General features: G+C 66.4%; 48 protein-coding genes (1 of these 48 only partly in view). 27 read left to right on the top strand and 21 right to left on the bottom strand.

Features of this window, described 5'->3' with window-relative positions; genetic code table 11:
• Positions 1-271: 271 nt before the first annotated feature.
• Entirely contained in the window at positions 272-535 is a 264-nt protein-coding gene (locus QP512_RS13030) for a hypothetical protein (protein WP_286069007.1), read from the top strand.
• Positions 536-645: 110 nt separating this feature from the next.
• Here the strand turns inward: QP512_RS13030 and QP512_RS13025 are convergent, their stop codons facing one another.
• From QP512_RS13025 to QP512_RS13015, 3 genes are read right to left on the bottom strand one after another with little or no spacing between them, the layout of a single operon-like run.
• Positions 646-3819 (bottom strand): multidrug efflux RND transporter permease subunit, encoded by a 3174-nt coding sequence (locus QP512_RS13025; protein ID WP_286069006.1) that lies wholly within the window; start codon positions 3817-3819, stop codon positions 646-648.
• 15 nt (positions 3820-3834) lie between these two features.
• A complete protein-coding gene (locus tag QP512_RS13020; RefSeq protein ID WP_286069004.1) occupies positions 3835-5103 on the bottom strand; it encodes an efflux RND transporter periplasmic adaptor subunit in 1269 nt (422 codons plus the stop codon).
• A complete protein-coding gene (locus tag QP512_RS13015; protein WP_286072047.1) occupies positions 5103-5759 on the bottom strand; it encodes a TetR/AcrR family transcriptional regulator in 657 nt (218 codons plus the stop codon). Before QP512_RS13015 ends, QP512_RS13020 begins: the two co-directional genes overlap by 1 nt.
• Before the next feature lie 250 nt (positions 5760-6009).
• On the opposite strand from QP512_RS13015, the gene QP512_RS13010 reads away from it, so the two are divergent.
• The 3 genes from QP512_RS13010 to QP512_RS13000 all read left to right on the top strand — a co-directional run bounded on the left by QP512_RS13010 (position 6010) and on the right by QP512_RS13000 (position 13046).
• Positions 6010-10986 carry an NAD-glutamate dehydrogenase domain-containing protein gene (locus tag QP512_RS13010; protein ID WP_286069003.1) on the top strand — a complete coding sequence of 1659 codons (4977 nt, stop codon included), beginning with the start codon at positions 6010-6012 and terminating at the stop codon, positions 10984-10986.
• A gap of 294 nt (positions 10987-11280) precedes the next feature.
• On the top strand, positions 11281-12054 hold the full coding sequence (locus QP512_RS13005) for an NAD kinase (RefSeq protein ID WP_010480442.1): 774 nt from the start codon (positions 11281-11283) through the stop codon (positions 12052-12054).
• A gap of 47 nt (positions 12055-12101) precedes the next feature.
• A complete protein-coding gene (locus QP512_RS13000) occupies positions 12102-13046 on the top strand; it encodes a 5'-nucleotidase (protein WP_005410242.1) in 945 nt (314 codons plus the stop codon).
• 117 nt (positions 13047-13163) lie between these two features.
• Here QP512_RS13000 and QP512_RS12995 read toward each other — a convergent pair whose 3' ends face one another.
• The 12 genes from QP512_RS12995 to asnS all read right to left on the bottom strand — a co-directional run bounded on the left by QP512_RS12995 (position 13164) and on the right by asnS (position 23658).
• The gene (locus QP512_RS12995) at positions 13164-13715 is read right to left on the bottom strand and encodes a DUF2939 domain-containing protein (RefSeq protein ID WP_286069002.1); all 552 of its coding nucleotides are present in this window, start codon (positions 13713-13715) and stop codon (positions 13164-13166) included.
• Positions 13716-13757: 42 nt separating this feature from the next.
• Positions 13758-14750 carry an aldo/keto reductase gene (locus QP512_RS12990; protein ID WP_286069001.1) on the bottom strand — a complete coding sequence of 331 codons (993 nt, stop codon included), beginning with the start codon at positions 14748-14750 and terminating at the stop codon, positions 13758-13760.
• Positions 14750-15436, bottom strand: a complete 687-nt coding sequence (locus QP512_RS12985; protein ID WP_286068999.1) for a DUF2461 domain-containing protein — start codon at positions 15434-15436, stop codon at positions 14750-14752. The genes QP512_RS12990 and QP512_RS12985 overlap by 1 nt, the downstream gene beginning before the upstream one ends.
• The gene (gene sbcB, locus QP512_RS12980) at positions 15433-16872 is read right to left on the bottom strand and encodes an exodeoxyribonuclease I (RefSeq protein ID WP_286068998.1); all 1440 of its coding nucleotides are present in this window, start codon (positions 16870-16872) and stop codon (positions 15433-15435) included. The genes QP512_RS12985 and sbcB overlap by 4 nt, the downstream gene beginning before the upstream one ends.
• Positions 16872-18239, bottom strand: coding sequence for an NAD(P)/FAD-dependent oxidoreductase (locus tag QP512_RS12975; protein WP_286068996.1), 1368 nt, complete (start codon positions 18237-18239; stop codon positions 16872-16874). Before QP512_RS12975 ends, sbcB begins: the two co-directional genes overlap by 1 nt.
• A gap of 31 nt (positions 18240-18270) precedes the next feature.
• Entirely contained in the window at positions 18271-19545 is a 1275-nt protein-coding gene (gene kynU / locus QP512_RS12970; protein WP_286068995.1) for a kynureninase, read from the bottom strand.
• Positions 19546-19683: 138 nt separating this feature from the next.
• Positions 19684-20205, bottom strand: coding sequence for a 3-hydroxyanthranilate 3,4-dioxygenase (locus QP512_RS12965; RefSeq protein ID WP_286068993.1), 522 nt, complete (start codon positions 20203-20205; stop codon positions 19684-19686).
• Between the two features lie 20 nt (positions 20206-20225).
• Positions 20226-20888, bottom strand: a complete 663-nt coding sequence (gene can, locus QP512_RS12960; protein WP_286068991.1) for a carbonate dehydratase — start codon at positions 20886-20888, stop codon at positions 20226-20228.
• A gap of 74 nt (positions 20889-20962) precedes the next feature.
• Positions 20963-21601: an FMN-binding negative transcriptional regulator gene (locus QP512_RS12955; RefSeq protein WP_286068989.1), complete on the bottom strand. Its 639-nt coding sequence runs from the start codon at positions 21599-21601 to the stop codon at positions 20963-20965.
• A 7-nt stretch (positions 21602-21608) separates the two neighbouring features.
• Positions 21609-21923 (bottom strand): hypothetical protein, encoded by a 315-nt coding sequence (locus QP512_RS12950; protein WP_006453002.1) that lies wholly within the window; start codon positions 21921-21923, stop codon positions 21609-21611.
• A gap of 7 nt (positions 21924-21930) precedes the next feature.
• Positions 21931-22230: a hypothetical protein gene (locus QP512_RS12945; protein WP_099490769.1), complete on the bottom strand. Its 300-nt coding sequence runs from the start codon at positions 22228-22230 to the stop codon at positions 21931-21933.
• A 33-nt stretch (positions 22231-22263) separates the two neighbouring features.
• Positions 22264-23658 (bottom strand): asparagine--tRNA ligase, encoded by a 1395-nt coding sequence (gene asnS, locus QP512_RS12940; RefSeq protein WP_286068984.1) that lies wholly within the window; start codon positions 23656-23658, stop codon positions 22264-22266.
• Between the two features lie 128 nt (positions 23659-23786).
• On the opposite strand from asnS, the gene QP512_RS12935 reads away from it, so the two are divergent.
• The 6 genes from QP512_RS12935 (at position 23787) to zipA (ending at position 30130) form a co-directional block, all read left to right on the top strand.
• The gene (locus QP512_RS12935) at positions 23787-24125 is read left to right on the top strand and encodes an iron-sulfur cluster assembly accessory protein (RefSeq protein ID WP_286068983.1); all 339 of its coding nucleotides are present in this window, start codon (positions 23787-23789) and stop codon (positions 24123-24125) included.
• Between the two features lie 220 nt (positions 24126-24345).
• Positions 24346-24783: a 30S ribosomal protein S6 gene (rpsF, locus tag QP512_RS12930; RefSeq protein WP_005417400.1), complete on the top strand. Its 438-nt coding sequence runs from the start codon at positions 24346-24348 to the stop codon at positions 24781-24783.
• Positions 24784-24794: 11 nt separating this feature from the next.
• The gene (rpsR, locus tag QP512_RS12925) at positions 24795-25025 is read left to right on the top strand and encodes a 30S ribosomal protein S18 (protein WP_002804494.1); all 231 of its coding nucleotides are present in this window, start codon (positions 24795-24797) and stop codon (positions 25023-25025) included.
• Between the two features lie 105 nt (positions 25026-25130).
• Positions 25131-25580: a 50S ribosomal protein L9 gene (gene rplI, locus QP512_RS12920; protein ID WP_043398478.1), complete on the top strand. Its 450-nt coding sequence runs from the start codon at positions 25131-25133 to the stop codon at positions 25578-25580.
• A 259-nt stretch (positions 25581-25839) separates the two neighbouring features.
• Complete coding sequence (gene smc / locus QP512_RS12915) at positions 25840-29343, top strand: chromosome segregation protein SMC (protein ID WP_286068982.1); 3504 nt, start codon at positions 25840-25842, stop codon at positions 29341-29343.
• Between the two features lie 46 nt (positions 29344-29389).
• Positions 29390-30130 (top strand): cell division protein ZipA, encoded by a 741-nt coding sequence (gene zipA, locus QP512_RS12910; RefSeq protein WP_286068981.1) that lies wholly within the window; start codon positions 29390-29392, stop codon positions 30128-30130.
• Positions 30131-30245: 115 nt separating this feature from the next.
• Here zipA and QP512_RS12905 read toward each other — a convergent pair whose 3' ends face one another.
• A complete protein-coding gene (locus tag QP512_RS12905) occupies positions 30246-31376 on the bottom strand; it encodes a pyridoxal phosphate-dependent aminotransferase (RefSeq protein WP_286068980.1) in 1131 nt (376 codons plus the stop codon).
• Between the two features lie 257 nt (positions 31377-31633).
• Between QP512_RS12905 and ligA the strand changes: the two genes are divergently transcribed.
• From ligA to QP512_RS12855, 10 genes are all read left to right on the top strand, one after another.
• Complete coding sequence (gene ligA, locus QP512_RS12900) at positions 31634-34105, top strand: NAD-dependent DNA ligase LigA (protein ID WP_286072046.1); 2472 nt, start codon at positions 31634-31636, stop codon at positions 34103-34105.
• 50 nt (positions 34106-34155) lie between these two features.
• Positions 34156-34641 (top strand): GNAT family N-acetyltransferase, encoded by a 486-nt coding sequence (locus tag QP512_RS12895; RefSeq protein WP_286068979.1) that lies wholly within the window; start codon positions 34156-34158, stop codon positions 34639-34641.
• Positions 34638-35594 carry an EF-P lysine aminoacylase EpmA gene (gene epmA, locus QP512_RS12890; RefSeq protein WP_286068978.1) on the top strand — a complete coding sequence of 319 codons (957 nt, stop codon included), beginning with the start codon at positions 34638-34640 and terminating at the stop codon, positions 35592-35594. The genes QP512_RS12895 and epmA overlap by 4 nt, the downstream gene beginning before the upstream one ends.
• A gap of 138 nt (positions 35595-35732) precedes the next feature.
• Entirely contained in the window at positions 35733-36461 is a 729-nt protein-coding gene (locus QP512_RS12885; protein WP_286068977.1) for a DUF3011 domain-containing protein, read from the top strand.
• A gap of 47 nt (positions 36462-36508) precedes the next feature.
• Positions 36509-37573, top strand: a complete 1065-nt coding sequence (gene mtnA, locus QP512_RS12880; protein ID WP_286068976.1) for an S-methyl-5-thioribose-1-phosphate isomerase — start codon at positions 36509-36511, stop codon at positions 37571-37573.
• A 262-nt stretch (positions 37574-37835) separates the two neighbouring features.
• Complete coding sequence (gene gyrA / locus QP512_RS12875; protein ID WP_286068974.1) at positions 37836-40550, top strand: DNA gyrase subunit A; 2715 nt, start codon at positions 37836-37838, stop codon at positions 40548-40550.
• A 384-nt stretch (positions 40551-40934) separates the two neighbouring features.
• Positions 40935-43463 (top strand): membrane-bound PQQ-dependent dehydrogenase, glucose/quinate/shikimate family, encoded by a 2529-nt coding sequence (locus tag QP512_RS12870; protein ID WP_286068973.1) that lies wholly within the window; start codon positions 40935-40937, stop codon positions 43461-43463.
• A 174-nt stretch (positions 43464-43637) separates the two neighbouring features.
• Positions 43638-44165, top strand: coding sequence for a transposase (locus tag QP512_RS12865; protein ID WP_343229533.1), 528 nt, complete (start codon positions 43638-43640; stop codon positions 44163-44165).
• Between the two features lie 232 nt (positions 44166-44397).
• Entirely contained in the window at positions 44398-44775 is a 378-nt protein-coding gene (locus tag QP512_RS12860) for a DUF4952 domain-containing protein (protein ID WP_286068972.1), read from the top strand.
• Positions 44776-44946: 171 nt separating this feature from the next.
• Complete coding sequence (locus QP512_RS12855) at positions 44947-46380, top strand: serine hydrolase domain-containing protein (protein ID WP_286068970.1); 1434 nt, start codon at positions 44947-44949, stop codon at positions 46378-46380.
• A gap of 127 nt (positions 46381-46507) precedes the next feature.
• On the opposite strand, the gene QP512_RS12850 is transcribed toward QP512_RS12855, so the two are convergent.
• The gene (locus QP512_RS12850) at positions 46508-46909 is read right to left on the bottom strand and encodes a DUF3037 domain-containing protein (protein WP_286068969.1); all 402 of its coding nucleotides are present in this window, start codon (positions 46907-46909) and stop codon (positions 46508-46510) included.
• Positions 46887-47663 carry a HipA family kinase gene (locus QP512_RS12845; RefSeq protein ID WP_286068968.1) on the bottom strand — a complete coding sequence of 259 codons (777 nt, stop codon included), beginning with the start codon at positions 47661-47663 and terminating at the stop codon, positions 46887-46889. Before QP512_RS12845 ends, QP512_RS12850 begins: the two co-directional genes overlap by 23 nt.
• Before the next feature lie 459 nt (positions 47664-48122).
• Between QP512_RS12845 and QP512_RS12840 the strand changes: the two genes are divergently transcribed.
• The 3 genes from QP512_RS12840 (at position 48123) to QP512_RS12830 (ending at position 51600) form a co-directional block, all read left to right on the top strand.
• Positions 48123-48452 (top strand): hypothetical protein, encoded by a 330-nt coding sequence (locus QP512_RS12840; RefSeq protein ID WP_286068966.1) that lies wholly within the window; start codon positions 48123-48125, stop codon positions 48450-48452.
• A gap of 162 nt (positions 48453-48614) precedes the next feature.
• Positions 48615-51077: a prolyl oligopeptidase family serine peptidase gene (locus tag QP512_RS12835; RefSeq protein ID WP_286068964.1), complete on the top strand. Its 2463-nt coding sequence runs from the start codon at positions 48615-48617 to the stop codon at positions 51075-51077.
• Between the two features lie 202 nt (positions 51078-51279).
• On the top strand, positions 51280-51600 hold the full coding sequence (locus tag QP512_RS12830; RefSeq protein ID WP_286068963.1) for a hypothetical protein: 321 nt from the start codon (positions 51280-51282) through the stop codon (positions 51598-51600).
• A 13-nt stretch (positions 51601-51613) separates the two neighbouring features.
• On the opposite strand, the gene QP512_RS12825 is transcribed toward QP512_RS12830, so the two are convergent.
• Positions 51614-52597: a hypothetical protein gene (locus QP512_RS12825; protein ID WP_286068962.1), complete on the bottom strand. Its 984-nt coding sequence runs from the start codon at positions 52595-52597 to the stop codon at positions 51614-51616.
• A 138-nt stretch (positions 52598-52735) separates the two neighbouring features.
• Here QP512_RS12825 and QP512_RS12820 point away from each other — a divergent pair, with 138 nt between their 5' ends.
• Positions 52736-53701: a DUF2268 domain-containing putative Zn-dependent protease gene (locus QP512_RS12820; protein ID WP_286068961.1), complete on the top strand. Its 966-nt coding sequence runs from the start codon at positions 52736-52738 to the stop codon at positions 53699-53701.
• 47 nt (positions 53702-53748) lie between these two features.
• A complete protein-coding gene (locus QP512_RS12815) occupies positions 53749-54564 on the top strand; it encodes an SGNH/GDSL hydrolase family protein (RefSeq protein ID WP_286068960.1) in 816 nt (271 codons plus the stop codon).
• On the opposite strand, the gene QP512_RS12810 is transcribed toward QP512_RS12815, so the two are convergent.
• Positions 54512-55381, bottom strand: coding sequence for a LysR family transcriptional regulator (locus QP512_RS12810; protein ID WP_286068958.1), 870 nt, complete (start codon positions 55379-55381; stop codon positions 54512-54514). The genes QP512_RS12815 and QP512_RS12810 overlap by 53 nt on opposite strands.
• Positions 55382-55486: 105 nt before the next feature.
• On the opposite strand from QP512_RS12810, the gene QP512_RS12805 reads away from it, so the two are divergent.
• The gene (locus QP512_RS12805; protein ID WP_286068956.1) at positions 55487-56620 is read left to right on the top strand and encodes an agmatine deiminase family protein; all 1134 of its coding nucleotides are present in this window, start codon (positions 55487-55489) and stop codon (positions 56618-56620) included.
• A 6-nt stretch (positions 56621-56626) separates the two neighbouring features.
• On the opposite strand, the gene QP512_RS12800 is transcribed toward QP512_RS12805, so the two are convergent.
• A complete protein-coding gene (locus QP512_RS12800; RefSeq protein ID WP_286068954.1) occupies positions 56627-57172 on the bottom strand; it encodes a thioesterase family protein in 546 nt (181 codons plus the stop codon).
• A gap of 69 nt (positions 57173-57241) precedes the next feature.
• Here QP512_RS12800 and QP512_RS12795 point away from each other — a divergent pair, with 69 nt between their 5' ends.
• Positions 57242-57671 carry the 5' portion of a TetR/AcrR family transcriptional regulator gene (locus QP512_RS12795; protein ID WP_286068952.1) on the top strand. It continues 146 nt past the right edge of the window, so the window shows 430 of its 576 coding nt (coding positions 1-430); its start codon is at positions 57242-57244; its stop codon lies off the right edge, out of view.

Genomic DNA, 57671 nt, shown 5'->3' with positions numbered 1-57671 from the left:
CCGTTGAAGGAATGCTCTGGATACCGGTATGGGCTCAATGAAACAGCGATCCGGATCCCATTGCGGACGTCTCTGTTCTGGCGCGCAGCTTCCTGTCGCAATTGGCGCGGGCTTGGGCTGCAATGCGCCACGCGGATGCTTCTGAGCCTACGCTCATCATCCGCAACGGCCTGCAGCACGAGGCGAACGCGACGAGCTCTTTGCGTTCATGTTCCAATGTGATCGGCAATTCTTCAGGGCAGGCAGGATGATCCATCGCGGTTGGGGATTCATGACGCTGGTGACGCCGATCGCAGCAATTCTGCTGCTGGCGTACTTCTTCCCAAATGACGGTCCCAAGGGCAACATCCCGCTGCAGCAGGTGCTGCTGGGTGCAGGTATCGGCGCCGCCGTGAACGTACTGCTGGGCCTGTGGCTCAATCGCGTGCCCCGGCAGAAGGGCGAAGCCGCGCCTCATCATTTCTTCTTCGTGCCGATGCAGTGGGTGGCCTTGGCGATCGTGGCGGTGTGCATAGTGGTTGCGCTGCTGCGCTGAGACGTTGCCCTGGTAGATGCCAACCTTGAACCTTGGTTGGCATGCATTCAAAAGCAGAAAAAAAGGCCCCGGATCGCTCCGGGGCCTTTTCGTTTCAGCTCACCACCGGATCAACGATCCGGGCGGTGTGCAGCATCCGCATCACGCTGGCGTTCCATGAACTCCTTGGACGGTTGATCCAGCTTGTCGCCCAGCATGCGGCGCACGACCACGAAGAACACCGGGATCATCAACAGGCCGAGCAGGGTGGCGAACAGCATGCCGCCGATCACGCCGGTACCGATGGCGTGGCGGGAGTTGGCGCCGGCGCCGGTGGAGATCGCCATCGGGATAACGCCCATGATGAATGCGAACGAGGTCATCAGGATCGGGCGGAAACGCAGGCGGGCCGCTTCGATGGTGGCATCGCGCAGGTTCTTGCCGGCCGCACGCTGCTCCACCGCGAACTCCACGATCAGGATCGCGTTCTTCGCCGCTAGGCCGATCACGGTGATCAGGCCGATCTTGAAGAACAGGTCGTTGGGCAGGCCACGCAGCATCGACAGGCCAAGTGCACCCAGCACGCCCAGCGGCACCACCAGCAGCACCGCCACCGGGATCGACCAGCTTTCATACAGTGCGGCCAGGCACAGGAACACCACCACGATCGACAACACCAGCAGCAGGGTTGCGGCATTGCCGGCCAGGATCTCCTGGTAGGACATGCCGGACCAGTCGTAGCCGAAACCGGCCGGCAGGTCGTCGTTGACGATCGCCTCCATGGTCTGCATCGCCTCACCCGAGCTGGTGCCCGGTGCCTGCGAACCGACGATGTTGATCGCCGAGTAGCCGTTGTAGCGGCTCAGCGACGGCGGTGCCGACACCCATTCGGACTTGACCACCGTGTTGAGCGGGATCATCGCGTTGGTACCGTCGGCATTGGTGGTGAGGGTGGACGGGCTGTAGAAGCTCTTCAGCGACTCCTGGCCGGTGCGGTACGGGCCATCGGCCTGCATGGTCACGCGCTTGATGCGGCCTTCGTAGAAGAAGTCGTTGACGTACACCGGGGCCAGCATCAGCTGGATGGTGCTGTACACGTCCGACACCGACATGCCCATCGACTGCGCCTGTACGCGATCCACGTGCAGCTGCAACTGCGGCGCGTTTTCCAGGCCGTTCGGGCGCACACCGACCAGGTGGTCCGGTTTCTGCGCGGCCTGGCCGAGCAGGATGTTGCGGGCCTGGGTCAGCTGCTCGTAACCGGCACCGCTACGGTCCTGCAGCCACATGTCGAAGCCACCGAACTGGCCAAGGCCCTGCACGGTGGGCAGGTTGACCACGAAGATCTGCGCTTCCTTGATGCCATAGAACGCGCCGTTCATGTTCTGGATGAACTCCGGCGCGGTGAACTTGCGTTCCTCCCAAGGCTTCAGGCGGATGAACCCCATGCCGACGTTCTCGCCGGAACCGACGAAGCTGAAACCGGCCACCTGCAGCATGCCTTCATAGCCATCCTGCTTCTCCAGGATGCCACGCATCTGCGCGAACACTTCGTTGGTCTGGCCCTTGGTCGAGCCCGGCGGCAGCTGCACGATCGCCAGCGCATAGCCCTGGTCTTCTTCCGGCAGGAAGCTGCCCGGCATGCGGGTGAACAGGAAACCGCACAGTGCGGTCAGTACCACGAACAGGATCATCCAGCGCGGGGCGTGGCGCACCGCCGAGGTGATGTGGCCCACATAGGTGTGGCTGATCTTGTCGTAGTACTTGTTGAAGGTGCGGTAGACGATGTTCGGGTTGTCGTTGTGCGTCGGCTTGAGGAAGGTCGCGCACAGCGCCGGGGTGAAGCCCAGCGCCAGGAACGCCGAGAACGCCATCGAAATGGCGATGGTCAGCGCGAACTGCTTGTAGATCTCACCGGCGGCACCGCCCTGCAGGGCCGACGGAATGAACACCGCAGCCAGCACGACGGTGATCGCGACCACCGCGCCGGTGATCTGGGTCATCGCCTTCTGCGTGGCCGGCTTCGGCGCCAGGCCTTCCTCGGTCATGATACGTTCGACGTTCTCGATCACCACGATCGCGTCATCGACCACGATGCCGATTGCCAGCACCATCGCGAACAGGGTCAGCTGGTTGATCGTGAAGCCGATCATCCACATGCCCAGGAAGGTACCGAGCAGGGCCACCGGGATGACCAGGGTCGGGATCAGGGTGGCGCGGAAGTTCTGCAGGAAGATCAGCATCACCAGGAACACGAGGAACACCGCCTCGAACAGCGTCTTGACCACTTCCTGGATCGAGATCTTGACGAAGGTGGTGCTGTCGTACGGCGAGAACCAGGTGACACCGGCCGGGAAGCTGGGCTGCAGTTCGTCCATCTTGGCGCGGACCGCATCGGCCACGTTCAGGGCGTTGGCGCCCGGCAGCAGCTGGATGGCGAAGGCACCGGTCGGCTTGCCGTTGTACTGGGTGTCGAAGCCGTAGTTGTTGGCACCGAAGGCGACGCGGGCGATGTCCTTCAACAGCACGCGCGAGCCGTCAGCATTGGCGCGCAGGATGATGTTCTCGAATTCCTGCGGCGAGCTGAAGCGGCCTTCGGCCGAGACCGTGGCGGTGAAGTGCTGGCCTTCCGGCGACGGGTCCGAACCCAGCGCACCGGCGGCGAACTGCACGTTCTGCGCACGTACCGCGGCCAGCACCTGGCTGGCCGAAAGGCCATAGCCCTGCATCTTTTCCGGGTTGAGCCAGATGTTCATGGCGTACTCGGAACCGAACTGCTGGGTGCTGCCGACGCCGGGGATACGCGAGACCTGGTCGAGCACGCGCGAACCAACGATGTCGTTCAGGGCGTCACGGTTGATGGCCGGCGTATCGGACTGCAGCGCGATCACCATCAGGAAGCCGGCGTTGGCCTTGGCCACCACCACACCCTGCTGGGTCACTTCCGAAGGCAGTCGGGGCGTGGCCAGCGAGACCTTGTTCTGCACCTGCACCTGGGCGATGTCCGGATCGGTACCGGTCTCGAAGGTCAGGGTGATCTGCGCACGGCCGTTGGAAGCGGACGAGGAACTGAAGTACAGCAGGTGATCGATACCGGTCAGCTGCTGCTCGATCACCTGGGTGACCGATTTTTCCGTGGTGTCCGCACTGGCGCCCGGGTAGGTGGCCGAGACGGTGACCTGCGGCGGGGCGATGTTGGGATAGGACTCCACGCCCAGGTTGAGGATCGCGATCACGCCGCTGAGCGAGATCAGGATCGCAACCACCCAGGCGAAGACTGGATGTTCGATGAAAAATTTAGGCATGACGGAAGGTTCCCGTTACTGCTTGTTCGAATCGGTGGCGGCCGGCTTGGCCGCATCGGCCTGCTCGGGCTTGGCCGCGTCGGCCGGTGCCTTGCCTGCGGCCGGTGCAGCACCTGCCGGCGCGGCGCCGCCCGCGGCGGGCTTGCCGCTGGCGTCCTGCCCCGGGGTCCACGGCTTGGCCACCGCCGGTGCGCCTTCCTTGACCTTCTGCACGCCCGCCACGATCACCTTGTCACCGGCGGCCAGGCCGTCGCTGACCAGCCAGTTGCCGTTCTGCGCGCCATCGGTCTTCACGTTCTTGCGCACGACCTTGCCGTCGGCGCCGACCACCATCACGTAGCCGCCGGTGGTGTCACGCAGCAGGGCCTGCTGCGGCACCAGATAGGCGTTGTTGCGCTCGCCCAGGTTGGCCTGGAAGCTGACGAAGGCACCGGGCAGCAGGATCTGCTGCGGGTTCGGCAGCAGCGCACGCAGCGACACCGCGCCGGTGGCCGGATCGACCGTGGTCGAGGAGAAGTCCAGCGTGCCCGGCTCGCTGTAGGTGCTGCCATCGGCCAGCTTCACGGCCACCGTGGCCTTGCCGTCGCCGGACAGCGCCAGCGCGCCCTTGGCCTGCTGCGCACGCAGTTGGGTCAGCTCATCCACGCTGAGCGAGAAGTTCACATACAGCGGGTCGAGCTGGTCGACGGTGGTCAGCAGGGTCACATCGCCCTGGCCGACCAGCGCGCCCTCGGTGACCTGCTGCTTGTTGGCCACGCCACTGATCGGCGCGGTCACTTCGGCGTAGCCCAGGTTGATCCGCGAGGAGGTCACTGCCGCTTCGGCCTGCTTGACGGCGGCCAGCGCAGTGCGCTCGGCCGATTCGGCGTTGTCCAGGTCGGACTTGGAGACGAACTGCTGCGGGGCCAGCGAGCGCGCGCGATCGGCGGCGACCTTGGCGTTGGCGTAGGTGGCGCGGGCCGAGGCCAGCTGGGCCTCGGAGGCGTTGAGCGAAGCACGCAGCGGCGCCGGGTCGATCAGGAACAGGGTCTGGCCCTGCTTGACCTGGGAGCCTTCCTGGTAGACGCGCTTGAGCAGCACGCCCGGCACGCGCGCGCGCACGTCGGCGCTGCGGAACGGCGACAGGCGGCCGACCAGCTCGCGCTGCAGCGGCAGGGTCTGCGGCCTGGCGTCGATCACGCCCACCTCCGGCGGCGGGGGCGTCTGCTGTTCCGGCTTCTTGCAGGCAGCCAGCGCGACAGCAACGGCGCACGTCAAGGCAAGGGTGCGGAGTGGGGCGGTCATCAGGAGGAACTCCGGGGTTGGTTTGTAGACGGGGCCGGCGACGGCTGTGGCGCGAAGGCGCGCAGGAAGCTGTCGACGGAGAACTCTGCCCAGCGCCGACGCAACAGCGCGTCATCACGATGGGGGGTATGGAAGCGCTGTTTGTCGAAATCCTGACCGGCGATCATGCTCAGCAGCAGTTCGGCCATGAAGTGCGGGTCGTCATGCCGCAGCTGACCCTTCCTGCAAACGGTTTCAATCCATTCAGCAAGATGAAGCGTCAGCGCGCCGGCCCCATGCCGGTACAGCGTACGCGCCTCTTCGGGAAACTGGGCCGCATCGGCAGCAATCAGCCGGCAGGCCTGTCCTACGTGCGGTTGGTTGAAATGCTCCAGGAAATCGGTGGCGAACTGGAGAAGGCTGGCACGCAGGTCGTCAGTGCGGAGTGCACGGACCATGGCGCCGGTGGCGTGGCCGACATGGCGCTGCATCACCCGGCGCAGCAGGTCCTGCTTGCTGCCGTAGCGCGAGTACAGGGTCTGCTTGGAGCAGCCGGCGTGCTGGGCCACCGCATCCATGCTCATCTGCATTCCCTGCTGGGCCAGCAGTTCGCGCACGGCATCGAACACGCGCTCATCGCGTGCGTCGAGGGCAACGGGAAGGTAGGCCGGGTTCACGCGGTGGACTATACCGTCCAGTTCAGGATTGTGGAATCGCATCGGTGTCGCCGCGTGTGTCTTCCGGTAACACGTTTTGCCGATTCTGTCGGCAGTGCTGAAACCGACGCCAGCACCCTACCGGCACGAACTGAATAGGCGTCTAAACCGCAGCAAACCCGAATCTGCTTATTCCGTCCTGCAGCAAGGCCTTTTCGTGCGGTAGGGCTACAATTTCATTTTCCCAACTGAGCAAGCGCATCGCTCTGCCATGAAACCGCAAAAAACCGCAGCCAAGACCGTGAAAAACAAGACCAAACCAGCAGAGTCGGAGGTCGCAGTGACCGCTGGTTTCTCCCTGGAGCCGGTGTACACGGCATTGCGCAAGCGCTACCCCGCGGCCGCACAGGCCGAAGCAGTGGCCTTCGCCACTGACTTCTACAAGCGCATGGAGTCGGACGAGTTCCCGCACCACAGCGCTGAAGAGTGGGCCGCTCTCGCGGCTGAGACGCTGGAATTCGCCCGGGCCCGCAAGGCCGGCAAGGCCAACGTCCGCGCGTTCAATCCGACCGCGAAGGCCAACGGTTGGGAATCGCCGCACACCGTGCTGCAGATCGTCAACGACGACATGCCGTTCCTGGTTGATACCGTCACCATGTCCCTGGCCGAACAGGGCGTGGGTGTCCACGTGCTGGGCCACCCGGTGCTGCGCTTCACCCGCGACAAGGCCGGCAAGCTGGTCAAGGTCGGCGAGGGTGATGCCGAGTCGGTGATGCTGCTGGAGATCGACCGCCAACCGGCCGAAGCCATGGCCGCCATCGAACAGGCCATCAACAAGGCGCTGGAGGAAGTGCGCGCGATCGTGCGCGATTGGCAGCTGATGAAGGACAAGGCGCTGGCGCTGGCCGACGACCTGGGCAAGCGCCAACTGCCCGTCGACGACGCCTCGCGCAAGGAAGCACAGGAATTCCTGCGCTGGGCCGCCGACAACCACTTCACCTTCTTCGGCTACCGCGAGTACCGCGTCGAGAAGCAGGGCAAGGAAGACGTGCTGGCGCCGCTGAACGACACCGGCCTGGGCCTGATGCGTGGCAAGGACAAGTCCGCTGCCCGTCCGGTCAAGACCTTGGCCGCGCAGGGCCTGAACGCCACGTCCGGCCTGAAGGACGCGCTGATCCTGACCAAGACCAATGCCCGTTCGCGCGTGCACCGCGCCGGCTACATGGACTACATCGGCGTGCTTGAATTCGACGCCAGGGGCAAGATCATCGGCGAGCAGCGCTTCCTCGGCCTGTTCACCTCCAGCGCCTACAACCGTCGCCCGTGGGAAATCCCGCTGGTGCGCCAGCGCCATGAGCACGTGATGAAGCAGTCGGGCCTGGCTCCGGCCAGTCACAGCGGCAAGGCCCTGCGCCACATCCTAGAAACCCTGCCGCGCGAAGAACTGTTCCAGTCCAGCGAGGACGAACTGTTCCGCACCGCGATGGGCGTGCTGGGCCTGCAGGAGCGCGTGCGCAGCCGCCTGTTCCTGCGCCGCGACAAGTACAGCCGTTTCATTTCCGCGCTGGTCTACCTGCCGCGCGAGCGCTTCAACACCGACGTGCGCCTGCGCATCGAAGCGATGCTGAAGGACGCGCTGCACGGCGAGTACGTCGACAGCTCGGTGGTGCTGGGCGAATCGCCGCTGGCCCAGGTGCACCTGATCGTGCGCCCGAAGCCCGGTGAAATGCTCGACGTCGATACCGCAGAACTGGAGCAGAAGCTGGCCCAGGTGCTGCGCAACTGGCAGGACGACCTGCGTGAAGCGCTGGTGTCCCGCCATGGCGAGACCGAAGGCCTGCGCATCGCCGCCCGCATCGGCAAGGCGCTGCCGGCCGGCTACATCGAAGACAACAGCACCGCCGTTGCCGCCAACGATGTCAGCCAGCTTGACGCGCTGACCGGCCCGGACGACCTGCGCCTGAGCCTGCAGGCCGTGCCGCGCGAAAGCGGTGATGGCCTGCGCCTGAAGCTGTACCGCCAGCTGGACGACATTCCGCTGTCGGACGCGCTGCCGATGATGGAAAACATGGGCCTGCGCGTGATCGCCGAGCGTCCGTACCGCCTGTCGGTCGACAACGCGCCGGTGTACGTGCAGGACTTCGAGGTCGAATCGACCGCCGGCGCGATCGATGCCGCCAGCGTCGATGAAGCCTTCGGCGAGACCTTCGCCCGCGTCTGGCACGGCGATGCCGAGAACGACGGCTTCAACCGCCTGGTGCTGGCCGCTGGCCTGCACTGGCGCCAGGTCGCCATGCTGCGTGGCTACTGCAAGTACCTGCTGCAGACCGGCGTGCCGTTCTCGCAGGCTTACGTGGAAGGCACCTTCGCGCGCTACCCGCTGCTGGCCCGCCTGCTGGTCGAGCTGTTCGAGGCCCGCTTCGATCCGGCCACCGGCCATGAAAGCAAGGACGACATCGCGGCTGGCCAGGCCCAGCTGAAGGCCCACTTCGATGTGCTGGCTGCTGGCGACGACGCCACCCTGAAGGTGCTCAAGACCGTGGTCGACGCCCGCAAGGGTGACCGCGACGCGCAGATGCAGGCCGCGCGCGATGCGCTGCTGAAGCTGATGGACCGCGTGTCCAGCCTGGACGAGGACCGCATCCTGCGCTCGTTCATGGGCGTGATCGACGCGACGCTGCGTACCAGCTACTACCAGACCGATGCCAACGGCCAGCACGGCCATGTCATCAGCTTCAAGTTCGATTCGGCGCTGGTGCCGGACCTGCCGAAGCCGCGTCCGTACCGCGAAATCTTCGTCTACGGCCCGCGCGTGGAAGGTACCCACCTGCGCTTTGGTGCCGTGGCCCGTGGTGGCCTGCGCTGGTCGGATCGTCGCGAAGACTTCCGTACCGAAGTGCTGGGCCTGGTCAAGGCGCAGATGGTCAAGAACACCGTCATCGTGCCGGTCGGCGCGAAGGGCGGCTTCTTCGCCAAGACCCCGCCGGCCAATGGTGACCGCGATGCAGTCTTCGCCAATGGCGTGGCCTGCTACAAGCTGTTCATCCAGGGCCTGCTGGACATCACCGACAACATCGTCAACAACAAGATCGTGCCGCCGGTGGATGTCGTGCGCCACGACATGGACGATCCGTACCTGGTGGTGGCCGCCGACAAGGGCACCGCGACCTTCTCCGACATCGCCAATGGCCTGGCCATCGCGCACGGCTTCTGGATGGGCGATGCGTTCGCCTCCGGTGGTTCGGTCGGCTACGACCACAAGGGCATGGGCATCACCGCACGCGGTGCGTGGGAGTCGGTCAAGCGCCACTTCCGTGCGCTGGGCCGTGACAGCCAGACCCAGGACTTCACCGCGGTCGGTGTCGGCGACATGTCCGGCGACGTGTTCGGCAACGGCATGCTGCTGTCGCGCCACATCCGCCTGGTCGCTGCCTTCGATCATCGCCACATCTTCCTGGACCCGAACCCGGATGCGGCCACCACGTTCGTCGAACGTGAGCGCCTGTTCACCGTGCCGCGTTCGAGCTGGGCGGACTACGACGCCAAGCTGATCAGCAAGGGCGGCGGCGTCTATCCGCGCAGCCTGAAGTCGATCGAGATCACCCCGCAGGTGCGCGAAGCGCTGGGCCTGGACGACAACGTCAAGGCGCTGTCGCCGAACGATCTGATGAGCGCGATCCTGAAGGCGCCGGTCGACCTGCTGTGGAACGGTGGCATCGGTACCTACGTCAAGGCCGCCAGCGAGCAGCACAGCGATGTCGGCGACCGCGCCAACAACGCGCTGCGCGTGAACGGTGGCGAGCTGCGCTGCAAGGTGGTGGGCGAAGGCGGCAACCTGGGCATGACCCAGCTGGGCCGCATCGAAGCCGCCCAGGCTGGCGTGCTGCTCAACACCGACTTCATCGACAACTCGGCCGGCGTGGACACCTCCGACCACGAAGTCAACATCAAGATCCTGCTCAACGATGTGGTGCGGGCCAAGAAGCTGACCGTCGAGCAGCGCAACAAGCTGCTGGCCTCGATGACCGATGAAGTCGCCGAGCTGGTGCTCAACGACAACTACCGCCAGAACCAGGCGCTGAGCCTGATGGAGCGGATGGCGGTCAAGCGCCTGGGTTCCAAGCAGCACTTCATCCGCACGCTGGAACAGCAGGGCCTGCTGGATCGCCAGATCGAGTTCCTGCCGTCCGATGCCGAGCTGTCCCAGCGCAAGGCACGCGGCCAGGGCCTGACCCGTCCGGAGCTGTCGGTGCTGCTGTCCTACTCCAAGCTGGTGGCGTTCAACCAGCTGCTGGATTCGGATATTCCGGAAGATCCGTACCTGTCCAAGGAACTGCAGCGCTACTTCCCGACCCCGCTGCAGAAGAAGTACGCCGACGCGATGGAGCGTCACCGCCTGAAGCGCGAAATCATCGCCACGGCCGTGACCAACCAGACCATCAACCGCATGGGCGCCACCTTCCTGATGCGCATGCAGGAAGACACTGGCCGTTCCATCGCCGAGGTCGCCAAGGCCTACACCATCAGCCGCGAAACGCTGGATGCCCGCGCGCTGTGGGCGCAGATCGACGCGCTCGACGGCAAGGTGCCGGAATCGGTGCAGATCGATGCACTGGAAGTGATCTGGAAGCTGCAGCGTTCGTTCGTGCGTTGGCTGCTGTCGCGCCCGGGCGCGATGCCGGGCATCACCGAGGCGGTCAACCGCTACCAGGGCCCGTTCAACGACATCCGCGTCGCCTCGGGTGTGCTGCCGGATTCGCAGCGTCCGACCTACGAAGCCCTGGTGGCCGAGTGGAAGGAGAAGGGCCTGCCGTCCGCGCTGGCGCAGCAGCTGGCCGAACTGCACTTCCTGGAGCCGGCGTTCGACATCATCGAACTGGCCCGCACCCGAAAGCTGAAGCCGGTGGACGTATCCAAGGTCCACTTCCGCCTGGGCGATGCCCTGCAGCTGCCGTGGCTGTTCGAGCAGGTCGACGCGCTGGAGGTCAACGGCCGTTGGCACGCCGTGGCACGTGGCGTGCTGCGTGACGAACTGGCGGCCAACCACCGCAACCTGGCCGGTCAGGTGCTGGGCACCAAGGGCGGCAGCGCGGAGGCCAAGGTCGCAGCCTGGATGGGCCGTGACGACAACAGCCTGCGCTTCACCCTGGCGATGCTGGCCGAACTGGCCGAGCAGAAGACCCTGGACTACCCGACCGTTTCGGTCGCGGTGCAGCGCCTGGGCCAGCTGGCCGCGCATGGTGCGTAAGTGATGTAACGCCGGGCGCTGCCCGGCATGCGTTAAACACAGCGGCCCCGCGAAAGCGGGGCCGTTCTGTTTTTGCTTTCTTTTCTGCGATCACTGACCCGAGGCCGGCCGGCATCCTGCCAGGTGGATGACCGGCCCGTCCGCCGGGACCGTGAGCGCCATGGATGGCGCGACCGAGCCCCCAGGGATGGGTTTACGGCGTGTCCCGGCGGACGGGCCGGTCATCCGCCGCGCAGGGTCCAACCCCCGGCGCTCGGTTATGCTCTCCCTCATGCCTTCCCCCCGGATCCACCGATGAGCGACACCCCCCGCATCGCTTTCCTGGCCAGCACCACCGAACCTGCGCAGATGGCCCGCGCGGCGATGATTTCGCGTTATGGCGATCACACGCCGGAGCAGGCCGACGTGCTGTGCCCGCTGGGTGGCGACGGCTTCATGCTGCAGACCCTGCATCGGCACGGGCACCTGGGCAAGCCGGTGTTCGGCATGAAGCTGGGTACCGTCGGCTTCCTGATGAACCAGTACCGTGGCGATGATGACGTGCAGGCCCGCATTGCGCGCGCCGAACCGGCCAACCTGCGCCCGCTGGAAATGGTGGCGCTGACCGAATCGGGCACCAGTACCGGTTCGCTGGCCTACAACGATGTCTCGCTGCTGCGGCAGACCCGGCAAGCCGCGCATATCGGCATCGACCTGAACGGCCAGGAGCGCGTGGCCGAACTGATCGGCGACGGCGTGCTGGTGGCCACCCCGGCCGGCAGCACCGCCTACAACTATTCCGCGCATGGCCCCGTGCTGCCGCTGGGCTCGCACACCATCGCGCTGACGCCGTTGGCGCCCTATCGCCCACGGCGCTGGCGCGGCGCGATCCTGAAGGCGGATACCGAAGTGCGCTTCCGCGTGCTTGATCCGTACAAGCGTCCGGTCAGCGTGACCGCCGATTCGCACGAGACCCGCGACGTGGTCGAGGTGACCATCCGCGAGTCGAAGGACCGCCGCGTGACCCTGCTGTTCGACCCGGAGCACAACCTGGAAGACCGGATCCTGAGCGAACAGTTCGTTTTTTGAGGACAATGGGCGGCCGGCCCCGCCGACCGCTTGAAGGACCCCCACCGATGGGCGACAACTCCCCCCGTTTGCTGACCGTCGCGGTGACCTCGCGCGCGCTGTTCGACCTCGAGGAAAGCCACGCGCTGTTCGAGAGTGATGGCGTGGCGGCGTACGCCGAATTCCAGCGCCAGCATGAGGACGACATCCTCGGCCCCGGCGTGGCCTTTCCGGTGGTGCGCAAGCTGCTGGCGCTGAACCAGGGCGCCAGCCCGGAGAACCCGCGGGTCGAGGTGATCCTGCTGTCGCGCAATTCGGCCGATACCGGCCTGCGCATCTTCAATTCGATCCAGCATTACGGCCTGGGCATCATCCGCGCGACATTCACCGCCGGCGAGCCAACCTGGCCGTACGTGAAGCCATTCGGTACCGATCTGTTCCTGTCGGCCAACCCGGAATCGGTGCGCAGCGCACTGCGCCACGGCATCGCCGCGGCCACCATCCTGCCCAAGCCGCCGGGTGAAACCGCTGCGGCGGCGGCCGACCAGATCGATACCGGTCGCCCGGCCGGGCAGCTGCGCATCGCCTTTGACGGTGACGCAGTGATCTTCGGTGATGAAAGCGAGCGCATTTCGCGCGAGCAGGGCGTGGAAGCGTTTGGCCGCCACGAGCGCGAGCGTGCCCGCGAACCGCTCAGTGGCGGCCCGTTCCGCGGCTTCCTGTCGGCCCTGCATACGCTGCAGGAAGTCTTCCCGGCCGGCGAAAGCGCACCGATCCGCACCGCATTGGTGACCGCACGCTCGGCACCGGCGCACGAGCGCGTGATCCGCACCCTGCGCGAGTGGGGCGTGCGCCTGGACGAGGCGCTGTTCCTGGGCGGCCGTCACAAGGGCCCGTTCCTGCAGGCCTTCGGTGCCGACATCTTCTTCGACGATTCGCAGCACAACATCGACAGTGCGCGCGAGCACGTGGCCGCCGGCCACGTGCCGCACGGCGTCGCCAACGAAGGCTGAAGCCATGCATCCGCGCCCACCGAGGTGGGCGTCCACCAGAGCGCCGCGCCCCCGGTAGTTGCCGACCTTGGTTGGCGCCGTCCTGGATCGATGCCCACCAAGGTGCGCATCTACCGGTCAATGCGTGACCGACATCCCCAGCTGCAGGTCCACCACCTTCCAGCGCAGGCCCTGCGGCTCCAGCACCACCTTCAGGGGGGGCTGGCCGGGGCCGCGATCGACGTCGATCACGAAGCGGTCCAGCGCTTCGAAGTGATGCTCGGCGTTCTTCAAAGGACGCGCCGGTTCGGTCGGGCCGAAGGCATCGCCGCCCTGCAGTTCATTGCGACCGCGCTTCCACAGCACGTGGCCCTGCAGCATCGCGCCGATGCCGGTCGGGGTCACCATCGTCTCCACCGCGGCACCGCCCAGCTGGTCGCCCAGCCCATAGAGCAGGGCGCCGAACGGGCTGGCCGCTACCTCCGGGCCGGCCTGGCGCACCAGGTAGTCGTTGAGCTGGGCGCGCAGGCTGCCGCGCACGCGCGGGAAGTCGACGTAACGTTCCAGGCGCGCGGTGTCGCGCTGCTCGATGGCCTTGGACAGGCCATTGATGGTCATGTACGGGCCGCCGAACCACCAGGCCGCCACCGCCAGGACCAGCAGTACAACCAGTGCGATGAGCTTCTTCATGCTGGACAGACTGCCGCAACGGCGGCAGTGCGGGGTGAAGACTCAATGACTGGGCGAACCGCGGCCATCGCCAAAGGCGTCCACCAGTTGCTGGCGCTCGGTAGCGCTCAATGCCTCCAGCCGTGTCGCCAGCACTTCGTCCAGACTGCGGATGCGGGTGGTACCGAGAATGCCGCTGGCCACGCCCGGGTGTCCCAACGCGTAGGCAAAGGCGGTCTGCGCGGGGCGCTGGCTGCGGATCGCGGCCACGGCGCTGCGCATCTGGCGGGCGCTGTGCATCAGTTGCCGGCTGCTGGGCTTGAGCCAGGCGCGCGCCAGGTACCAGGCGTCGGCCAGCCGCGGCAGGCGCGCACGTGCGGGCAGCAGGTGGCCTTGTGCCAGCACGGTACCTGCCAGTACGCCGATGCCTGCGGCGTGCAGCTGGTCGATCAGCGGTTCGCGGTCCTGCTGCAGGGCGTTGTAGTCCAGCAGCACCAGATCGAAGGCGGTGGGGTGGGCGATCATCCAGTGAAGGGTCGACGCGGCGTGGGTGTTGATGCCGGTATGCCGGATCAGCCCGCGCTCGCGCAGGCGCTGCAGTGCGCCGAGCAGGTCGTCGTTGATGTCGTGTTCGCTGGCGCCATGCAACTGGTAGATATCCAGATGGTCCAGGCCGAGGTTGCGCAGCGAAGCTTCGCAGCTGGCGGTGATGGCCGCAGGCGAGAAATTGCGCTGTTCGGCGCCGCTGATGCCGGCCTGGCCGGTCAGCGTGCCGCCCTTGCTGGAGATCACCAGCGCGTCGCGCGGGTACTGCTTCAGCAGCGGGCGAAGAATGCGGCCCAGGCGCGGCTCGGCGTGGAAGCCCGAATAGTTGTGACCGGTGTCGAGCAGGTTCACGCCCTGCGCAAGTGCGTGTTCGACGACGGCGGCCGCGTCGCCCTCGGCGAAGCGGCGGTGGCCCCAGAAGCCGGAACAGCCCAGGCCGATCGGCGAGACCTGCAGGCCGGTACGGCCCAGCAGGCGCCGCTGCCGCGCCAGGGGCAGTTCCTGAGTCATCAGAACTCCAGGTCCAGCGCAGCGCAGAGGTAATCGACGAATGGGCCCAGCGCGGCGAGGTCCTTGCCCAGGGTGGAGAGCAGGCGCGGGCCGGTCATGGTGTCGTCGTCCAGCGAGCGCCACATCACCCAGTTGCGATGCTTGAGGTCGTCGATGAACTCGAAGTCGGCCGGGAAGCCGCGCGGCGGCCGCACCAGCTTCTCGCTCTCCTCGAAATCAAAGCGCTTGCGCAGCGCGGGAGCATGCGCGGCCGCCTTCCAGCTGCCCGGGTTGTCGAGGATGAAGTGACGCACGCGGCGCTGGGTTTCCGGTTCCGGATGCCACAGGCCGGCGCCGATGAAGCTCTCGCCGGGCTGCAGGTGCACGTAGAACGAAGGCGCGGCCACTTCGCGGCGGCGCTCATGGAACAGTCGAGCGCCCTGCCAGGTCTTGTACGGCGACTTGTCATTGGAGAAGCGCGCGTCGCGATGGATGCGGAACAGGGAGCCACCGACGCCCCGGGTATCGGCGCGGAAGTGCCCGCTGACCTCGGCCAGCGCCGGCTGCAGGTCGCCCAGCAGGCGCAGGAACGGCTGCCGTACGTGGTCTTCGTACTGCTGGCGGTGATCGTTGAACCAGGCCTTTTCGTTGTGCCGCGCAAGGCTGCGCAGGAACTTGAAGCTGGCGTCCGAGAAATAAGTGCTCACAGCGTCTCCTGCAGGTGCTGGCCCCAGTCGCGCAGCGATTGCAGCAGGGCCTGGCGCCGGGTGTCATCAGGCGCTTCGGCGGCCAGTGCATCGAGCTGCTGCTGGTACTGGGGCAGGTTGAGTTCGCCCAGGCCGCCGTCTCCGAGCAGCCGCTGGCGGCGGTAATCCTGCCAGCGCTGGCGTTCAGCCGGCGCGAGGCTGTCGGGATGGTTGCGCGCACGGTAGCGGAACAGCAGTTCGGGCAGGCGCGGGTCGCGGAAGCGGCCTTCCAGTGCGGCCAGCTGTTCCGGCGCCGTGGTGCGGGCCAGCGCCAGCAGCGGCTTGTCACCGTTGCCGAGGAAGCCGTCGTACAGCGATGCATCGACATCGGCCACGGTGGCCATGCGCGGCTGGTTGTAGACCTGGCGCGCCTTCTCCGCCAGCTGCGGGGCGAATTCGCGCAGGCGCTCGATCTTGGCGTCGATGGCTGCCACGTCCAGGCCCAAGCGCTCGTGGTCATCGGCACGCAGGTGGTTCCAGGCGATCAGCGCCGGCACCTTGTTCAGATGCACCTCCTTCAGCGGCACCCGTGCAACACCCTCGGGGAGCTCGCTGGCGCGCATGTACAGGCGCTGTGCGATCACGTCGGCCGGCAGTGCCAGCAGGTCGTCGATGTCGCCGTCCAGGTCGAACACGATCACCCGGTTGTTGATGGTGGGGTGCACGGCCAGCGGCAGCACCGGCGCCGCGCACAGGCGGCTGGCGGGGTAGCGCATGGAAATGTGCAGCACCGGCTTCATCGCGGTCACGTCCAGCAGGCTGCCGACGAAGCGCTTGTCGCGCAGCTTCAGCGCGTACTCCCACAGCCGCGGCTGCGACTGCTTGAACAGCCGCGCCATGCCGATGGTGGCGCGCACGTCTGACAGCGCTTCGTGCGCATCGCCTTCGCGCACGTTGTTGGCCTCGGCCAGGTGTTCGAGCTTGAACGAGGTGGCGCCGTCATCGCGCAGTGGCCACTGGATGCCCTCCGGGCGCATCGCGCGCATCAGCCGCAGCATGTCCAGCAGATCCCAGCGCGAATTGCCGTTGCGCCACTCGCGTTCGTACGGATCGTGGAAGTTGCGGAACAGGCCGTAGCGGACGAACTCATCGTCGAAGCGCAGGGTGTTGTAGCCCAGCGCGCAGGTGCCCGGGCGCGACAGCTGCTCGTTGATACGGTCGAAGGCTTCGGCCTCGCTGATGCCTTCGGCCAGGGCCTGCTGTGGGGTGATGCCGGTGACCAGGGTGGCCATCGGCGAGGGCAGCAGGTCGTCGGCAGGGCGCACGAAGAAGCTGACCGGGGTGTCGATCACGTTGAGATCGGCATCGGTGCGCATCGCCGCGAACTGGGCGATGCGGGTGCGGCGCGGGTCCTGGCCGAAGGTCTCAAGATCGTAGAACAGGAAGCTGTCGGCCATCAGTGTGCGCCCTCCAGGACCGGCAGCCGCGCGTGGATCTGTGCTTCCAGCGCGGCCCAGTCGATGTTGTCCAGTGAATCGTGGCCCGCGGTGGCAGCCGTCAGCAGGTCGCGCTGCAGCTCGGTACGGCGCAGTGCCTCGGCATAGGGCGTGTGCAGGAAGGTGACCATCGTGTAGTGCGGCACGAAGCGGGTCGGCCAGCGTCGCTGCAGTTCCTGTTCCAGTTCGCGTTGCAGCAGGAACGCGGGATCAGCTACGCGGTCACGCATTTCCAGATAGTTTTCCAGCGCCATCTGCTGGATTGCGCGCGCGTTCGGCTTGCGCTCGGCTTCGAAGGCTTGGAACGCGCCTTCCAGGTCGTCCGCTTCCATCAGATGGCGGGCCAGAGCCACGCAATCCTCGAATGCGCAGTTCATGCCCTGGCCGTGGAACGGCACCATCGCATGTGCAGCATCGCCGATCAGCACGGCGCGGCCCTGCTGGTGCCAGCGATCGAGCGTCAGCGTGCCAAGCAGGCCGGGTGGGTGCTGTTCCCAGTCCGCGCGCAGGTTCGGGATCAACGGCAGGGTATCGGCGAACTCGCGCGCGAACAGCGCCTCGGCCTGCGCGCCGGTGTTGACCGTGGCGAAGCTGGGGTCGCCCTGGTTGGGCAGGAACAGGGTGACGGTGAAGGTGCCTTCGTGGTTGGGTAGCGCGATGCACATGTAGTGGCCGCGCGGCCAGATGTGCAGCGCATTGCGCTCGATGCGGAAGCTGCCGTCGGCGGCCGGCGGAATTTCCAGTTCCTTGTAGGAGTGGTCGAGGAAGGCGATGTCCTCGCCCAGCGGCGCGCGCCGGTTCATTGCGGCGCGCAGTGCCGAGCCGGCACCATCAGCGCCGATCAGGGTGTCGAAGCGGATATCGTGCGGGCTGTCATCGCGGTCGTCGATGAAACGCGCGTAGCCGGCATCGAAATCGACGGTGTGCAGGCGCCGGTGGAAGTGTACGGTCGCGCCAGCCTGTTCGGCCAGTTCCAGCAGCGTGGTGTTCAGGTCGCTGCGATGGATCGACCAGATCACTTCGCTGTCGTCGCGGCCGTAGCGTTGCAGCTGCGGTTCGCCTTCGCGCGGATGCACCATGCGCCCGCGCATCATCACCGCGCGCGCCATCACCTCGTCTTCCACTCCCGCCTGGCGCAGGGCGTTGCGCCCGCGTTCGGCCAGTGCCAGGTTGATCGAACGGCCGCTCTCGTAGTCGGCAATGCGCGGATCGCCGCGGCGTTCGTACAGGGTGATGCGCCAGCCCTGCCGTGACAGCAGGATGGCCAGCAGGGACCCGGCGAGGCCGGCACCGATAATGCTCAACGAGCGGGAAGCGTGTGCGATCAACGAACTGTCCAGCAGTAGGGGAGGGGGCGGCTCAGAGGCCGGCCCAGGCTTCCACTTCCTCGACGAAGTGGTGCACGTCCAGGTAGCGGTTGTAGAGCGGGGTGGGCGAGATGCGGATCACATCAGGTTCGCGCCAGTCGCCGAGCACGCCGATGCTGCGCAGGTGTTCAAAGAGTGCGCGTCCGCGCTCGCGGCCCCCGATCACGCGCAGCGACAGCTGGCAGCCACGGCGCTGCGGATCGGTGGGCGTGATGATGTCCAGTACGTTTGAAAGGCGCGCATGTACGAGGGCTTCGAGCATGCCGGTGAGTGCCTGCGACTTGCTGCGCAGCGCGTCCATTCCCGCACGCTCGAACAGGTCCAGCGAGGCGCGCAGCGGCGCCAGGCCGAGAATCGGCGGATTGCTCAGCTGCCAGCCTTCGGCACCGACGGCCGGGGTGAACTGCGGTGCCATGTGGAAACGGGTAGCTTCTTCATGCCCCCACCAGCCTGCAAAACGCGGCAGCGTGGTATCGCGATGATGGCGCTCGTGCACGAAGGCACCGGCAACTGCGCCGGGGCCGCTGTTGAGGTACTTGTAGTGGCACCACACGGCGAAATCCGGGGCGACGTCATGCAGGCGCAACGGCAGGTTGCCGACCGAGTGCGCCAGGTCGAAGCCGATGCGCGCACCGTGCAGGCGGGCGGTGCGGGTGATGGCATCCAGGTCGAAGGCCTGGCCGGTGCGGTACTGCACGCCCGGCCACAGCACCAGCGCAAGGCGCGGGCCGTGTTCGGCGATGGCACGTTCGATCGCGGCCAGCGAGATCGTGCCATTGGCTTCGTCCGGCTGCACTTCGACCAGGCACTCGGCCGGGTCGAACCCGTGGAAACGGATCTGCGCTTCCACCGCGTGGCGGTCGGTCGGGAACGCACCGGCTTCCATCAGGATCACCGGGCGCTCGGCCGTCGGCCGGTAGAAGCTGACCATCATCAGGTGCAGGTTCACGCTCAGGGTGTTCATCGCCACCACTTCGCTGGGCAGCGCACCGACCACGCGGGCCAGCTGCGCGCTCACCAGGCGGTGGTAGGACAGCCACTGGGTAGGGCCGGTGAAGTGGCCTTCCACCGCCAGCTCGCCCCACTGCTTCATCACTTCCTGCACGGCCGCCTGCGCGCCGCGCGGCTGCAGCCCCAGCGAGTTGCCGACGAAGTAGGTCTGCTCGCCGCCACCGTGGCGTGGAATCAGGAATTCGTTGCGCAGCGGGCGCAGCGGATCGGCGGCGTCCAGAGCGATGGCGTGGGTGCGGCTGAGCAGGTCGGACATGGTCGGGCAACAGGCTGCAACGGGGCTGCCAGTGTAGCGCTTGGCGGCGTGCCTGCCGCCGAACCTGTAGAGCCGAGCCCATGCTCGGCTGCCGGGCCACGAAGCCGGGCATGGGCTTGGCTCTACAGGGGCAGGTGCTCAGCCCGCCGCTGGCGCCGGCAGCGGATCCACGTGCCCGCACTGGCTGCAGGTACGCAATTCCAGGCTGGCGTGATAGCGCGCGAACACCTTCGGCAGGTCGGTCTCGATGTTCTGCAACTGGAAGAACTCTTCATGCAGCTTGTGGTTGCAGCGTTCGCAGTGCCAGATCACGCCGTCCATTTCGTGCGGCAGGCGCTTGCGTTCGACCACCAGACCGATCCCGCCGGGCGGGCGCCGCGGCGAGTGCGGCACCTTGGCCGGCAGCAGGAAGATCTCGCCGGCGCGGATCGGAATGTCGCGCACCGCGCCGTCTTCCTGCACCTTCAGCACCATCTCGCCCTCGAGCTGGTAGAACCACTCCGGGCCTTCGTCGTAGTGGTAGTCGGTGCGCGAGTTCGGCCCGCCCACCACCATCACGATGAAGTCGCCGTTGTCGATCATCTTGTTGCCCACCGGCGGCTTCAGCAGGTGGCGATGTTCTTCGATCCAGGCGTGCAGGTTGATCGGCGAGGCGAGCATGGTCGTGGTCCGTAGGGAGGTCAGTCGCGCCGGCCCTGGCGCGGAACATAGGACAGCGCCTTTTCATAGGCCGGCTTCAGCTCTTCCGGCGCACCGACGTCGATGCCCATTTCGCTGACGCGGCCGTTCTTCAGGCTGTAGACCCAGCCGTGCACCATCAGCTTCTGGCCGCGCGCCCAGGCGTCCTCGACGATGGTCGAACGGCACAGGTTCGCGACCTGCTCGATCACGTTCAGTTCGCACAGGCGCGCGTGCTTCAGCTCGTCATCCTCGATCGCATCGAGGATGCCCTGGTGCTTCTGCACGACATCGCCGACATGGCGCAGCCAGTTGTCGGCCAGGCCGACGCGGGTGTTGTGCAGGCAGGCATGCACGCCGCCGCAGCCGTAGTGGCCGACGATCAGGATGTGCTTCACCTTCAGCTGGTCCACCGCGTACTGCACCACGCTCAGGCAGTTCAGGTCGCTGTGTGCCACCACGTTGGCGACGTTGCGATGCACGAAGACTTCGCCCGGGGCCATGCCGATGATCTGGTTGGCAGGCACGCGCGAGTCGGAGCAGCCGATCCACAGGTACTCCGGATGCTGCTGCTTGGACAGCTGCTGGAAGAAGTCAGGGTCTTCCCTGGCGATGCGATCGGCCCAGTCGCGGTTGTTCTGCAGCAGGCGGTGGATGTCTTTCATGTGCGGTATCCCTGGCGTCGGGTGGGGGCAAGGCGCGGCCGATCCGGACGCGTCTTTGCGGGAGTCTGAGGTGATCAGCCGCCGGTAGCGGCCTGTTCACGGTGCCAGCGCATCCACTGCGCGAGCTCGGTGGAAGAGGGGGTGCCCAGCTGTTCCAGTTCGGCGATCACTGCGCGCTGGTTGGCCTCGGGATGGTTCTGGCTGAGTTTCAGCTTCAGCTGCACGTGTTCGACCTGGAAGCGGAAGCCGACGATCGCGCGCAGCTCCGGGCCATGCTCGGCGCGCGTGGCGTCGAACTGCCAGGCCTGCCCGACGCTGGCTTCGAAACGGTTGCTGATTGCGCCGACCAGTCCGGCCAGCGCCTCGGCGTCGTCGAAGGTCTGCAGCTGGCCGCGCAGTTCGGCGGCCGCGTAGTTCCAGGTCGGCACCCGCGCGGCCTGTTCCTTGTCCGGGTACCAGCTGGCCGAGACATAACCGTGCGGACCGTCGACCAGAACCTTGGCCGCGCCGTTGTGGCGCGACTGCGGGTTGGCGCGGGCCCAGTGACCGCGCAGCTCGATGTGTTCGCCGTCGCGGTGGTACAGCACCGGTATCCGGGTCAGTTCGGGCAGGCCGTCGCTGCCGACAGTGAGCACGGCGACAAACGGGTCACGCGCCAGCAGGCGATCCAGCCAGAGCAGGTCGGTCTCGGCGAAGGCGCGCGGGGTGAACATGGGCGGCTCAGGCGCGCCCGCCCAGCGACTGGATCATGCGGCCACGCAGCCCCTCGTCGCTGTCGGCCTGCGGCGGCTGCACTTCGTGCAGGCTGAAGCCGCGCACCAGCGCGTCCTCCTCGTCCAGGCCGTCGTACTCGACGAACTCGGCGTCGAACAGCTGCGAACGGGCGGTGTCTTCGCTGTCGTAGCTCAGCGTGTTGCCATCGCTGTCGAGCACTTCGGCGGTGCCGGCCGGGCGCACGCGCAGACGCGCCCAGATCAGGGTGTTGCCGAGGCTGGCCAGCCACCAGCTGTCGCGCGAGGCGGTGATGTCATTCATGGATGTGTTACCAGAGCGAGGCCAGCCAGAGCAGGGCGGCCATGCCCAGTCCGGCCAGCAGAGTCAGCAGCGATACCCAGGCCGGCGTCGCCAGCCCGGACAGCGAGCGGTCCGGCTGCTGCCGATAGTCGCGGCGCAACAGCCAGCCCAGGGCGTCGGGCTTGAGGAAGGCGCCGCTGCCAAAGCGCGCGGCGAGCGCCGGATGACGGTCGCGCACGTGCACCAGGGTCAGCGGCCAGAAGATCACGAAGGCACTGAACCCGGCCACTGCGACGCCGACGAAACAGAGGGCGAAGAACAGGGTCATGGGGGCAGTACCTCCGTGGTCGTGTGCTGTGGCTTAGAAGTCCGCGCTGCCCGGGGCACGCGGGTAGGGAATCGCATCGCGGATGTTGGACAGGCCGCAGACGTAGACCACCAGGCGCTCGAAGCCGAGGCCGAAGCCAGCGTGCGGTACCGAACCATAACGGCGGAAATCGCGGTACCAGCTGTAGTGCTCGCGGTCCAGGCCGAACTGCGCCATGCGCGCGTCCAGCACGTCCAGGCGCTCTTCGCGCTGGCTGCCGCCGATGATCTCGCCGATGCCCGGGGCCAGCACATCCATCGCGGCCACGGTCTTGCCGTCGTCGTTCAGGCGCATGTAGAAGGCCTTGATGTGCTCGGGGTAGTTGGTCACCACCACCGGGCGGCCGATGTGTTCCTCAGTCAGCCAGCGCTCGTGCTCGGTCTGCAGGTCCAGGCCCCATTCGACCGGGAAGTCGAACTTCTTGCCGGACTTCTGCAGCAGGCTGACCGCATCGGTGTAGTCGATGCGCTCGAACGGCGCGTTGATGAAGTCTTCCAGCTTGGTGATCGCGTTCTTGTCCACGCGCTCGGCGATGAAGGCCAGGTCGTCGCCACGCTCGTTCAGCACCGCGCGGAACAGGTACTTCAGGAACTCTTCGGCCAGGCGTGCGTCTTCGGCCAGGTCGGCGAAGGCGATTTCCGGCTCGATCATCCAGAATTCCGCCAGGTGGCGGGTGGTGTGGCTGTTCTCGGCGCGGAAGGTCGGGCCGAAGGTATAGACCTTGCTCAGCGCCAGGCAGTAAGCCTCGACGTTCAGCTGGCCGGATACGGTCAGGAAGGTTTCCTTGCCGAAGAAGTCGCGGCTGAAATCGATCGCGCCCTTCTCGTCACGCGGCAGGTTCACCATGTCCAGGGTGGACACGCGGAACATCTGGCCGGCGCCCTCGGCGTCGGAGGTGGTGATGATCGGGGTGCTGATCCAGTTGAAGCCGTTCTCGTGGAAGAAGCGGTGCACGGCCTGGGCCAGGCAGTTGCGGATGCGGGTGACCGCGCCGAACAGGTTGGTGCGCGGGCGCAGGTGCGCCACTTCACGCAGGAACTCCGGCGACATCGGCTTGGGCTGGATCGGGTAGGTGAGCGGGTCTTCGACCCAGCCGACCACCTCCAGGGCGCTGGCCTGGATCTCGAACGACTGGCCCTTGCCCTGCGACTTCACCAGCGTGCCGGTGGCGATGACCGAGCAGCCGCTGGTCAGGCGCTTGATCTCGTCGAAGTTGGCCAGGGTGTCGTTGGCCACGACCTGGATCGGGGCGAAGCAGGAGCCGTCGCTCACATTCACGAAAGCCAGATTCGCTGAACCGCGCACCGTGCGCACCCATCCGCGTACCGTGACTTCGCCGCCTTCCGGGATCTTCCCGGCAAGCGCATGTTCAACGCTGACCACCGTCATGACTTGAATCCTCTGCTGATCGACTCGATCTGTGAACACGGGAGTTTACCGGTTGCAGTGTTCCGCTTGCGAGGCATTTTTCATGGCAACGGCTCCTTATAATGTCCCCGTACCTCTGGAGTAGCCTCATGGCTGTCAGCCTGACCCCCATTGCCTTCGAGCGCGTGCAGCGCTTCGTCGCCCAGACCCCCGGCGCGCTGGGCCTGCGTTTCGGCGTGACCAAGACCGGTTGCTCCGGCTGGGGCCACGTGACCGACCTGGCCCGCGACGAGCGCGAGGGAGATACCGTGTTCGAGCAGGACGGCGTGAAGATCTACGTCGATGCCAAGAGCCTGTCGCTGGTGGACGGCACGGTGATCGACTTCGGCAAGCACGGCCTGAGTGAGACCTTCACGTTCAGCAACCCGAACGCCACCGCCGAGTGTGGCTGCGGCGAGAGCTTCACGACCGACGCCGACAAGGCCTGAGGCCCCGGCGGGACCTGATCGTTCTGATAGCGCCCAACCCGGGCTCGGCTGGGCGCTCGCCCCGGTTCAGGGTGCCAGGTGGCCTACCGGTTGCCCGGCCACCCCATCTGCGCCATAATGCGCGGCTTCCTGCCTGCCCGGCGGGAACCCTTGCCCCACCGCGGTCTCAACGGCGGGGGGCTGTCCGGCCGCAAGGCCACATCCGAAAGGTAGAAAAAACATGAGTCGTCATTACGAAATCGTGTTCATGGTCCACCCGGACCAGAGCGAGCAGGTCCCGGCCATGATCGAGCGCTACAAGTCGCTGGTCGAGAACGGCAACGGCACCATCCACCGTCTGGAAGACTGGGGCCGCCGCCAGCTGGCGTACCCGATCCAGAACCTGGTGAAGGCCCACTACGTGCTGATGAACATCGAAGCCGACCAGGCCGTTCTGAACGAACTGACCGAGAGCTTCCGCTTCAACGACGCCGTGCTGCGCAACCTGGTCATCAAGCGTGACGAGGCTGACACCGAGCAGTCGCTGATCATGAAGAGCAAGGACGAGAAGGGTGACAAGCCTGAGCGCGGTGAGCGCCGTCGTCGTGACGACGAAGAAGGCGAGTCCAACACCACCGCTGACAACGAAGCCGGCGACGACGCCGCTTCCGCCGCCTAAGGAGCCTTCCCATGTCCAAGTTCTTCCGTCGCCGCAAGTTCTGCAAGTTCACGGCTGAAGGTGTGAAGGAGATCGACTACAAGGATCTCAACACCCTGCGCCAGTACCTGACCGAGAACGGCAAGATCGTGCCCAGCCGCGTCACCGGTACCAAGTCGAAGTACCAGCGCCAGCTGGCGACCGCCGTCAAGCGCGCTCGCTTCCTGGCCCTGATCCCGTATACCGACAACCACGACGTCTGATGCCCGGCGGGGCGGCCCGGTGCCGCCCCCGCCGTGCCAGCTATTCGGACAGCCTTTGTTGCGGGGCACCGCCTCGCTAACGAATAACTCATCTGGAGCAATACCATGCAGCTGATCCTCCTGCAGAAAGTCACCAACCTCGGCAACCTGGGCGACCTGGTCGACGTGAAGCCGGGCTACGGCCGTAACTTCCTCGTGCCGCAGGGCAAGGCCGTGCCGGCCACCGAGAGCAACAAGGCCGAGTTCGAAGCCAAGCGCGCCGAATACGAAGCCAAGGCCCAGGCCATCCACGCCGAAGCTGACGCCCGCAAGGCCAAGCTGGACGGTGCGAGCGTGACCATCCCGGCCAACGCTTCGACCGAAGGCAAGCTGTACGGCTCGGTCGGCGCCCGCGAAATCGCCGATGCCTTCACCGCTGCCGGCCTGCCGGTCAGCAAGAGCGAAGTCATCCTGGGCGAAGGCGCCTTCCGCAACATCGGCGAGTACGACGTGCTGATCCACCTGCACGCCGACGTCGAGACCACCGTCAAGGTTGTCGTCGTCGCCGAAGCCTGATCCCACGCCGCAAGGCCTGGCATCACCGCAGAACGGGCGCCCGCAAGGGCGCCCGTTTTGTTTTATGGCGCCCGCGCCAGGGTGCAGAGGCCGACCCGGCCGGCGGGCGTGGGCGGACAGTGTTCCACGCCCATACGTAGAACACGGCCACATCGGTATACTCAGGGCGTCACACCCGTTCCACGGGCATCGATCCCAACAGGATCAATGACTTGGAGGGTAAACGCAGGCCGCTTGCCGGCCCCAGTCCGGAACCCCTATGCGTCTTTCCACGATCAAGCTGTCCGGCTTCAAGTCGTTCGTCGATCCGACCACCCTGCACCTGCCGACCAACATGACCGGCGTGGTGGGGCCCAATGGCTGCGGCAAGTCGAACATCATCGACGCCGTGCGCTGGGTCATGGGCGAGAGTTCGGCCAGCCGCCTGCGCGGCGACTCGCTGACCGACGTGATCTTCTCCGGTTCCAACGCCCGCAAGCCGGTGTCGCAGGCCACCGTCGAGCTGATCTTCGACAACTCCGACCACACGATCTCGGGCGAGTACGCCTCGTTCAACGAAATCTCGGTCAAGCGCACGGTCAGCCGCGACGGCACCAGCAACTACTACCTCAACGGCACCAAGTGCCGCCGCCGCGACATCACCGATCTGTTCCTCGGCACCGGCCTGGGCCCGCGCAGCTACTCGATCATCGAGCAGGGCATGATCAGCCAGATCATCGAAGCGCGCCCGGAAGACCTGCGCGTCTACCTGGAAGAGGCGGCCGGTATCTCCAAGTACAAGGAGCGCCGCAAGGAGACCGAGACCCGCATCCGCCACACCCGCGAAAACCTGGACCGCCTGGGTGACCTGCGCGACGAGATCAGCAAGCAGCTTGAGCATCTCAAGCGCCAGGCCAAGCAGGCCGAACAGTACCAGGCGCTGCAGGAAGAGCGTCGGGTCAAGGATGCCGAGTGGAAGGCACTGGAATTCCGCGGCCTCGACGGGCGCCTGTCGAAGCTGCGCGAAGGGCTGTCGCAGGAAGAGACGAAGCTGCAGCAGCTGATCGCCGACCAGCGTGACGCCGAGGCCCGCATCGAGACCTCGCGTGTGCGTCGCGAAGAGGCCGCCGACGCGCTCAACACCGCGCAGGCGGCGGTCTACCAGGTCGGCAGCACGCTGGCCCGCCTGGAGCAGCAGATCCAGCACCAGCGCGAGTTGTCGCAGCGCCTGCACAAGGCCCGCGATGAAACCCAGCAGGCCCTGGCCGAGCTGGGGCAGCACATCAGTGGCGACGAAGCCAGGCTGAGGGTGCTGCGCGAGGCGGTGGAGGCCGCCACTCCGCAGCTGGAAGCTCTGCAGGAAGAAAACGAGATCAAGCAGGAAAGCCTGCGCGAGGCTGAAGACCGGCTGGCGAGCTGGCAGCAGCGCTGGGAACAGCACACCTCGCAGAGTTCGGAAGCCTCGCGTGCCGGCGATGTCGAGCGCACGCGCGTGGACTATCTGGACAAGCAGATCCTCGATGCCGACCGGCGTCGTGAAGCCCTGGCCGCCGAGCGCGCCGGGCTGGACGTGGACGCACTGGAAGAAGCCTTCGAGCAGCTGCACCAGCAGCACGACATGCAGAAGACCGCGCTGGATGAGCTGAGCGAAGACGTCGAGCTGCGCAAGCAGGGCGTGGCGGCCGTGCAGGAACAGCAGCGCAATGGCCAGAACGAACTGGCCGAACTGCGCAAGCAGGCCAACGGCCTTCGCGGCCGCCTGGCCTCGCTGGAAACCCTGCAGCAGGCCGCGCTGGGCCAGGAGCAGGGCGCGGCAGTCGCCTGGCTGAAGGCGCGCGGGCTGGACTCGGCGGCGCGCGTCGGCGAACGCCTCGATGTCGACGCTGGCTGGGAAAACGCGGTGGAAAGCGCGCTTGGGCAGTTGATCGAAGGCGTGCTGGTCGATGACCCGGCCAGCCTGGTCGACGCGCTTGGTGAGCTGGGCGACGGTCACCTCGCGCTGGTCGCCAATGACGATGCCGAACTGAAGGTTGCACCTACCTCGCTGGCCGCACGCGTGCGTGGCCCGGTGGCGATCCGTCGGTTGCTGGCACACCTGCATGCGGCCCGCGACCTGTCCGAGGCGAAGGCGCTGCAGGCCACCCTGCCCGAAGGCGATTCGATCATCACCCAGGGCGGCGAGCGGCTGGGCCAGGGCTGGCTGCGCGTGTCGCGCTCCGGTGCCGCCGAGCAGGGCGCGCTGCTGCGCGAACGTGAGATCCAGGAACTTCGCGAGCAGATCGAGCAGCTGCAGGACCGCGAGGCCGAGCTGGAAGAACAGCTGGCCGGTTTCCGCGAGCAGCTGCGGGCCGCCGAACAGCAGCGCGAGGATGCGCAGCGCGCGCTCTACCAGGCCCATCGTGCGGTGTCCGAACTGGCCGGCCAATTGCAGGGCCAGCAGGGCAAGGTGGAAGCGGCGCGTACCCGCATCGACCGCATCGAAGGCGAACTGAAGCAGCTGCAGGAAACGATTGAAGCCAACAACGAACAAGCGCGTGAAGCGCGCTCGCGGTTGGAGAACGCCGTCAGCAGCATGGGCGACCTGGAATCGACCCGTCAGCGGCTGGAAGGCGAGCGCCGCCAGCTGACCGAGGCCCGCGACCTGGCCCGCGACGCCGCACGCGCGGTGCGCGAGCGTTCGCACTCGCTGGCGCTGACCCTGGAATCGCAGCGGGCGCAGCTGGCCTCCTTGAGCCAGGCACTGGAGCGCATGGGCACGCAGCGTGGACAGCTGGATTCGCGCCTGGGCGAACTGCACGCGCAGCTGGATGAAGGTGATTCGCCGGTCGAATCACTGCAGGCCGAGCATCAGAACGCGCTGGAAGAGCGCGTGCGCGCCGATCGCGTGCTGACCGAGGCGCGCACGCTGCTGGACGGTATCGACGCCGAGCTGCGCAACTACGAACAGACCCGCCACCAGCGCGACGAACAGGCCTTGGCCCAGCGTGAGCGCATCTCGCAGCGCAAGCTGGACCAGCAGGCGCTGGTACTCAGCGCCGACACTCTGCAGGGGGCGGTGGAGAAGGCCGGTTTCGTGCTGGAGGATGTGCTCAACACGCTGCCAGAGGACGCGCGCCTCGGTGACTGGGAGCAGGCCGTACATCAGATCGATGGCCGCATGCGACGGCTGGAGCCGGTCAACCTGGCGGCCATCCACGAGTACGGCGAAGCCTCGCAGCGTTCGGATTACCTGGATTCGCAGCACGTGGATCTGACCACCGCGCTGGAAACCCTGGAAGATGCCATCCGCAAGATCGACCGCGAGACCCGTGGCCGCTTCAAGGACACCTTCGACCGCGTCAACGCCGGCGTGCAGGCGCTGTACCCGCGCCTGTTCGGTGGCGGCCATGCCTACCTGGAGCTGACCGGTGAAGACCTGCTCGACACCGGCGTGACCATCATGGCGCGTCCGCCGGGCAAGCGGGTCTCCAGCATCTCGCTGCTGTCCGGTGGCGAAAAGGCGATGACCGCGGTGGCGCTGGTGTTCGCCATCTTCCAGCTGAATCCCGCACCGTTCTGCCTGCTGGACGAGGTGGACGCGCCGCTGGACGAAGCCAACGTCGGCCGCCTGGCCAACATGGTCAAGGAAATGAGCGAGAAGGTGCAGTTCCTGTTCGTCAGCCACAACAAGGCGACGATGGAGGCTGCACACCAGTTGTCGGGCGTGACCATGCGCGAACCGGGTGTCAGCCGCCTCGTCAGCGTGGACCTCGAAGAAGCCGCACGATTGGCGGGCGCGGCCTGACGTGCCATCCTAATTACTTGAATGAACTAGCCGGAGAACCTATCGAATGTCCGACACGGCACTGTTGCGCATCGGCATCCTGGCCGCCGGCCTGCTGTTGATCGCCGCGATCTTCCTGTTTGGCCGTCCGAAGAAGAAGCCCCAGGGGCGACGCGTGGAAGGCACCGAGCCGACCAGTGGCGAGCGCCGCGAACCGGTGCTGGGCGAAGGCGGTGTGGCCGCGGCCGATGGCCGCGTGGAACCGGGCTTGGGCACGGAGGGCGAGCAGGCCGAGCTGGGCCTGGCCGATACCGATGCAGGCGCGGCCAGTGACCTGGGCAAGCGTGCCACCCAGGACTTCGACAAGATCGTCTCGCTGTTCGTGGCTGCCCGTGCCGGCGAACAACTGCGCGGCGAGGACATCGTAGTGGCAGCGGAGAAGACCGGCCTGGTGTTTGGCCACATGAACGTGTTCCACCGCCTGGTGGAAGGCCACCCCGAACGCGGCCCGATCTTCTCGATGGCCAGCATCATGAAGCCGGGCAGCTTCGACATGGCCAACATCCGCGCCATGGAGACCCCGGCCGTCGCGTTCTTCCTGACCTTGCCGGCGCCGCTGACCGCGCTGGACGCCTGGGAGAAGATGCTGCCGACCGTGCAGCGCATGGCCGAGCTGCTGGATGGCGTGGTGCTGGATGACAGCCGCAACGCTCTGGGTCGCCAGCGCATCGCGCACATCCGTGACGAGCTGCGGGCCTATGACCGGCAGCACCAGGCCCCGCCGCTGACCAAGACCCCGCGCTGGTAAGACCTGATGTGCCGACCAGCGGTCGGCACCCACCGCCGGCCGTTGATCGGTATCCCCGGGGAGATCCACGCCATGGGTGGATGGGGCGAGCCGAGGTTCGCCCCCGTCCCCTGCGTCAGGCCGGTACGCCGGCCACCTTCGCGAACGCAGTGCGGAACGCGGCCATCTCCTCTTCGGTGCCGACGGTCACGCGCACGCGCTGCGGCCAGATCGGCCAGCTGCGTCCGATCACCACGCCGTTGTCCGCCATCGCCTTGGCGAACGCACTGCCGTCGCGCTGCACATCCACCACGAAGCAGTTTGCTTCCGACGGAACGCAGCTGAAACCGCGCTTGCCCAACCACGCGATGGTGGCCTGGCGCGCCTTGGCATTCTGCAGGCGCCGCTGCGGGATCAGCTGCGGGTCGCGCAGGCTGGCCAGTGCCGCGGCCAGGGCCGGCACCGGCAGCGGGTTGTCGCCCAGGCGGGCCAGTTCGCGCAGGCGGTCGGGATGTGCGGCCGCTACGCCCAGGCGCAGGCCGGCCATGCCGTACAACTTGGAGAACGTGCGCAGCACGATCAGGTCATCGCGCTGCGTTACCTGCGCGACCAGGCTCGGTTGATCGCTGTACTGCAGGTAGGCCTCGTCGACCAGAACGCGGGTGGCGGCAGGCTTGTGGGCCAGCAGCCAGGCAAGCTCATCGGCAGGGCTGATCGAGCCGGTCGGATTGTTCGGGTTGCACACGTACAGCAGGCCGGTCGGCTGCGCATGCGCCGCCGCCACCATTGCGCGCACGTCATGTGCGCCGTCGTCGCGCAGCGGCACTTTCTGCACGTGGGCGCCGTGGGCCGCAGCTACCTCGCCCAGCGTCTCGAAGGTCGGGTCGGCGACTACCAGTCCCGCCTTTGGGCCGGTCCATAGCACGGCGGCACGATTCAGCGGTTCGCTGGAACCCGGATAGAGCCGCACGTGATCGGACGGAATGTGTGCCTGTTCGATGAAGGCGTCGCGCACCTGGCCGGCCAGCTCGAAACGGTAGCGGCCGCTGCCGGCGATACTGTCGCGTGCGGCCTTCTGGGCTGCAGGCGATGGGCCGTAGGGGCATTCGTTGAAGTTCAGCAGCACCGCGCCTTTGCCTGATGCAGGGGCTGCTGTCGCGGCTGCAGCGGGCTGGGCATCGGCAAGGCGGGGTACGCCGGTGCCGGCAAGGGCGAGACTGGCACCGGCCAGTTGCAGGAAATGGCGGCGGGAGGCGGGCAGGGGCACAGGCAGGATTCCGAAGGGCAGCCAGCGCACGCTAGCGCTGGTGGTGGCGCGCGGCAAGCTGCTTTCGGTAGCGTCGAGCCATGCTCGACTGCAGGCGTGCCAGCCAAGGTTGGCACCTGCCGGACCGGGAGCGAAAGCTGGCACCTGCCAGAGCGGGGGCGCACCCCTCGGGCATGGGCCGACGCTACACAGGCGCCGGCGTTACGGGGCCTGACGGCCGGGCGCGGTAGAATTCCCGGCCATCCCAGAACCACCGGATCCCGATGAGCCCCAGCCCCGCCGAACGCGCCGAAGACCTTCGCCGGCAGATCGCCCAGGCCAACCGTGCCTATCACGAGCTGGATGCGCCGGAGATCCCCGACGTCGACTACGACCGGATGGTGCGCGAGCTGGAAGCTCTGGAGCGCGAGCACCCGGAACTGGCCCGAGCGGACAGCCCGACCCATCAGGTCGGTGCGCGTCCTTCCGGCCGCTTTCCGGAGGTTCGTCACGCGGTGCCGATGCTGTCGCTGTCCAACGCCTTCAGCGACGAGGAAGTGGCCGACTTCGTGCGCCGCATCGACGAGCGCCTGGGGCGCCGCAGCCTGCAGTTCTCGGCTGAGCCGAAGATGGACGGGTTGGCGATCAGCCTGCGCTATGAGGATGGGCACTTCGTGCTGGGCGCGACCCGTGGCGATGGCAGTACCGGCGAGGACGTGACGGCCAACCTGCGCGAGATCGGTGACGTTCCCAAGCGCCTGCACGGCAAGGACTGGCCGGACGTGCTGGAGGTACGCGGCGAGGTCTACATGGCGCGTGCCGATTTCGAGGCCTACAACGAACGCGCACGTCAGCACGGTGGCAAGGTGCTGGCCAATCCTCGCAACGCCGCGGCCGGCTCGCTGCGCCAGCTCGATCCGAAGATCAGCGCGCAGCGCAGGCTGAGCTTCTTCGCCTACGGCACCGGCGAGGTGCAGGGCGGCGAGCTGCCCGACACCCATTCGGGCACGCTGGCGCAGCTCGGTGCCTGGGGTTTCCCGGTCAGCGCACTGTGCAGGGTGGTGGAAGGGACCGACGGCCTGCTGGGTTACTACAGTGATATCGGTGAGCGCCGCGACGGCCTGCCGTTCGATATCGATGGGGTGGTCTACAAGCTCGATGACCGTACCGGCCAGCAGGCAATGGGCTTCGTTTCGCGCGCACCGCGCTGGGCCATCGCGCACAAGTTCCCGGCGCAGGAACAGAGCACCACGGTGGAGGCGATCGAGATCCAGATCGGCCGTACCGGGGCCGCTACGCCGGTCGCGCGACTGGCGCCGGTGGCGGTGGCCGGCGTGATCGTCTCCAACGCCACCCTGCACAACGCCGACCAGATCGCGCGCCTGGACGTGCGCGTCGGCGACAGCGTGATCGTGCGCCGTGCGGGCGATGTCATTCCCGAGGTGGTCAGCGTCATCCTCGACCGCCGCCCGCAGGGCACCACGCCGTGGCAGATGCCGACGCGCTGCCCGGTGTGCGGCTCGGAAATCGTGCGCGAGGAAGGCGCGTCCGCATGGCGCTGCTCGGGCGAGCTGTCCTGCCCGGCGCAACGCAAGGAAGCGATCGCCCACTTTGCCTCGCGCCGCGCGATGGACATCGATGGTCTGGGCGACAAGTACATCGAAACCCTGGTCGATGCCGGCATCGTCAAGAGCGTGGCTGACCTGTACCGGCTCAGTCGTGACCAACTGCTGCACCTGAAGCTGGTGCTGGACGCTGAAGATCCCTCGGCGCTGGCCGCCGCACTGAAGCTGCACCTGCCCGCCGACGGCAGTGGTGCGGTGCTCAATGCAGTGCTCAAGCTGGACGGCAACGACCCGGGCTGGCGCGCGCAGGCGCTGGCGCAGTCCGCCAGCTTCGAATGGAACACCAGGAAGATCGCCACCAAGTGGGCCGACAACCTGATCGCAGCGATCGATGCCAGTCGTGCCGCCACGCTGGAACGCCTGCTGTTCGCGCTCGGCATCGAACACGTCGGCGAGAGCACCGCCAAGGCGCTGGCGCAGTGGTTCGGTGACCTGGAACTGATCCGCCATTTGCCGTGGCCGCTGTTCAAGCGCGTGCCGGATATCGGTGGCGAAGTGGCGCGCTCGCTCGGTCACTTCTTCGAACAGCAGGGCAATCAGCAGGCCATCGATGACCTGCTGCAGGTCGGCCAGGTACGCATCAGCGATGTACATGCGCCCAGCGCCAAGCTGCGCGAGGGGCTGGACCTGGCTCAGCTGCTGGTCGAATCGGAGATTCCCGGCATCACCCGCCTGCGCGCGGAAAAGCTGGTGGCCGCACTTCCTGGTGCTCAGGCCGTGCTCGACGCCGAGCATGGCCAGTTCGTCAATGCCGGGCTGCCCGATGACACCGCGCGCGGACTGGCCGACTGGCTGGACATGGATGGCAATGGCGTGATGCTGTTGGCCGCCGAGAAGGCGATGCAGCAGATCCTGGCCAAGGCGCCGGCGCTGGCCGAGATCGTTGCGGGCCCGCTGGACGGGCAGACCGTGGTGCTCACCGGCACCCTGGCCCAGCTCACCCGCGATGCCGCCAAGGAGCGCCTGGAGGCGCTCGGCGCGAAGGTCTCCGGCAGCGTCTCGAAGAAGACCAGCTTCGTGGTGGCCGGTACCGAGGCCGGTTCCAAGCTGGACAAGGCGCAGTCGCTGGGCGTGCCGGTGTGGGATGAGGACCGCCTGCTGGCCTATCTCGCCGAACACGAATGATGATTCCGCCGGGCGTCCCCGCGCCCGGCATGAGACACAAAGGAACACCGATGCAGACCTCTCCGCTGGATTTCCGCCTGGCCACCCGTGCCGACGAGGAACGGTTGATCGCGTTGATGCGCGACTTCTACGCCGAAGACAGGATCGACTTCGATGACGCGCGCGTGCGTCGCGGTGTGGATGCGTTGCTGGCCGACCCGCGCAATGGCGAAGTGCTGCTGTGGCTGGACGAGGCGGGCGAAGTGGTCGGTTACGCGGTGATCGCGATGGGCTTCAGCCTGGAGCAGGGCGGCCACTTCATGCTGCTGGACGAGCTGTACCTGGCCCACCGTGCGCGTGGTCGTGGCCGCGGCAAGCAGGCGCTGGCGATCTGCGAACAGCGTGCGCGCGGCCGTGGCGTCAGCCGCCTGCGTCTGGAAGTGAACCACCACAATGAGCTGGCCCGCCGCCTTTACCTGGCCAGCGGCTACATCGACGACACCCGCGATCTGCTGACCCTGCCGCTGGACCATCCGCGCCCGGAGGGCACCCTGTGAGCGAGGCCCTGCTGCGCGCGCTGCAGCAGCGTGCCGCGCTCAATGCGCTGGTGCGCCGTTTCTTCGCCGAGCGCGATGTGCTGGAGGTGGAAACGCCGATCCTGTCGGTGGCGGGCAACACCGAGCCGAACATCGACAGCTTCCATACCGATTTCACCGGCCATGTCGATGCCGGTGGCCGTCGCCGCTGGCTGCGTACCTCGCCGGAGTATCCGCTCAAGCGCCTGCTGGCGGCGGGCGTGGGCGACTGCTACGAACTGGGCCGGGTGTTCCGCAACGGCGAGGCCGGTGGCCGCCACAACCCCGAGTTCACCATGCTGGAGTGGTACCGGGTCGGCTGGGACCACCACCGGCTGGTGCAGGAAACCGCCGAGCTGGTCGGCCAGGCGCTGGCGCTGGTCGGACGCAGTGCGACGCTGCGCGTGCTGAGCTACCGCGAGCTGTTCCAGCGGCATGTGGGCGTGGATCCGTTCGAGGCCGACGAAGCCGCGCTACGTGCTGCGCTCGGTGAGGTGCACATCGATCCGGTCGGGCTGACCCGTGACGATTGGCTGGATCTGCTGATGACCCACCATATCCAGCCGCACTTCGATGACGGGGTGATGACCGTGGTGCATGACTGGCCCGCGAGCCAAGCGGCGCTTGCGCGCATCCGTCCCGGCACGCCGCCGCTGGCCGAGCGTTTCGAGCTGTACCTGGGCGCGGTGGAGCTGGCCAACGGCTATCACGAGCTGAACGATGCCGGCGAACAGCGCGTGCGTTTCCAGCGTGACCTGCAGCGCCGGCACGAGCGCGGCCAGGTGCAGCCTGCACTGGACGAGGCACTGCTGGCCGCACTGCCCTCGATGCCTGCCTGCGCCGGCGTAGCGGTGGGCGTCGACCGCCTGCTGATGGCGATGAACCGCACGCCGCGCATCGCCGATGTGCTGGCCTACGATTTCGCCCACGCCTGATCTTCGAATTTTTCTGAATATCGAAGACTGAACGGATTTCCGCGTTTCCGCGCTTGCTTCGGTCAGCAGGATGATGCTCTTATCACGGCAGATGCCGGACACTGGCACGCAGTTCATCCATTCCTGCTGGGGAAGGCTTTGGTCAAGTGGTTCGCGGTTGTCGCTGCACCGGTGTACTCCATCGCGCTCTGGGGTGCCTGGCTGCCGTCGTCGGCGTCTGCCCAGCAGGCCGGCTATGACGATGAGGTGGTGACCTGCGAGTCGCGTGACATGGGCTGGGTACACTGCGATATCGATGTCAGCAACGGCATTGATCTGGTGCGCCAGCTGTCCAGCAACAGCTGCATCCGAGGCAGCGAATGGGGGACCGACCGCAGTGGCGTGTGGGTCACCCTGGGCTGCCGGGCCGAGTTCCGTGCACGCCGCGCCGCGGGTGCGGCACCGGCGGCGAACGAAGGCAAGCGCCTGGTCCGTCGCGTGGTGCGCTGCGAGTCCAACGGCCGGCCGCAGAGCTGCCCGGTGCGCCTGGATGGCGCGCCGGTCCGGTTGCTTCGGCAGCTGTCCGCATTGCCGTGCCGCGAAGGGCAGGGCTGGGGCTACAAGCGCAACGAAGTCTGGACCAGCCGCGGGTGCCAGGGCGATTTCGAGGTGGCCGACGATGACGGCCGCTTCGTCGATGTGCCGCGCCGGCTCACCTGCGAATCGAAGTCGAAGAAGCGCCGGTTCTGTGGCGCGAGCATTTCGGTCGGTGCCGCCGTCACCGAACAGTTGTCCAGTACCCCGTGCGAGGAAGGCAGCACCTGGGGCTGGAACCGAAACGGGATCTGGGTGGACGGCGGCTGCCGCGCCGAGTTCTCGGTGAATTGAGCCCGAGCAGGCTCCAACCACGCGGGGCGTGGCTCTACAATGGGCCCATGAACACTGCCTCCGACATCGACTACGCCCGTTACGACCACATCCGCCCGATCCTGTGGACCGGCGATGCCCTGCAACTGCTGGACCAGCGCAAGCTGCCGTTCGTGGTCGAGCATGTGGTCTGCCATGACAGCGACGAGGTCGCCGCGGCCATCCATGCGCTGACCGTGCGTGGTGCGCCGGCCATCGGCATCGCCGCCGCCTGGGGCGTGGTGCTGGCGGCGCGCGAAGTGCAGGCCGCCGACGGTGCACATGCCCTGCAGCAGCTGGAACCGGCGCTGCAGCGCCTGAATGCCTCGCGTCCGACCGCCGTCAACCTGGCCTGGGCGCTGGCGCGCATGCGCCGTTGCCTGAATGCTGCCGGAGCCGACTGGAAGGCCGCGCTGGAAGCGGAGGCGCAGGCCATCGCGGAGGAAGACCTGGCGGCCAACCGCCACATGGGCGCGCTGGGCGCCGGCCTGATCGAGGCCGGTAGCGGCGTGCTGACCCACTGCAACACCGGCTCGCTGGCCACCGCTGGTTTCGGTACCGCGCTGGGCGTGATCCGTGCAGGCATGGCCCAGCACCGCATCGCCCGCGTGTTCGCCGGCGAGACCCGGCCGTGGCTGCAGGGCGCGCGCCTGACGGTGTGGGAACTGCAGCAGGATGGCATCGACGCCACGCTGATCGCCGATTCGGCTGCCTCGCACCTGATGAAGACCGGCGCCGTGCAGTGGGTGATCGTGGGCGCCGACCGCATCTGCGCCAACGGGGATACCGCCAACAAGATCGGCACCTACCAGCTGGCCATTGCCGCGCGCCACCACGGCGTGAAGTTCATGGTCGTGGCGCCGTCCTCGACGGTGGACATGGAGACCGTGGATGGCAGCCAGATCGAGATCGAGCAGCGCGATCCGGGCGAACTGTACGGCGTGGGCGGTACCCGCACCGTGGCCGAGGGCATCGCCGCCTGGAACCCGGTGTTCGACGTCACCCCGGGCGAGCTGATCGACGCCATCGTGACCGAACGTGGGGTGATCCTGAACCCGACCCCGGAGAACATGCGGGCCGCCTTCGGCGCCTGAGGCGGGACAGGGTCGAGGATGTCTGTAGAGCCGAGCCCATGCTCGGCTCCGCAGGCCAATCCGCCGCAGCCGGGCACGGGCTCGGCTCTACAGGGGCGGCTGAACCCCCTAAGTTCCTGATTTGTGCAGGTAAAATCCCCGTAAAGGGAGGCGGAAAACGGCCTGTTGTGGTAGTATCCACAGGTTGAATCGAGGTTCCGGCACGACCCCCTCCCGCAGAGGGCTGCGCCGGACTGGACCGCTACCAGACAACGGAACCCGAATGGCAGAAACCGCCAAGGAAATCATCCAGGTCAACCTGGAAGACGAGATGCGCAAGAGCTACCTCGATTACGCCATGAGCGTGATCGTGGGCCGCGCGCTCCCGGATGCGCGCGACGGCCTCAAGCCGGTGCATCGCCGCGTGCTGTTCGCGATGAATGAACTGAACGCGCACAGCAACAAGCCCTACTTCAAGTCGGCACGTATCGTCGGTGACGTCATCGGTAAGTACCACCCGCATGGCGATCAGTCGGTATACGACACGCTGGTGCGCCTGGCACAGCCGTTCTCGCTGCGCTACATGCTGGTCGATGGCCAGGGTAACTTCGGCTCCATCGATGGCGACTCCGCCGCAGCGATGCGCTATACCGAAGCGCGCATGTCGCGCCTCGCGCATGAGCTGATGGCCGACATCGACAAGGAAACCGTCGATTTCCAGCCCAACTACGACGAAAAGGAACTGGAGCCGACGGTCATGCCGACCCGGTTCCCGAACCTGCTGGTCAATGGTTCGGCCGGTATCGCGGTGGGCATGGCGACCAATATCCCGCCGCACAATCTGAGCGAATCGATCAACGCCTGCATCGCGCTGATCGACAACCCGGAAATCGACGTCGACGGCCTGATGGAATACATCCCGGGCCCGGATTTCCCGACCGCCGGCATCATCAATGGCACCGCCGGCATCGTCGCCGGCTACCGCACCGGCCGTGGCCGCGTGCGCATCCGTGCCAAGGCCGATATCGAAGTGGCCGACAACGGCCGCGAATCGATCATCGTCACTGAAATTCCTTACCAGGTGAACAAGGCGCGTCTGATCGAGAAGATCGCCGAACTGGTCAAGGAAAAGAAGATCGAAGGCATCAGCGAGCTGCGCGATGAGTCCGACAAGGACGGCATGCGCATCTACATCGAGATCAAGCGCGGTGAATCTGCCGAGGTTGTGCTGAACAACCTGTACCAGCAGACGCAGATGGAATCGGTGTTCGGCATCAACATGGTGGCGCTGGTCGACGGCCGCCCGCAGTTGATGAACCTCAAGCAGATGCTCGAGGCGTTCGTCCGCCACCGTCGCGAAGTGGTCACCCGCCGCACCGTGTTCGAGCTGCGCAAGGCGCGCGCCCGTGCCCACGTGCTGGAAGGCCTGACCGTCGCGCTGGCCAACATCGACGAGATGATCGAACTGATCAAGACCTCGCCGAACCCCAACGAAGCCCGCGAGCGCATGCTCGCACGCGTGTGGGAGCCGGGCCTGGTCGGCGCGATGCTGGGTGCCGCCGGTGCCGAAGCCTCGCGTCCGGAAGACCTGCCCAAAGGCGTGGGCCTGATCGAGGGCGGCTACCAGCTGACCGAGATCCAGGCCACCCAGATCCTGGAAATGCGCCTGCACCGCCTGACGGGGCTGGAGCAGGACCGCCTGACCGACGAGTACAAGCAGCTGCTGGAAGTGATCGCCGGGCTGATCCACATCCTGGAAGACCCCGACCGCCTGCTGCAGGTGATCCGCGAAGAGCTGGTCAGCGTCAAGGCCGAGTTCGGTGACGAGCGTCGTACCGAGATCCGCCACAGCGAAGAAGACCTGGACATCCTCGACCTGATCGCGCCGGAAGATGTGGTGGTCACCGTGTCGCACGCCGGTTACGTGAAGCGCCAGCCGGTGAGCGTGTACCGCGCGCAGCGCCGTGGCGGCCGTGGCCGTAGTGCGGCGGCGACCAAGGAAGAGGATTTCATCGAACAGCTGTGGCTGGTCAACACGCATGACACGCTGCTGACCTTCACCAGTTCGGGCAAGGTGTTCTGGCTGCCGGTCTACCAGCTGCCGGAAGCGGGTTCCAACGCCCGTGGCCGTCCGATCATCAACTGGATTCCGCTGGAACCGGGCGAACGCGTGCAGGCCGTGCTGCCGGTGCGCGAGTACGCCGATGGCCAGTTCGTGTTCTTCGCTACGAAGAACGGTACGGTCAAGAAGACCCCGCTGGGCGAGTTCGCCTTCCGTCTGGCCCGCGGCAAGATCGCGATCAACCTCGACGAGGGCGATGCGCTGGTTGGCGTTGGCCTGACCGACGGTGAGCGCGACATCCTGCTGTTCGCCTCCAACGGCAAGACCGTGCGCTTCGGCGAGGACAAGGTCCGCTCGATGGGCCGTACCGCGACCGGCGTGCGTGGCATCAAGATGCCGCCCGGCGAGGAAGTGGTCAGCCTGATCGTGGCCGAAAGTGCCGGTGGCATCGAGGACGAGAACGAGGACGACAACGGTGTCGAGGAAGCCGCCGCCAATGGCGATGCGGTGATCGACGGCGCCGACGACGCGAGCGTGCAGTACATCCTGACCGCCACCGAGAACGGCTACGGCAAGCGCACCCCGCTGCCGGATTACCCGCGCAAGGGTCGTGGCACCCAGGGCGTGATCGGCATCCAGACCACCGAGCGCAACGGCAAGCTGGTCGCCGCGGTGCTGATGGGTTCGGATGACGAAGTGCTGCTGATCTCCGATGGCGGCACCCTGGTGCGTACACGTGGCTCGGAAATCAGCCGCGTCGGCCGCAACACCCAGGGCGTCACCCTGATTCGCCTGTCCAAGGACGAGAAGCTGCAAGCGGTGGAACGCATGGATGCCTCCATCGAAGAGGACGAGGACGAGGTGGCGACTGCTGCCCCGGCCGCGGCCGAAGGCGCACCGGCTGCGGCCAGCAGCGAGGACGCCGCGCAGGAGTGATCCCGCCGCGATGAGACGTACCCGACGACGCCGGCCCTGTGCCGGCGTCGTCATTTCTGCGGATCTTCCGGTCGTGGTGGATTCTCCGATCGCTGCGGACTATCTGATCGCTGCGGACCATCCGATTGCTGCGGACCATCCGATTGCTGCGGACCATCCGATTGCTGTGGACCATCCGATCGCTGCGGTAGAGTCGACTGTTAGTCGACTGCTCTGCGCACGGCGATGAAAAGCCCGCGCTGCGCGCGATAATCGACTAACAGTCGACTCTACCCAGCCGACGATCACCCAGCCGACGCTCACCCCGTCAGGTCCACCCAGAAAATACGCGCGCGCTTCACATGTGCGGTGGGATAAGGGCGCATGCTGCCCCGGAGATCGACGATGTCCGCCACGCCGCAGTCCGATCCTGCTCCTGTCCGCACCCCGCGCCATCCACTGGTGACTGTGTTGTCGCTGTTGCTGGTCGTGCTCGGCCTGGTCATCGGCGGTCTCGGCGCATGGCTGCTCAGCCTTGGGGGTTCGGCGTACTACGCCATCGCAGGATTCGGCCTGCTGGCCAGCGGCATCCTGCTGTTCGGCAACCGTCGCAGCGGCGCGCTGCTGTACGCGCTGGTGTTCGTCGGCACACTCCTGTGGACCTGGTGGGAATCGGGCAGCGACTACTGGCGCTGGGTGCCGCGCCTGGGCCTGGTTACGGCCCTGGGCATCGTGCTGGCGCTGCTGGCACCGACCCTGCGTGAACCGGTGTCCAGACGCCTCTCGCGCAGCGTGGCTGGCCTGCTGATGCTGGTGTTCGTCGGCGCGTTCGGCCTCGCCTTTGCGCCACATGGCCAAGTGGACGGGCACCAGCCATTCCCGGAAGGGGCGGTCAGTGCCGGCCTGGACCCGACACGTGATACCACCGGACTGCAGCCTGCCGACCAGCCCGCGGACGCGGATTGGCCCGCCTGGGGCCGCAGCAATGCGGCCACCCGCTATTCCCCCCTGCAGCAGATCACGCCGGCCAATGTAGCGACCCTGCAGCTGGCCTGGCAGTTCCGTACCGGCGACCTGCCGAATAAGCGCTGGGGCGCGGAAACCACGCCGCTGAAGATCGGCGACCGCCTCTACCTGTGCACCGCGCGCAACCGCTTGATCGCACTCGACGCCAGCAGCGGCAAGGAGCTGTGGCGGTTCGATCCGAAGGTCAAGGACGCTTCGATTCCCTATACAGCTGCCTGCCGTGGCGTGAGCTACTACGAACAACCCAGCGCGCCGACCATCGCCGATGCGGTGCTGGCCGATGTCGCCGCCGATCTGGCGCTGCCCGAGCCGCCGCCCACGGTCACCCGCAGCGCCGCGCCGGGCAGCCGGCCTGCGTGCTGGGCGCGCATCATCGAAGGCACGCTGGACGGCCGCATCATCGCGGTCGACGCGGACAGCGGACGCCCCTGCGCCAACTTCGGCAACAACGGCCAGGTCGACATCACCCTGGGCATGGGCGAAGTGCCGCCGGGGTATGTGTCGATCACCTCGCCGCCGGCGATCGTGCGCGGCGTGATCGTCACCGGCCACCAGGTGCTGGACGGCCAGCGCCGCGATGCACCGTCGGGGGTGATCCAGGCTTACGACGTGACCACCGGCAAGCTGCGCTGGGCCTGGGACATGGACCAGCCCGAGCGTACCGGGCTGCCGCCACGCGAGCAGACCTACACCCGTGGCACGCCGAACATGTGGACCACGGCGACCGGCGATGAGGCACTGGGCCTGGTGTACCTGCCGCTGGGCAATTCCGCCGGCGACTACTGGAGCGGCTCGCGCACGGAAAACCAGAACCGCTATTCGACCTCGCTGGTGGCGATCGACGTGGCCACTGGCAAACCGGCCTGGCACTTCCAGGCGGTGCGCAAGGACGTGTGGGACTACGATCTGGGGTCGCAGGCCAGCCTGATCGACTACCCGACCGCGGCCGGCAAAGTGCCGGCGATCCTGCTGCCGACCAAGCAGGGCGACATCTACATCCTCGACCGTCGCAACGGCCAGTTGCTGAGTGCTGCCGAGGAGCGCAAGGTGCCCATCGGTGGTGTTGAACCCGAGCAGCGCTCGCCCACGCAACTGTTCTCGCTGTACCACACGCTGCGCCGCGAGCATGACCTGACCGAGCGCGACATGTGGGGGCTCACCCCGATCGACCAGCTGGTCTGCCGCATCCAGTTCCGCAAGGCCTACTACGAAGGCTTCTACACGCCGCCCAGCAGTGACCGCCACTCCATCGAGTACCCGGGTTACAACGGCGGCTCGGACTGGGGGAGCGTGTCCATCGATACGCGCCGTGGCGTGATCGTGGCCAACTACAACGACATGCCCAACTACAACCGGCTTGTGCCGCGTGCCGAGGCCGATCGCCTGGCGTGGCTGCCGCGCGAAAAGATCCGGTTCGACAAGGGCGGTGCCGAAGGCGCGGGTGATCCACAGGTGGGAACGCCCTACGCCATCCAGGTCAATGCCGGTTGGCGCCTGCCGTTCACCGGTCTGCTGTGCAAGCAGCCGCCCTATGGCGGCATCCGTGCCATCGACCTGCGCACCGGCAAGCTGTTGTGGGATCGTCCGTTCGGCAGTGCACGCGGCAATGGACCGTTCGGCATCCGCTCCGGCCTGCCGATCGAGATCGGTACGCCGAACAACGGCGGTTCGGTGATCACCGCCAGTGGCCTGATCTTCATTGCCGCCGCCACCGATGACCTGCTGCGTGCCATTGATCTGAAGACCGGCAAGGAGCTGTGGCATGCCAAGCTGCCAGCGGGCGGGCAGGCCAACCCGATGGTGTACGAGCAGGCCGGCCGCCAGTACGTGGTGATCATGGCCGGCGGCCACCACTTCATGGAGACCCCGAAGGGCGATTACGTGATGGCATTTGCCCTGCCCAGGTAGTGCCGACAGGGTATAACCGATTGGGTAGAGTCGACCGGGTAGAGTCGACTGTTAGTCGACTGCTCTTTTCTCCCGCGCTGGAAAGCCCCAGCTTCGCGCGACAGTCGACGCTACCCGGACGACTCCACATCCCCGGACACTGTATCGAGATGATCCCTGATCCTGGCGTTGGCAATGAACCGATGTCGGGAATCCATCCTGGCCGGCATTCTTGAACGCATGCCCAGCCCTCAACTGCTTACCGGCCGCCGATCCATCGTCGGCAACGTCTACACCATCACCATGGTGTGCAGGAACCGCCATCGCGTCTTCGATTGCCCTGCCAATGCCGACCTTGCCATGCAGCTCCTTGGATCGATGGATCGGGAAGGCCTGACTGCGTCGCTTGCCTGGGTGATCATGCCGGATCACATCCACTGGCTGGCTCAACTACGTGGCCATTCGCTGGGCTACTGCGTGCAGCGCTTCAAGGCGCGCAGCAGTTTTCTGATCAACCGGCGGCGAGGGAAGCAGGGTGCAATCTGGCAGGCGGGTTATCACGACCATGCGATCCGCAGTGACGCGTCGCTCCAGCGGCACGCCGGCTACATTCTGGCAAATCCCGTTCGAGCGGGTCTTGCCGAGCAGGTGGGTGACCATCCCTACGGATGGTGCCGCTGGCCGCTGAGCGAGCTGGAGTCGCCCTCCGAGGGTGAATGCTGATACAGCCAACTCGGTAGATCCGACCGGATAGGGTCGACCGGTTCTCTCGATCACGCTGGGAGGCCTGCGCTACGCGCGATAGTCGACTAACAGTCGACTCTACCTTGCCGGTCTACTGAGGGGTTACACCGTCAACACCACGTTGTGGCGCTTCAGCGAAGAGAGCATGGCGCGGCGATAGCGCAGACATCGGTTAGCATTCCGGCGACTCTGTGCGAAGGATCGCCCCGTGATGTCTGTTCCGATGTTCCATCCTGCCCTCTACGTTCTGCTGCTGGCGTCGTTGTCCGGCGGCCGCGCGCCTGCGCAGGCGCTGGCCAACTGGGAGCTGCAGGGTCGTGCCGACGGCCTGGCGCGACCAGACACCCCCTGCCAGGATTTCCTGCAGGCAATCGGGCGGAAGCCGGCAGGGCTGGAATATGTGGGCTGCACCCAGGACGACGTGTACTACATCAAGCCGATGCAAGCCCACTACCGCGTTGCCGGCGCCCGCGCCGAGCAGGTCGAAGGTATCTGCATGCAACGTTCGGCATGCCCGTGCTGCGCTACACCTGCTGCGGCTGGAGCAATGGCGGGCCCTACACCTGGCGTGAAGGTGCAGACACGGTGAGGTACCAGATCGGGATGGGCGTGGAGTCGCTGCCGCATGAGCGGGCCGAGTGGCGGCGCATCGAAGCATTCAACGTTACGGTGGAGGTGTTTCGGCAGAGCCCGTAGCGTGGATGCGGCAGGCGGATGCTTGCTCTAGGATGCGTGCAGGGATCCCTGCAAAGGAACTGCGATGAAGGCTGTTGGACGTCTGCTGCTGTGCGCTGCGCTGGCCTGTCCGCTTCTGATGGCCGTGCCGGTTTTTCCTGCGGCTGGCGCAACCACCTACGAACCTGCACATCCGCATGCGCAGGACGCCATCAATGACTGGCTTGCGGCTTTCAACGCAGGCAGTCTCGATGCGTTGCAGGCTTTCGCCGACAAGTATGCGAAGAAGGAAGGCAGCGCTCCCAAGGACTATCTCGAGTTCCGCGAGAGCACCGGCCTGCTGCGCGTGCTGGAAAAGGGCGAACGCGCGGCCGGCCACGCGAAGCTGCTGGTGATGGGCGAGCTGAACGAGCGTGCGATGTGGGTGACGGCGGAAATGGACCCGGACCATCCAGCATACCTTAAGCTGTTCCAGATCGAAGGCACCGAAGTACCGGACAAGTATACGCCGGAGCGTGTTGCGTTGCCGGTCCTGATGGCTGACGCCAGGACGAAGCTGGACGCGTTGCACGCACAGGACGCGCTGTCGGGAGCGTTGCTCGTGGCGCGTAACGGCCAAGTGCTGCTGAATTGGCGGGGCGGCCAGGCAGATCGCGAAAGCGGTACTCCGATGCGGGCGGACACACGCTTCCGGTTGGCGTCGTCCAACAAGATGTTCACCTCGGTGGCCATCCTTCAGCTGGTGCAGGCTGGCAAGCTGGGGCTGGACGATACGATCGGCAAGCACCTGCGGGACTACCCGAACAAGGCCGTCGCCGCTGAGGTGACCGTCCGCCAGTTATTGACCCACACCAGCGGCCTTGGCGATTTTTTCGGCGATGATTTCGATCAGTATTCGGCCTCGCTGAAGACGCTGGATGACTACGTGCAGCGCTTCGCCAAGGATGCACCGCAGTTCGCGCCCGGCAGCCAGGACAGCTACTCCAACTACGGTTTCATCGTGCTGGGGCGCATCATCGAGGCCGTTTCCGGGCAGTCGTACTACGCCTACGTGGACGACCACATCCTGCGACCGGCTGGCATGACCGGCACCGGCTTCGAACCGGAAGCGGTGAAGGTGCCACAGCGTGCCGTTGCCTACACGAAGACGAACGGGCAATGGACGCGTGAAACGAAGTCGCTGCCCTGGCGCGGCATGTCTGCCGGAGGCGGCTACAGCACGGTCACCGACATGCTGAGGTTTGCCGAGGCGTTGCGCGGCGGAAAGCTGGTCTCGCCGGCACTGCTGCAGCAGGCCACCACGGCACAGAATCACAAGCGATGGTATGGCTTTGGCTTCGTGGTGCAAGGCGAGGGCAGGGAACACCAGTACGGCCACGAGGGCGGTGCGCCGGGGTCGAACAGTGCCATCGTGGTGATGCCTGCGCAGGGGTATGTGATCGTTGGCCTGGCCAATGTTGATCCGGACGGAATTGGCAACGTGGTCAATTACATCGCGCGGCGGTTGCCGTTGCAGTGAGCGCGGGGCGATACGTGTAGAGTCGACCGTTGGTCGACTATCGCGCGAAGCGCGGGCGTTTCGATGTTTCCGCGAACGGCAGTCGACTGACAGTCGACTCTACCCAGTTGACGTCACCCAATCGACGTCACCCAATCGCTGCCGGCACCCGCACCATCTTCGTCATCAGATGCTCCACCACACCGGCCGGATCGGCGGTACGACCCACATGCGTGCTCGACATCTGCACGATCGAGCTGCGCTTGGCGGTGAGGAAGTGGAACCGTGCACGCGCCGGCAGCTGTGCGATCGGCCCAGCGCCGGCATCACCGCGGCAGATCGCCACGATCGCATCCAGCCACGGCTGCAATGCGTCCTGGTCAAGCGCCGGCGCGAACGCGTGCAGGCGCGCCGGATCGATTTCGATGGCCGCTTCCAGATGTCGCGCACCCGGACAGGACACGATCACCCCGACGTTGATGAACTCTTCGCGTTCCACCCGCGGCACCACGCGGATGACCGCGTAGTCATACGTGTGCAGCGTGGGCACGAATGGCCTCCTGCACGAACACCGCACGCACCTTCAGGCGGTGCTTGAGATAGTTGATGTAGCCCTGGCGATAGGCCTGCGGGTTGTCGAAGGCCGATTCGTCCACCAGCCAGCTGTCCGGCACCAGGCCGACGATCCGCTCGATCTCGGCATCGGTCAGGCGAGCGGCCAACTCTGCATCCACCTCGGCGATGCGGCTGGCGAATGACAGCAGCACATGGTCGCGGATCAGCACGAACGGCTTCTCGCAGGCATCGCCAGCATTGGCCCAATCGTGGTGGAAGTACATCGCCGCGCCGTGGTCGATCAGGTACAGCTTGCGATGCCACACCATCAGGTTGGGGTTGCGCGTGGTGCGATCGACATTGCTGGTGAATGCATCGAACCAGACGATGCGAGAGGCCAGGTCGGCGTCCACCGGCATCGCCGCCGGGTCGTAGTTGATCGCACCGGGCAGGTAGTCCAGGCCCAGGTTCAGGCCCTCGCTGGCGCGGATCAGTTCCTGGATCTCCGGGTCGGGCTCGGTCCGGGCGAACTCCCGATCCAGCTCCACGAACAGGATTTCCGGAATCGGCAGGCCCAGCGTGCGCGCCATTTCCCCGGCGATCAGTTCGGCGATCAGCGCCTTCGGGCCCTGGCCGGCGCCACGGAACTTGAGCACGGCCATACCGTCATCGTCGGTCTCGACGACGGCGGGCAGCGAGCCACCTTCCCGCAGCGGGGTGATGTAACGGAGGGCATGTACGGTGCGCATGCCTGCATTCTAGCGTGGCGCCGCGGCGGACGTGCCGCCGCGGACCGGGGCGCCAGCTTAATGAACGGGTACCGCGCGAATCACCGCATACAGGCTGCCTGCAATCTTCACTTCGTCCTACCGCGCGCAGTGGCAGCATTCCTTCCAACGGAGCAACACGCCCGCGTGTGACCTTCAGCAGGAGGCCGTCATGCCGCTACAGTGCAGCTGTCACGCTTCACCGTGTACGCAACGCAACGCGTGGTGTTGACCCTGACCTGACACGGCCACGCCATCAGCACGGATGGCCGTCTTCCGCAGTTCCATACACCGTTCAAACATCGCGACCACCGGCACCCCCGGTGGGGCATGCGATCCAGCTACCTGCGCCCCGAGATGGATCCCTGCATTGCCGATGGCGTCGGCAACGTCGGGGGTCGCCGAATCCACGATCTCCCCACAGGCTTTGGAGGTGCACCGATGAGCGACGAATTCAATCCCATGTTGCCACCCCTGGACGACGCCAAGGCCGAGGAAATGATCGGCAAGGTCGTGCTGGTCGGTGTCACCCGCTATGGCGGCGACGGCCAGGTGCAGGGTCTGGAACAGTACGCCGGCACCGTGCTGCGCATCAGCGCCGACGAGGGGGTGGTGCTGGCCGATGAAGACGATGGCCACGAGCGCTACCTGCCGCCGATGCTCGACCAGTACCGGCGGGCCGAGCCCGGCGAGTACCGAATGCGCAACAGCGGAATGATCGTAGTCGACCCCGATTACCTCACCGCCTGGGACCTGCACGCCCAGCAGTAGCGCCAGGCCATGCCGGGAGGTGCCAGCCGTCGGCAGCGACCAGCGCTCCACTTTGCCCCATCCGGCCACTAGCCCTTCCGGCCCATTCACGACAACTCCTGCGGTGCTAGATTCGGGCCCTTGCCCGTTTCCGGGCTCCCATTCACACCCCAGGGGATAAGGATGCTCATCCGTCGTACCTCTCTGGCGGCGGCCATTGCCGTTGCCACCTTCGGCCTGCTGGCCACTGGCCCGGCGCTTGCCGACTACGCAAAGCCGCCGGAACACCTGCTCAAGGTGCTGAAGGCGCCGCCGCCGCCGGCGCCGAACGTGGCCCCGGGCGGCCAGCGCCTGTTGCTGACCACCGCGCAGACCTACCCGTCGATCAGCCGCGTTGCCCAGCCGTACCTGAAGCTGGCCGGTGTGCGCCTGGAGCCGAAGAACCGCAGCCGCCATGACACCCCCGGTGGCTACGGCATTCCGGCCTGCGTGGCTGACTTCACCCTGGTCGACATCGGCAGCGGCAAGGAGACCAAGGTCAACCTGCCGCAGGGCTGCGCCACCGGCGCGCTGTGGTCGGCCGATGGCAGCCATTTCGCCTTCCAGAACGCGGTCGATACCAGCGTGCAGTTGTGGGTGGGCGATGCCGCGACCGGGCAGGTGAAGCAGATCCCGAACGTGCAGCTGAACCCGATCTTCGGCAACACCGTGCAGTGGCTGGGCGGCAGCCAGAACCTGCTGGTGAAGCTGGTGCCGGCCAACCAGGGCCCGGTGCCGTCCAACGGCGGCGTACCGACCGGCCCGGACGCGCAGGAATCGCTGGGCAGCAGTGGCGAGAGCAGCACGTACGAAGCCCGCGACACGCTGACCAGCGTGCATGACGAGAAGCTGTTCGCCTATTACGGTGCCTCGCAGCTGGCCGTGGTCGATACTGCAGCCGGCAGCGTGCGCCCGGTCGGTCAGCCGGCACTGTTCAACGACGTCAGCGCCGCGCCCGATGGCGTGCATGTGCTGACCGAGTCGATCAAGGCACCGTATTCGCATGCGGTGACCTACCAGCGCTTCGCCAACGACGTGGCGGTGCTGGATATCGCCAGCGGCAAGTCCACGCCGATCGCCAGCCTGCCGCTGGCCGACCGCGTGCCGGTGCACGGCGTACCGGAAGGTCCGCGCGGTTTCGACTGGCGTGCCACCGATCCGGCCACCCTGGTCTATGCCGAAGCGCTGGACAAGGGCGACTGGAAGGTCAACGTGCCGCATCGCGATCGCGTGCTGATGCTGAAGGCACCGTTCAACGGCAAGCCGACCGAGATCACCCGCACCACGCAGCGCTTCGAAGGTTTTGCGTGGACCGCCGATCCGGCCGTGGCGTTCCAGTACGAGAACGACGAGAACCGCCACTGGATGCAGACCCGCGTCGTCGATGTGGATCAGCCGAAGAAGGAAGGGCGCCTGCTGTGGGACATGTCCAGCGACGAGCTGTACGCCAACCCCGGCAACCTGGTGTTCACCCGCCTGCCGAATGGCGCCCAGGTCGTGCGCCGTGAGGGCAACCATGTGTTCCTCAGCGGCCGTGGCGCGTCGCCGCAGGGCGACCGTCCGTTCCTGGACCGCCTGGACCTGGGCACGCTGAAGAGCGAGCGGCTGTTCCGCAGCAGTGCCGACGCCTACGAACAGTTCCTCGGTTTCAGCAGCACGCCGGGGCGCTACCTGACCTGGCACCAGTCGGTGATCGATCCGCCGAACGCCTTCATCCGCCAGCAGGGTGAGGCGGTGGCCGACGCGAAGGCCGGCGAGGCGCAGTTCGCGTCCACCGCGACCGCGCTGACCAAGCTGGTCGACCCGACCCCGGAAGTGCGCCAGATCAAGAAGCAGCTGGTGACCTACAAGCGGGCCGATGGCGTGGACCTGTCGTTCACCCTGTACACGCCGCCGGGCTACAAGGAAGGCCAGCGTGTGCCGGCGATCCTGTACGCCTATCCGGCCGACTTCGCCAACGCCGCGCAGGCAGGGCAGGTGTCGGGTTCGCAGCAGACGTTCACCCGCCTGCAGCCGTACCGCCTGATGCTGCTGGCCGGTTACGCGATCATCGACAACGCTTCGTTCCCGATCGTCGGCGACCCCAAGAACGCCTACGACACCTACCTGGAGCAGCTGGAAGCTGACGCCAAGGCCGCAGTGGACAAGGCGGTGGACATGGGCGTGGTCGACCGCAACCGCATCGGCGTGACCGGTCACAGCCACGGCGGCCTGATGACCGCCAACCTGATCGCCCACACCAACCTGTTCAAGGCCGGCGTGGCGACCAGCGGTTCGTACAACAAGACCTTCACTCCGTTCGGCTTCCAGAACGAGCGACGTTCGGTGTGGCAGGCGCAGGACGTGTACCTGAAGGCGTCGCCGTTCTTCTATGCTGACAAGATCAAGCTGCCGCTGCTGCTGGTCCACGGTGAGGACGACGCCAACCCGGGCACCGAGCCGTTCCAGTCGCGCAAGCTGTACCAGGCGATCCGTGGCAACGGGGGTACCACCCGCCTGGTGATGCTGCCGAACGAGCCGCACTGGTACACCGCGCTGGAATCGAACGAACAGTTGGTGGCGGAAATGCTGCACTGGTTCGACACCTACGTGAAGAACGCCAAGTAAGGGAACAGGAAGGCCGCCTTCGGGCGGCCTTCCTGCATCCTGCTGCAGAGCCGAGCCCACGCTCGGCGATCCGTCCGCCTGTAAACAGTTGCACGTGCTCTGCAATCAACTGTGGAGACTCGGTAACGACGTGTTACCGGCACATTCCAGCGCGCTGCAAATGGACTAGGCTGAGCCCGTAAGTTCGTTCCAGGTCGGTGCGATGAAAGCCATCCTTCTTGCTGCAACCTTGTCGTTGATCCTGGTTTCAAACGCCCCTGCCCAGTCACTTCCCACCGAACTGGCGCAACTGGGGATCATCGTCGGCATGCCCTATGCCAAGGCCAAACGCCTGCTTGATGCAGCAGGTTGGCAGGTGAAGCCGGCCCAAGGCGCGCCGGAATCGCTGGATGGCTTTCCGGAAGTGGGATGCCAGAAGGGCGGAAAGCAGTGCGCAACGACCTTCGAGAAAGGCGAACAACAGGTCGCGGTGCGGCTGGGCACCACCCTGGCAGGGCAGCCGTTCGTACAGGGCGCTGATTGAGCGCCTGCTGCGCTCACGCCAGCGGCAGACGGTCCTGCGCGTGCGACAGCCGGTCGTGCAGCGCACGCACGTGCTCGGCCTTGGCATGGATGCGCCCGGTATCGCCGAAACTGCGCAGATAGGCGCAGGCGGCAAAGCCAGTACTCTTCTTTTCGTATTCGGCAATCCAGGCCAGACGGTCCGGGTTGTTGGCCTGTTCGGCTGACCACGCGGCCACCGGTGGGCGGATGCGGTATTTCAGGCCGACGCGCCACGGCTTCGGTGTCAGTCGCGCACGGAAGCAATGCTGCAGCCGGCACATGCGCGCGTAGAGGGCGTCGGTGCCCAGTGCCTTGAAGAAGGCCTGCAGCTGCTCGTCCTCGGGCGAGAACGTGGCATGCATGGCCAGCACGCGTAGTCCGGCCGGCGTGCGGTAGGCGCGCAGATGCCAGTCCGGATGCTGTTCGCTGAAGGCCGCGACCCGCTGCAGCGCCACACCTTCGGCGCCACCGGCAGCGGCCAGCCGCCGCTTGCGCTGCATCAGCATCGCGGCATTCACCAGCACTACGGCCGCCACGCCCAGTACCAGTCCCACCAGCCAGTGCCACAGCAGGGTGCCGATGATGGCACCAGCAAACAGCAGCGCTGCGGCGATGACAGCGGGCATCACGCAACCCGCCGGTGGCTGCGCATGGTCGATATCGGCGAACAGCACGTGAGGCGTATTGAGGCAGAGCGCACCGTAGCTGTTGCGGGTGATGATGACGTCGCCGTCGCGCTGCACGATCTGCTCGCGGATCGGAACGCCTTCCACGCCGTAGTTGCTGCGCACTTCGCGACGCGGCAGCACCTGCCCGGCAAGGATGGCGTTGAGTGCTTCGTTGGCGCGCCGGTCGGCGTGGTCCTGGGCTTGGGCTGGGCCTTCGTCGGACCAGCCAAAGCGGCGCACGACCACCGGCCGGCCACGGAAACGGGCCTGCAGGCGGGCTTCAGCCCAGTACGCGGGAACGATCATCATCGTGCGGTGCTCCATCTTCCATGGCAGGTGCCGAAGCGAGTCTGGCACAGCGCCGGGGCGCCCGCATCCGCCTGCTGCAGTGGGCCGGGCGGAGTGATAGATTGCGCGCTTCCCATGCACTCCACCAAGGACGGAGCGATGTTCATGATCCTGCGCGGCCTGTTGGCCCTGGCCTGTGCCGGGGCGATGGGCGCGGTCACTGCAGCGGTACCGGCAGGGCCGCAGATCCTCACCGAGGATGCCAGTCGTTTCTATGCACTCTATGACAGCGCTGGCGGCACGCCGAGCGTTGCGCAGCTGCGTGGATACATGGCGGAGGGTTCGGCCGGCCTGGCCGAGTTGGCCAAGGCACGCCGGGTCACTCCGGAGCGGATTGCCGAGTCCATCGCCAGCCAGCCGGAGCTGTATGCACAGGGGCGGAACTGCCTGGCCGAGCTGCCGGCGGTCAAGCAACGGCTGGTACAGGTGTTCGCCAACCTGCAGGCGATCTACCCGCAGACCCGGTTCCCGCCAGTGACCATCGCGGTGGGCCGCGGCCGCCCTGTGGGGCTGACCTCGAAGAGCGGGGTGATCATCGGCCTGGAAGCGCTGTGCGCGGCCGACTTCATGAATCCCAATGTGCAGGATCGCTTCGTGCATGTGATCGCGCACGAATACGTGCACATCCAGCAGACCGGCCTGACCGACTTCGAGCCGGGTGACCCGCAGGCGACGGTGCTGCGCGTGTCGCTGGGCGAAGGCATCGCCGAATTCATCACCGAACTGGTTTCCGGCAATGTCGGCAACGGTCGCCACGCGGCCTGGACACGCGGCCGCGAAGTGCATATCGAAAGCGCGTTCGCGCTGGATCTGGACAGCACCGATTTGTCGCCGTGGCTGTACAACTACAAGCCGGGCTCGCAGGAACCCTACGACCTGGGGTACTGGGTGGGTTATCGCATCGCCAAGGCCTATTACCTGCAGGCCAGGGACAAGCGTGATTCGGTGCGTGCGCTGATCCAGCAGGACAACCCGAAGGCGATCCTGGCCGCCAGTGGTTGGACGCCGGGGATGTGGATGCCAGCGAAGGTGACCGGCGTGGCGGCGCGTACGGCGGCACGCTGAGCGCGGTGCAGGACGCTAGACTGTTCCGATGAACCGGGAGAGTCTCCATGCGTAGTCCTGTTGTGCTTGCCAGAATGGCCGCCATTTCCCTGGGCATGGCCTTGACCGTTCCGGCGGTTGCTGCTGAATCGAACGCAGTCAATCCGCTGCTGCTGAAGCCGGTCGAACAACTGCGTCCCGACGAGGTCCGTTTCATGCAGCAGCGCCTGGCCGACTGGCCGCAGCTGCGCCACTATCGTGAAGCCAACGCGCGGCTGCCTGCGGCGGTACCAGGCCAGCCGCGCGTGGTGTTCTTCGGTGACTCCATCACCGAGGGGTGGGGCAGGGAAGGCGGCGCCTCGTTCTTTCCCGGCAAGGGCTGGCTCAACCGTGGTATCAGTGGCCAGACCACGGCGCAGATGCTGGTGCGTTTCCCGCAGGACGTGCTGGCGCTGAAACCACAGGTGGTGGTGATCCTGGCCGGCACCAACGACATCGCCGGCAATACCGGCCCCTCCACGCAGGCGATGATCGAAGACAACCTGCACGCCATGGTGGACCTGGCACGCGCGCACGGCATCGGTGTAGTGCTGGCTTCGGTGCTGCCGGTGAGCGAGTACCCGTGGATGCCGGGCATCACCCCGGCGCCGAAGGTGCGCGCGTTGAACACGGCGTTGAAGCGCTACGCCGAGGCAAAGCAGCTGGTCTATCTGGACTACCACGCGCCGATGGCCAATGCGGCCGGTGGCCTCGATCCGCAGCTGGCCGAGGACGGCGTGCATCCCACCCCGAAGGGCTATGCGGTGATGGCGCCACTGGCCGAGGCGGCGGTCAAGCGCGCGCTGGATCAGGCAGGCTCGTCAGCAACCACTCGCAGAAACTGACCACCAGCGGATCGGCCGCGCTGTCCTCATGCACCAGCCAGCTCCAGCGCGGGCCGCGCACGCGTGTCTCGTCCAGCGGATGCAGCAGGCCTTGATCGCAGGCGCGGGCCGCCAGCAGCTCACTGACCAGCGCGATGCCCAGCCCTTGGCAGGCAGCATCCAGCAGCTGTCCGGGCTCGGAGAAATTCATGCCTTCGCGGCGCTGGCCGACATCGGCGCCACCCTGTACCTGCCACTGGCTCCAGTCCATTTCGCGCTCGCCATGCAGGGTCAGGCGTTCATGCACGGGCGTGGCCAGCAGGTCGGGATGGCAGGCCGGAAAGAGGCGATCCTGCAGCAGCACGCGATGGTGGCACTGCGCCTGCGAATCGAGGTCATCGCGTACCGACACGTCCAGCGTCTGCGTGGTCATGTCCGGCGCGTCCTCACTGGTCAGCAGCCACAGGTCGGCACCGGGATGCAGGCGATGGAACCCGGCCAGGCGCGGTACCAGCCAATGGCGCGCGAACGCGGGGCTGGTGTTGACGATCAGTTGATTCGGCTTGCGGTACTGATCGAGCCGGCGGATGCCGCTGGCCAGCTGCCGCAGCAGTGACTGCGTGGTTTCCAGCAGGTCGACGCCGGCGTCAGTGAGGGTGACGCTGCGGCCCTGCCGGAAGAACAGCGGCTGCTGCAGCGATGTCTCCAGGCCCCGGATCTGCTGGCTGATGGCCGATTGGGTCAGGTGCAGTTCCTCGGCCGCGCGGTGGAAACTTCCGAGCCGTGCGGCAGCCTCGAAACCCCGCAGGGCGTTCAGCGGTGGCCAGTGCTTGAGCATTCAAGATAAGTAAAACTGTTCAATTGATGGCTGAATCTATCGTTTGTTCTTATGTCTGGGCAAGCGCAGCATGGTGCCCATTCCACACCGGCCCTGGAGCCCGTCATGAACAGCCGTCGTCACTTCCTCACCCAACTGGCTGGCGCCGCTGGTCTTGGTGGCTTGGCCGCCCTCGGCCTGGCAGGGCTGCCGGGTCGCGTCGCTGCGGCCGGACCGAGCGCGGGCACCTGGCGCATGCCGGACGAGCACGGTCCACAGGAGCGCGTCTTCCTGGCCTTTGCCGCGCAACCGCGGAACTGGGGTGCGCAGGCCGACGCGGTGAACACCGCCGTGGCCCACCTGGCCCGCACCATCGCCCGCTACCAGCCGGTCAGCGTGCTGTGCCGCCCGGCGCAGCGGAAGCTGGCGCAGGATCGCTGCGGCCGCGACAACATCGAGTTCCTCGAGGTGCCGCTGGATGACATCTGGGTGCGCGACTACGGCGGTTGTTTCGTCACCGACGGCAAGGGCGGGCTGGGCCTGGTCGACTTCAACTTCAACGGCTGGGGGGGCAAGCAGAGCGCACGCAACGATGGCGCGGTGGCGCCATGGCTGGCGCAGGTGACCGGTGCCACGCTGCTGGAAAGCGATCTGGTGGGCGAGGGCGGCGGCATCGAAGTCGATGGCCATGGCACGGCCATCCTCACCGAAAGCTGCTGGGTGAACCGCAACCGCAATCCCGGCTGGACGCGCGCGGAGATCGAGGAAGAACTGAAGCATCACCTTGGCCTGCGCAAGGTGATCTGGCTGCCCGGTATCGCCGGCGAGGACATCACCGATGCGCACGTGGATTTCTATGCGCGCTTCGTGCGGCCGGGCGTGGTGATCGCCAACCTGGACAACGATCCGGAGTCCTACGACTACGAGCTGACCCGCGAGCACCTGGACATCCTGCGCGGGGCCACCGATGCCGATGGCCGCCGCCTGCAGGTGCACACGCTGTCGCCGCCGCGGGACGGGCGAGACAACGTGCATACCCGCGACAACGATGACCTGGCGATGGGCTACATCAACTACCTGCCGATCAACGGTGCGGTGGTCGCGCCGCAGTTCGGCGACGATGCTGCCGATCGCTATTGCTGCGAACTGCTGGAAGAGCTGTACCCCGGCCGGGACATCGAGCAGGTGGACATCGACGCGATTGCCGGCGGCGGCGGTGGCATCCATTGCGTGACCAAGAACATGCCGAAGGTCGGGTGACGCGTCTCAGGCGTCGTCCTGCTTCAACGCGGCATCGGCCGCCAGCAACGCTTCGGCGGCAGCACTGAGTGGCGGCGAGGGCGGGGCGACCACGCCGATGGCTTCCATCATCTTCGGCATGCCCAGGAACTGGCGTGCGCGGCGGTCGTAGATGCCGGTGACCAGCAGCGCGCGCGTGGCGATCTTCTGCTCGGCGCCGATCAGCACGCGCTGCTCCATGATGCCGCGCGAGCCGACCCAGCCCACCAGGCGCGTTTCCAGGGTGAAGCGCTGGAACGGCTTCAGCTCGCGACGGAACTGGATGGTGCCGGCACCGACGATCGGAGCCCACTTCTCGCGCAGTGCCAACCGGCCCAGGCCCATGCGCAGGATCAGGTCCAGCCGGCCCAGGTCGAAGATGTTCCAGTAGCGGCCGTTGGTCATGTGCAGGTTGCTGTCCAGGTCGTTGGGCAGTACCCGGAACTGCAGCCGCGAAACCCCGAATGGGGCATCCAGCTTCGGCCGGAACAGGCTGCACAGCAGCAGGTGGAGCAGGCGGAACCAGAGATTCATGGCTATGACGACTGTTATAGAGCGGCCGGTACGCTAATCTATGACGACTGTCTTAGCAAGGCGCCCCCCGTGAGCCCACGACCCTCTGATGCCCCGCAACGGGTGATTGATGCCGCAGCACAGATGCTGGCGCGGGTGGGCCTCAATGCCACCAGCATCCGTGAGGTGACCAAGCTGGCCGAGGCACCGCTGGGCTCGACCTATCACCATTTCCCGGGCGGCAAGCAGGAACTGCTCGCGCGCGCCATCTACATGGCCGGCGACAAGGTGGAGGCGCTGCTGGTGGAGTTGCTGAAGGAAGGAGCGGCGCAGGGTCTGCAGCAGTTCCTGGCGATGTGGCGCGAGCGCCTGCTGCGTTCCGACTTTCGCGCAGGCTGCCCGGTGCTGGCCGCGGCAGTGGAAGAGCCGGTGGAAGCCGTGCCCAGCCAACCACGTGTTGCCGCTGCCGAAGTGTTCGCGCGCTGGCGGCGGCATCTGGCCGCTGCCTTCATTGCCGACG

This window comes from Stenotrophomonas sp. 57 (assembly GCF_030291075.1).
GTDB lineage: Bacteria > Pseudomonadota > Gammaproteobacteria > Xanthomonadales > Xanthomonadaceae > Stenotrophomonas.
This window is presented reverse-complemented; position numbering and strand designations above follow the sequence as displayed.

What these genes read in the sequence shown, in the direction of transcription:
- QP512_RS13000 (WP_005410242.1), top strand. Translation starts at nt 12,102, where the DNA reads ATGGGCGACAACTCCCCCCGTTTGCTGACCGTCGCGGTGACCTCGCGC.
- sbcB (WP_286068998.1), bottom strand. Translation starts at nt 16,872, where the DNA reads ATGGCCGACAGCTTCCTGTTCTACGATCTTGAGACCTTCGGCCAGGAC.
- QP512_RS12950 (WP_006453002.1), bottom strand. Translation starts at nt 21,923, where the DNA reads ATGAATGACATCACCGCCTCGCGCGACAGCTGGTGGCTGGCCAGCCTC.
- gyrA (WP_286068974.1), top strand. Translation starts at nt 37,836, where the DNA reads ATGGCAGAAACCGCCAAGGAAATCATCCAGGTCAACCTGGAAGACGAG.
- QP512_RS12855 (WP_286068970.1), top strand. Translation starts at nt 44,947, where the DNA reads ATGAAGGCTGTTGGACGTCTGCTGCTGTGCGCTGCGCTGGCCTGTCCG.
- QP512_RS12800 (WP_286068954.1), bottom strand. Translation starts at nt 57,172, where the DNA reads ATGAATCTCTGGTTCCGCCTGCTCCACCTGCTGCTGTGCAGCCTGTTC.
- QP512_RS12830 (WP_286068963.1), top strand. Translation starts at nt 51,280, where the DNA reads ATGAAAGCCATCCTTCTTGCTGCAACCTTGTCGTTGATCCTGGTTTCA.
- QP512_RS12865 (WP_343229533.1), top strand. Translation starts at nt 43,638, where the DNA reads ATGAACCGATGTCGGGAATCCATCCTGGCCGGCATTCTTGAACGCATG.
- QP512_RS12860 (WP_286068972.1), top strand. Translation starts at nt 44,398, where the DNA reads ATGTCTGTTCCGATGTTCCATCCTGCCCTCTACGTTCTGCTGCTGGCG.
- QP512_RS12820 (WP_286068961.1), top strand. Translation starts at nt 52,736, where the DNA reads ATGTTCATGATCCTGCGCGGCCTGTTGGCCCTGGCCTGTGCCGGGGCG.
- QP512_RS13020 (WP_286069004.1), bottom strand. Translation starts at nt 5,103, where the DNA reads ATGACCGCCCCACTCCGCACCCTTGCCTTGACGTGCGCCGTTGCTGTC.
- QP512_RS12965 (WP_286068993.1), bottom strand. Translation starts at nt 20,205, where the DNA reads ATGCTCGCCTCGCCGATCAACCTGCACGCCTGGATCGAAGAACATCGC.
- QP512_RS13025 (WP_286069006.1), bottom strand. Translation starts at nt 3,819, where the DNA reads ATGCCTAAATTTTTCATCGAACATCCAGTCTTCGCCTGGGTGGTTGCG.
- smc (WP_286068982.1), top strand. Translation starts at nt 25,840, where the DNA reads ATGCGTCTTTCCACGATCAAGCTGTCCGGCTTCAAGTCGTTCGTCGAT.
- QP512_RS12825 (WP_286068962.1), bottom strand. Translation starts at nt 52,597, where the DNA reads ATGATGATCGTTCCCGCGTACTGGGCTGAAGCCCGCCTGCAGGCCCGT.
- mtnA (WP_286068976.1), top strand. Translation starts at nt 36,509, where the DNA reads ATGAACACTGCCTCCGACATCGACTACGCCCGTTACGACCACATCCGC.
- asnS (WP_286068984.1), bottom strand. Translation starts at nt 23,658, where the DNA reads ATGACGGTGGTCAGCGTTGAACATGCGCTTGCCGGGAAGATCCCGGAA.
- QP512_RS13005 (WP_010480442.1), top strand. Translation starts at nt 11,281, where the DNA reads ATGAGCGACACCCCCCGCATCGCTTTCCTGGCCAGCACCACCGAACCT.
- QP512_RS13010 (WP_286069003.1), top strand. Translation starts at nt 6,010, where the DNA reads ATGAAACCGCAAAAAACCGCAGCCAAGACCGTGAAAAACAAGACCAAA.
- QP512_RS12945 (WP_099490769.1), bottom strand. Translation starts at nt 22,230, where the DNA reads ATGACCCTGTTCTTCGCCCTCTGTTTCGTCGGCGTCGCAGTGGCCGGG.
- can (WP_286068991.1), bottom strand. Translation starts at nt 20,888, where the DNA reads ATGAAAGACATCCACCGCCTGCTGCAGAACAACCGCGACTGGGCCGAT.
- QP512_RS12995 (WP_286069002.1), bottom strand. Translation starts at nt 13,715, where the DNA reads ATGAAGAAGCTCATCGCACTGGTTGTACTGCTGGTCCTGGCGGTGGCG.
- QP512_RS12870 (WP_286068973.1), top strand. Translation starts at nt 40,935, where the DNA reads ATGTCCGCCACGCCGCAGTCCGATCCTGCTCCTGTCCGCACCCCGCGC.
- rpsF (WP_005417400.1), top strand. Translation starts at nt 24,346, where the DNA reads ATGAGTCGTCATTACGAAATCGTGTTCATGGTCCACCCGGACCAGAGC.
- QP512_RS12895 (WP_286068979.1), top strand. Translation starts at nt 34,156, where the DNA reads ATGCAGACCTCTCCGCTGGATTTCCGCCTGGCCACCCGTGCCGACGAG.
- rplI (WP_043398478.1), top strand. Translation starts at nt 25,131, where the DNA reads ATGCAGCTGATCCTCCTGCAGAAAGTCACCAACCTCGGCAACCTGGGC.
- QP512_RS12805 (WP_286068956.1), top strand. Translation starts at nt 55,487, where the DNA reads ATGAACAGCCGTCGTCACTTCCTCACCCAACTGGCTGGCGCCGCTGGT.
- QP512_RS12935 (WP_286068983.1), top strand. Translation starts at nt 23,787, where the DNA reads ATGGCTGTCAGCCTGACCCCCATTGCCTTCGAGCGCGTGCAGCGCTTC.
- QP512_RS12990 (WP_286069001.1), bottom strand. Translation starts at nt 14,750, where the DNA reads ATGACTCAGGAACTGCCCCTGGCGCGGCAGCGGCGCCTGCTGGGCCGT.
- kynU (WP_286068995.1), bottom strand. Translation starts at nt 19,545, where the DNA reads ATGTCCGACCTGCTCAGCCGCACCCACGCCATCGCTCTGGACGCCGCC.
- zipA (WP_286068981.1), top strand. Translation starts at nt 29,390, where the DNA reads ATGTCCGACACGGCACTGTTGCGCATCGGCATCCTGGCCGCCGGCCTG.
- QP512_RS13030 (WP_286069007.1), top strand. Translation starts at nt 272, where the DNA reads ATGACGCTGGTGACGCCGATCGCAGCAATTCTGCTGCTGGCGTACTTC.
- QP512_RS12810 (WP_286068958.1), bottom strand. Translation starts at nt 55,381, where the DNA reads ATGCTCAAGCACTGGCCACCGCTGAACGCCCTGCGGGGTTTCGAGGCT.
- QP512_RS12840 (WP_286068966.1), top strand. Translation starts at nt 48,123, where the DNA reads ATGAGCGACGAATTCAATCCCATGTTGCCACCCCTGGACGACGCCAAG.
- QP512_RS12845 (WP_286068968.1), bottom strand. Translation starts at nt 47,663, where the DNA reads ATGCGCACCGTACATGCCCTCCGTTACATCACCCCGCTGCGGGAAGGT.
- QP512_RS12815 (WP_286068960.1), top strand. Translation starts at nt 53,749, where the DNA reads ATGCGTAGTCCTGTTGTGCTTGCCAGAATGGCCGCCATTTCCCTGGGC.
- QP512_RS12955 (WP_286068989.1), bottom strand. Translation starts at nt 21,601, where the DNA reads ATGTTCACCCCGCGCGCCTTCGCCGAGACCGACCTGCTCTGGCTGGAT.
- rpsR (WP_002804494.1), top strand. Translation starts at nt 24,795, where the DNA reads ATGTCCAAGTTCTTCCGTCGCCGCAAGTTCTGCAAGTTCACGGCTGAA.
- QP512_RS12835 (WP_286068964.1), top strand. Translation starts at nt 48,615, where the DNA reads ATGCTCATCCGTCGTACCTCTCTGGCGGCGGCCATTGCCGTTGCCACC.